At 64.0% G+C, this 48,575-nt stretch carries 25 protein-coding genes and 9 pseudogenes (1 of these 34 cut by a window edge); 21 read left to right on the top strand and 13 right to left on the bottom strand.

Annotated features, from left to right (window positions below):
* Positions 1–168 precede the first annotated feature (168 nt).
* Complete coding sequence (locus ACVBD7_RS26820; protein WP_458098547.1) at positions 169–426, bottom strand: hypothetical protein; 258 nt, start codon at positions 424–426, stop codon at positions 169–171.
* 248 nt (positions 427–674) lie between these two features.
* On the opposite strand from ACVBD7_RS26820, the pseudogene ACVBD7_RS26815 reads away from it, so the two are divergent.
* Together ACVBD7_RS26815 and ACVBD7_RS26810 are read left to right on the top strand one after the other, a co-directional pair.
* Positions 675–1,004 (top strand): annotated as a pseudogene (locus tag ACVBD7_RS26815) (transposase); the annotation flags it as partial.
* 308 nt (positions 1,005–1,312) lie between these two features.
* Positions 1,313–1,636 (top strand): hypothetical protein, encoded by a 324-nt coding sequence (locus tag ACVBD7_RS26810; RefSeq protein ID WP_458098558.1) that lies wholly within the window; start codon positions 1,313–1,315, stop codon positions 1,634–1,636.
* Here the strand turns inward: ACVBD7_RS26810 and ACVBD7_RS26805 are convergent.
* Positions 1,577–1,702 (bottom strand): annotated as a pseudogene (locus ACVBD7_RS26805) (RNA polymerase sigma factor region1.1 domain-containing protein); the annotation flags it as partial. The gene ACVBD7_RS26810 and the pseudogene ACVBD7_RS26805 overlap by 60 nt on opposite strands.
* 209 nt (positions 1,703–1,911) lie before the next feature.
* Here ACVBD7_RS26805 and ACVBD7_RS26800 point away from each other — a divergent pair.
* Positions 1,912–2,055: pseudogene (locus tag ACVBD7_RS26800) on the top strand (transposase); the annotation flags it as partial.
* A gap of 1,080 nt (positions 2,056–3,135) precedes the next feature.
* On the opposite strand, the gene ACVBD7_RS26795 reads toward ACVBD7_RS26800, so the two are convergent.
* Together ACVBD7_RS26795 and ACVBD7_RS26790 are read right to left on the bottom strand one after the other, a co-directional pair.
* Positions 3,136–3,621, bottom strand: a complete 486-nt coding sequence (locus tag ACVBD7_RS26795; protein WP_458098546.1) for a hypothetical protein — start codon at positions 3,619–3,621, stop codon at positions 3,136–3,138.
* Positions 3,622–4,026: 405 nt separating this feature from the next.
* Positions 4,027–4,992, bottom strand: a pseudogene (locus ACVBD7_RS26790) (IS5 family transposase).
* Between the two features lie 207 nt (positions 4,993–5,199).
* Between ACVBD7_RS26790 and ACVBD7_RS26785 the strand changes: the two are divergent.
* Complete coding sequence (locus ACVBD7_RS26785) at positions 5,200–5,793, top strand: hypothetical protein (RefSeq protein ID WP_458098545.1); 594 nt, start codon at positions 5,200–5,202, stop codon at positions 5,791–5,793.
* A gap of 103 nt (positions 5,794–5,896) precedes the next feature.
* Here ACVBD7_RS26785 and ACVBD7_RS26780 read toward each other — a convergent pair.
* Positions 5,897–6,813: pseudogene (locus ACVBD7_RS26780) on the bottom strand (IS5 family transposase).
* A 29-nt stretch (positions 6,814–6,842) separates the two neighbouring features.
* Positions 6,843–7,814: an IS5 family transposase gene (locus ACVBD7_RS26775; protein WP_458098544.1), complete on the bottom strand. Its 972-nt coding sequence runs from the start codon at positions 7,812–7,814 to the stop codon at positions 6,843–6,845.
* Between the two features lie 132 nt (positions 7,815–7,946).
* Here ACVBD7_RS26775 and ACVBD7_RS26770 point away from each other — a divergent pair, with 132 nt between their 5' ends.
* Positions 7,947–8,555 (top strand): hypothetical protein, encoded by a 609-nt coding sequence (locus ACVBD7_RS26770; RefSeq protein ID WP_458098543.1) that lies wholly within the window; start codon positions 7,947–7,949, stop codon positions 8,553–8,555.
* Positions 8,556–8,892: 337 nt separating this feature from the next.
* Here the strand turns inward: ACVBD7_RS26770 and ACVBD7_RS26765 are convergent, their stop codons facing one another.
* Positions 8,893–9,450, bottom strand: a complete 558-nt coding sequence (locus ACVBD7_RS26765) for a hypothetical protein (RefSeq protein WP_458098542.1) — start codon at positions 9,448–9,450, stop codon at positions 8,893–8,895.
* 239 nt (positions 9,451–9,689) lie between these two features.
* Between ACVBD7_RS26765 and ACVBD7_RS26760 the strand changes: the two are divergent.
* The 7 genes and pseudogenes from ACVBD7_RS26760 (at position 9,690) to ACVBD7_RS26730 (ending at position 17,913) form a co-directional block, all read left to right on the top strand.
* Positions 9,690–10,397 (top strand): annotated as a pseudogene (locus tag ACVBD7_RS26760) (IS6 family transposase).
* A gap of 1,179 nt (positions 10,398–11,576) precedes the next feature.
* Complete coding sequence (locus ACVBD7_RS26755) at positions 11,577–11,879, top strand: hypothetical protein (protein ID WP_458098541.1); 303 nt, start codon at positions 11,577–11,579, stop codon at positions 11,877–11,879.
* Positions 11,880–12,185: 306 nt separating this feature from the next.
* Positions 12,186–12,656: a transposase gene (locus ACVBD7_RS26750; protein ID WP_458098555.1), complete on the top strand. Its 471-nt coding sequence runs from the start codon at positions 12,186–12,188 to the stop codon at positions 12,654–12,656.
* A gap of 1,642 nt (positions 12,657–14,298) precedes the next feature.
* Positions 14,299–14,676, top strand: a complete 378-nt coding sequence (locus tag ACVBD7_RS26745) for a MerR family transcriptional regulator (protein WP_458098540.1) — start codon at positions 14,299–14,301, stop codon at positions 14,674–14,676.
* A complete protein-coding gene (locus tag ACVBD7_RS26740) occupies positions 14,666–16,789 on the top strand; it encodes a VIT domain-containing protein (protein ID WP_458098539.1) in 2,124 nt (707 codons plus the stop codon). The genes ACVBD7_RS26745 and ACVBD7_RS26740 overlap by 11 nt, the downstream gene beginning before the upstream one ends.
* 57 nt (positions 16,790–16,846) lie before the next feature.
* The gene (locus ACVBD7_RS26735) at positions 16,847–17,305 is read left to right on the top strand and encodes a hypothetical protein (protein WP_458098538.1); all 459 of its coding nucleotides are present in this window, start codon (positions 16,847–16,849) and stop codon (positions 17,303–17,305) included.
* Positions 17,306–17,472: 167 nt separating this feature from the next.
* The gene (locus tag ACVBD7_RS26730) at positions 17,473–17,913 is read left to right on the top strand and encodes a hypothetical protein (RefSeq protein WP_458098537.1); all 441 of its coding nucleotides are present in this window, start codon (positions 17,473–17,475) and stop codon (positions 17,911–17,913) included.
* 81 nt (positions 17,914–17,994) lie between these two features.
* On the opposite strand, the pseudogene ACVBD7_RS26725 reads toward ACVBD7_RS26730, so the two are convergent.
* A pseudogene (locus ACVBD7_RS26725) lies at positions 17,995–18,223 on the bottom strand (hypothetical protein); the annotation flags it as partial.
* Positions 18,224–18,542: 319 nt separating this feature from the next.
* Between ACVBD7_RS26725 and ACVBD7_RS26720 the strand changes: the two are divergent.
* Positions 18,543–19,403, top strand: a complete 861-nt coding sequence (locus ACVBD7_RS26720) for a hypothetical protein (RefSeq protein WP_458098536.1) — start codon at positions 18,543–18,545, stop codon at positions 19,401–19,403.
* 427 nt (positions 19,404–19,830) lie between these two features.
* On the opposite strand, the gene ACVBD7_RS26715 is transcribed toward ACVBD7_RS26720, so the two are convergent.
* Positions 19,831–20,460, bottom strand: a complete 630-nt coding sequence (locus ACVBD7_RS26715; RefSeq protein WP_458098535.1) for an NYN domain-containing protein — start codon at positions 20,458–20,460, stop codon at positions 19,831–19,833.
* A 229-nt stretch (positions 20,461–20,689) separates the two neighbouring features.
* On the opposite strand from ACVBD7_RS26715, the pseudogene ACVBD7_RS26710 reads away from it, so the two are divergent.
* The 4 genes and pseudogenes from ACVBD7_RS26710 to ACVBD7_RS26695 all read left to right on the top strand — a co-directional run.
* Positions 20,690–21,613: pseudogene (locus ACVBD7_RS26710) on the top strand (M81 family metallopeptidase); the annotation flags it as partial.
* Entirely contained in the window at positions 21,520–22,305 is a 786-nt protein-coding gene (locus ACVBD7_RS26705; RefSeq protein WP_458098554.1) for an MlrC C-terminal domain-containing protein, read from the top strand. The pseudogene ACVBD7_RS26710 and the gene ACVBD7_RS26705, both read left to right, overlap by 94 nt.
* A gap of 694 nt (positions 22,306–22,999) precedes the next feature.
* Complete coding sequence (locus ACVBD7_RS26700) at positions 23,000–23,755, top strand: hypothetical protein (RefSeq protein ID WP_458098534.1); 756 nt, start codon at positions 23,000–23,002, stop codon at positions 23,753–23,755.
* A gap of 122 nt (positions 23,756–23,877) precedes the next feature.
* A complete protein-coding gene (locus tag ACVBD7_RS26695; protein ID WP_458098533.1) occupies positions 23,878–25,902 on the top strand; it encodes a hypothetical protein in 2,025 nt (674 codons plus the stop codon).
* 4 nt (positions 25,903–25,906) lie between these two features.
* Here the strand turns inward: ACVBD7_RS26695 and ACVBD7_RS26690 are convergent, their stop codons facing one another.
* Entirely contained in the window at positions 25,907–26,521 is a 615-nt protein-coding gene (locus ACVBD7_RS26690) for a hypothetical protein (protein WP_458098532.1), read from the bottom strand.
* Between the two features lie 738 nt (positions 26,522–27,259).
* Between ACVBD7_RS26690 and ACVBD7_RS26685 the strand changes: the two are divergent.
* Positions 27,260–28,223: pseudogene (locus ACVBD7_RS26685) on the top strand (IS5 family transposase).
* Between the two features lie 328 nt (positions 28,224–28,551).
* Here the strand turns inward: ACVBD7_RS26685 and ACVBD7_RS26680 are convergent.
* Positions 28,552–28,758, bottom strand: a complete 207-nt coding sequence (locus ACVBD7_RS26680; protein WP_458098531.1) for a hypothetical protein — start codon at positions 28,756–28,758, stop codon at positions 28,552–28,554.
* Positions 28,759–29,150: 392 nt separating this feature from the next.
* Positions 29,151–42,806, bottom strand: a complete 13,656-nt coding sequence (locus ACVBD7_RS26675; RefSeq protein ID WP_458098530.1) for an SdrD B-like domain-containing protein — start codon at positions 42,804–42,806, stop codon at positions 29,151–29,153.
* 845 nt (positions 42,807–43,651) lie between these two features.
* Here ACVBD7_RS26675 and ACVBD7_RS26670 point away from each other — a divergent pair.
* From ACVBD7_RS26670 to ACVBD7_RS26660, 3 genes are all read left to right on the top strand, one after another.
* The gene (locus ACVBD7_RS26670) at positions 43,652–45,415 is read left to right on the top strand and encodes a hypothetical protein (RefSeq protein ID WP_458098529.1); all 1,764 of its coding nucleotides are present in this window, start codon (positions 43,652–43,654) and stop codon (positions 45,413–45,415) included.
* A gap of 134 nt (positions 45,416–45,549) precedes the next feature.
* Complete coding sequence (locus tag ACVBD7_RS26665) at positions 45,550–45,834, top strand: hypothetical protein (protein WP_458098528.1); 285 nt, start codon at positions 45,550–45,552, stop codon at positions 45,832–45,834.
* Positions 45,835–45,860: 26 nt separating this feature from the next.
* Positions 45,861–46,628 carry a transposase gene (locus ACVBD7_RS26660; RefSeq protein WP_458098527.1) on the top strand — a complete coding sequence of 256 codons (768 nt, stop codon included), beginning with the start codon at positions 45,861–45,863 and terminating at the stop codon, positions 46,626–46,628.
* Here ACVBD7_RS26660 and ACVBD7_RS26655 read toward each other — a convergent pair.
* Positions 46,527–48,575 carry the 3' portion of a glycosyltransferase gene (locus ACVBD7_RS26655; RefSeq protein ID WP_458098526.1) on the bottom strand. The gene runs 1,671 nt beyond the window's last position, so the window shows 2,049 of its 3,720 coding nt (coding positions 1,672–3,720); the start codon falls outside the window, past its right edge; it ends in the stop codon at positions 46,527–46,529. The two genes, ACVBD7_RS26660 and ACVBD7_RS26655, sit on opposite strands and share 102 nt — an antisense overlap.

The raw sequence follows: 48,575 nt of genomic DNA, 5'->3' as shown, positions 1-48,575 counted from the left end.
ATGGCGGCCTCCTCACTGAATCTCTACTGCATGCCCGTAGTGCACTTGCTCGCCCGGCAGTTCCCGCAATACTGGACGCTGTGCTGGCTATCCTGCGCCTGAGCAACGAGTAGAAAACGGCCTTGCTCGTTATGTGCTGTTCAGCCGTACTCGGGGCAACCTGTCTAGTTATTTTCCGAGATCGCCCAGTGATTGGAGGAAGCGGAGAGCCTCTTCATGCTGGTACCCGTGCATGACCTCCTGTCCCGGCGTTCCAATCATCGGCTTGTCTGGCGCAGTTTGTTTGGCTACCGATATGACCATACGTCTAACTTCCTTGATGACGAGCTCCGGCTGTGTTTCAACCAGGCTGCCGACTAGGATGTACAGCATGTTTAGCTGCGCTTGCTGCTTGAGGAAGCGCTCCTCGATTTCGGCGGGGGTCAATTGTTGGTCTCCACGCTGGCCGATCTTCAGGCTGTTTGAGAGAACCTACTCCGTAACAACCCAGGCTCAAAGCGCCTGGAGCTTGGGAAAGTCGCCGGCCACACGCCGTTAGCTTACAAGCACGCGCGCCAGACTGGCACGACCTTGTTGATCCCGTCAGCTCTGCACCAGCACGTCAAGCCCCATCCTGGTCTGGTCGACAGCGCGCCAAAGCCGATGCGTCACGCCGTTGATCTTGAATACGACCCCTCGTCGGCGATAACCCCGAGCGCATCCACTCCGAAGCGGCTCTGGCCAGGCTGTGCGGCGCCTGTCCCGCCCCGGCCTCCAGGGGCAAGACCACCCGCCAGCGGCTCAACCGAGGAGGTAACCGCCAAGCGAATGCCGCCCTCTGTCGCGTCGTCATCGTCAGCATGCGGGGCCACCAGCCCACCCTCGACTACGTCCGGCGGCGGACAGCCGAGGGCGAGACAAAGTCCGAGATCATTCGATGCCTCAAGTGCTACGTCGCCCGCGAGATTTTTTGCTATCTCTGCCGCCCGGCCCATCCACCCCAGACCGCCACAGCTACCCCTTAACCGCTATAGGAGCTTCTGTGACGCGTCGCATGGCGATCTCCGCTGCAGTCTGGTTCAGACGCCGACACTACCAGCAGTCGCCCGTTGGTGCACCAGAACCTTCATCGGGCAATAGCATGCCCACTCGTTTCACTTCGTCAAACGTTTGTTTGAGGGCGTGCTATCCTGCCCGTCCTATGGCTGGACTACCGCGCATCAAAACCTGATTGGCGGCGCTGGCGGAGTTGTCTGCATCGCGATTGGCGGAGGCTGGGAAAGCTTGGCCAGTACACCGAGATCGACCCCCGCCGGCATCAGCCCGCGTCAGGGTGGCGCGGCAGACGCTGGCCGAGGGGCACGATCTAAAGGCGATCGGGGAGCGGCTGGGCATGGAGCTGCCGGCCGTGCTGATGCTGCTACGCCTCGTGGCGGTGGAGCGAGCCGGCCGGGAAGGCAGGCGTTTCTCTGTCTCGGCGGTGCTGGTGAAACTGGTGCGCGCAAACTGGGAGCATCTGGAGAACGACAGCAAGCGGACTGTTCGGTTCTACTCGGGAGGGATCACCAGCCGGTCGACGGGATCATCCTCATCGTCACTCTACTACTTTGATGCCCATATCCCGCAGCAGTGCCAACGTGTCTTCAATTTGCTCTGAAGAATGGTTCTCCGGCGGCAATGCCCGGTTCAGCTCGTCATAAGTGACAAACCCCCGAAGCCTTCCGCTTTCTAACAACGTTTTGATCTTCCCCAAAAAGTCATTGTGTTCCGACTTATCCACGACCCTACTCATGCCTCCTTTTTTTGCACCCGCAGCGTGCGGGTGGGTGTGCAACACCATACTGTCCAGCATCGCGTATTCCGTATCTGGATCCATCGCGAAGTGCTGGAGCAGGCGCCTCCCCACGCCACTCTTGGCCCAGTGGCATCTGCACCCACAAGGTCGCCACTGTCCGCGAGATGATCAGATCCACAGGCGCCAGCCTGCTCCGCCTGGCTCCCTACAGCCCTGATCTGAACCCGATCGAGCAAGCCTTCAAGCTGAAGACGCTACTCCGGAAGGCAGAAGCCCGAACCTGCTTAGCCAACTCAGGCTATACGTCGAGTAGCGGGGAGAAGATTTAAAACGCCTCTCCGTCCTCCTCGGTCGTATTGGGCATTACTGCTGCGCCCTCACCTCCAATAAGCGGACCTCTTCCTTTCGGCACTGCCGCAACGTCTTCCGCTCCATCGAGCGGACCTTCTCGTCTCGGAACACCAGGGATAGGCACTTGTTTCATCGGCCAGTGAGGCCGTTAACCGGTCGCTATGTCATTCAACTCCTGCATTTGTTCGCGTATCCAAACGTCAGCGGGGTCGCTCGGAAACCCGGTCATCGCTCACCTCTCCATCCTCTCTGGCCACGTCAGGCGACACTGCCACACCGCCTCCTCCATTAAGCGGGCCTTTCCCTTTGGGATTTCCGAGGACAGGCGCAGGCTCTGCTGGCAGATCGAAGGGAGGCCTGCCGTGCAGGTCATCAAACTTTTTCTGAAGGACCTCACGTAGCCAACTGTCGAAGGAGTCGACTGGCTCCCCGCTCATCGCTGCCTTCAGAACCTCAATCCTCATAACGCGACTGCCCTCCATGGGTCACGAGCTAGCTTGCAGCGGCCTAACTGTCGCTGAAGCGGGTCTGTGCAAGCGTGAAGAGCTCTTGAGCGGGAAGGGGACCGGCACGAAGAAGATGACCCACCTTCCAGAAACCATCACGGTGAATCCGACGTCGGGTGAAAGCGGCCTACATCCCAGGCGTGCGGCTAGGTGACTTGGCCTGCCCTCGCCCTGTGCTACCTCGGATGAAGGCGCGTCCGCCGGGCACCTGTTGCGGGGGGCCTCATGGGCAAGATTGTCGCCGGAATGTGCGTGCTGCTGTCAGCAATCTCGTTGGCAGCGTGCGCACCAAAACCGCAACCGCCCCAAATGAGTTGGCGAAAAGCAGGGTCACAGCCAGGGGAGTTCAACCGGGTTGCTACGCGTGCCACCGTGAAGCATCAGGCCGGTCAGCAACATCGTCCTCCACGTCTACTTACAGTAGCGCTCAGGTCGGAACTGACAGGCAGTTGCTAGAATCTTGTCTGTACGCCCATGGCTAGAGGCGGGTCCCTCTATAGGGGACTAACGCCGATTCGCTTCACGGGCCTGCCCGGCAACACGGCGTGCTGCTCGAGGCGGCCGATCTAGCTTCTCAGCCGGAAGGTCGCCCGGGTCATAGTCCCGCCTGAGATCCCAGCCCGTGATGATCGAGGATCCCTGCACGGGAGGATCGCTCGTGAGGGTGAGGTACTTGAGGTGCCCGGCAGAGAAGGCCATCAGCAACAGGGCGAGGGCATCCGGAGGGATGCGGAGAATGACCTCCGACTGGCGCCGTGACCTCTGGAGGATCGCCACGTCGCGAGGCGGATCGCCGCTGATCCGGCGTACATCCAGATTGAAGTCCGGGGTGATGGTGATGTCGAACTGCTCACCCTGTTGAGCAACGGGGCGGATCATCCAGGCTGACAGTTCGAGGTCCCGATGCTCCAGGTAGATGCCATCGATCAGGTGGGGGATATTGTTGACGCCCAGGGAATAGTCCCATCGCCATGAGATAATCTCGGCCATCCAGTGGAACTCCGGCCTACGGCGGCCTGAAGGCGCTCTGGGCTTCCGCGGCGGGCCAGGAGACGGGGGTTCTGTTGAACGTGGTTTCGGCATTGCCCGATCCTATCAGGGCAGGATCAGCGGGTGCCTTTCCGTCACTGCAATGGCCCCCAAGAGGAAGCCATTACGACGCGTGAGAAGGGGAGGGGCTGAGGAGTGAGTGATCGGCGTGGAGATTACCGAGCCTAGAAAGATGAACTGGCCGGCTGGCAATCCCCGGAAGCCTTTGCCGAGAAGCTCGGCCGCATGTGGGACACCCACGGCACCGACCTGCTGAGCGACAGCGGAACAGAATTTTACTGCGAGGGCCCACCTTGTTGCATGGCTCGCGGGTGTGGGCGGACGGCGCCCTACCCTGATCTGGGTTCATGTGAGGCGGACGTACTCCGGGCGTCCGAGCTCGAGTATGCGGTTCAGCACGGCAACGGCGACGGCCATCTCGGCTGCCTGACGGCCATCGGCCTGCGAGCGTAGAACCTCACCGATGACGCGCTTCCATCGCGAGATGTCGGCCTCCACGACGGCGCGCCAGGCGTACCCTGACGCCCGCTGCCAGCCCATGCGGCCGCGCTCGGTGATAGTCTGCATATGTCGGTCCCGCTGCGTCGGCGCGGTCTCGGCCGTATCGCTCCTTACCGCGCCTGATCGGGGCGGGACGATGACGCCGGCCGCCAGATACCGGGCAGCGACCCCGGCGTATACGTCGTCCCGGTCGTAGGCTCCATCGCCGGTGAAGGACGCAACGGACCCGTCGACCTAGTCGAGCAAAGGCCCGACCTGCGAGCCATCATCGGTATCCTTGTCGGTCAGTGCCGACGCGACGATCCGCCCGGTGTCGGCATCGGTGGCGAGATGAAGCTTGCGCCACCCGGGCCGCGTCCTTGTGCGGTGCTTTTCCACGAGCCACTCACCGGGGCCGCAGAGCTTCAGTCCCGTGCTGTCCACCAGCAGGTGCACGGGCTCGCGCCCCGGCAGAGGACGCGGCACCTCCATCGTCTCGGCCCGGCGGCTTATGGTGCTGTGATCGGGTACGGCGAGGTCGAGTCCGAGCAGGCCGATGACGGAGGCGATGAGGCCTTCCGTCTGCCGCAGCGCCAGGCGAAACACCGCCCGCAGTGTCAGCGCCGCGGTGATTGCCAGGGCGGAGTAGCGGGGCTGACCACCACGGCCAGTGCGGGGCTCTGCGCCCCACGCCTCGATAGCCTCTGCCGTAAACCACAGGGTGAGGCTGCCGCGGGCACGCAGTCCAGCCTCGTAGGAGGGCCAGTTCGTCACCCGGTGCCGCTGCTTTGGGATACGGTGCCGACGGTCGGCATCGGCCTTGAACGGCATGGCGGGCGCCTCATTAGCCATCGAGGAGCAGCTCTCACGCCAGCCTACCAGAGGATGCCTAACCGGACGATCCATGCACCAAGGTCCAGCTGCATAGGACGGCAGACATGATAGCCGGCTGCAGGCCTTTTCCAGGGTCCAAATTGCTGTTACGTTTGAGAACCGCAACCAAGTCCGAGTGAACGGTGCGACTGCCAGGAGAGGTGGATGGCGAAAGCTTTGAACGCCGCTGCGTTTGATAAGCCGCACTGGGGATTGGTTGCTAGAGGCTGGGGCTGGAGCGAACACGACACCTACTTCTCCGCCCGCGGCGGCATAGTCGAGCGCAACGGCGGTATCGAGAATCCCAACCGCGCGAGCCTTTATGTCGGGTCCTGCTACTACCGCTTCGTCGATCTTCAGGACAGCCCGAACAAGCAGCAGGGCGGCGGCTGGTGGGTAGACTACGACCAGCTACTCAAGATCATCCATGGCTGCTCAAGCCGAGGACTGAACCTGTCGCAGATGGCGCGCGCTTCGCTCGCCGTGCCATGGGAATGGAACCACGCCGATGGAATTGTGCGGGCGACCATCGCTGCACGGCTCGACGCCTATGAAGGAAGGGGAGCGCCAGTAAGGCCTGGCAAAACCTATCGTGGCACTTACTCCGTTGACGGGGGCGGCTCCTATCCGGGAGATCGGAACGTACTCCAGCTCTACATACCGGACATGCGCTCGGTCTGGCAGCAGGCGCTTACGGGCATTACCGTCCAGCCTGTCCGTGAATTTGCCATAAAGTATCGAGATATCATCCGCGTTTGACACATCGGCGTAGGGTCGTCGTGAACGTTGTTCTCTGTGGTTCACAGTGACTGTGTTGCACGGACCAGCTTGGAGGCGCAGTCGGCGAGCGGCAGGGACGGAATCACGCGAGCCGGATATACTCCGGGCGTCCAAGTTCAAGCATGCGGTTCAGCACACTGACAGCGACGGCCACCTCGGTCGCGCGGCGCCTGTCAGTGCGCGACCGCAGCGCGCCGCCGATGACGCGCTTGAACCTACTGATGTCAGCCTCGACGAGGGCACGCCAGTTGTAGCCCGACGCCTTCTGCCAGCCCATGCGCCCCCGCTCCGCGATGGTCCGCAGATGTTGGTCCCGCTAGGTCGACGCCGTCTCGGCCGTGGCGCTTGGCACAGCACTGGACCTTGGTGGAACGATGACAGCCGCATCGGGTACCGCGCCGCAACCTCAGCGTAGACGCCGTCCTGGTCGTAAGCGCCGTCGGCGGTGAATGAGGCAATTGGGTCCGCGACCTGGTCGAGCAAGGGACCGACCTGCGAGGCGTCATCGATGTCGTTCGTCGTCAGGGTGGACGCGACGATCCGCCCGGTGTCAGCGTCCACACCGATATGCAGCTTGCGCCATGACCGGCGTGCCCTGCTCCCATGCTTCTCGATCAGCCACTCGCCCGGGCCACATAACTGCAGCCCCGTGCTGTCGACGATCAGGTGTATGGGACGGATGCCGGACTTGGGCTCCGGCACCTCCAACGTGTCGGCCCGGCGGCTCAGGGTCGTGTGGTCCGGCACAGCCAGGTCGAGACCGAGCAGGGCGATGATGGAGCCGATCAGGCCTTCGGTCTGACGCAAGGCCAGGCGGAACACGGCCCGCAGCGTCAGGGCCGTGAAGATGGCCAGCCCCGAATACCGCGGCTGTCCGCCCCGCGTGGTCCGGGGCTCGGCCTTCCAGGCCGCGATCGCCGCATCCGTGAACCACACGGTCAAACTGCTACGTCCGCGTAGGGCCGCATCAGGTGTTGGTGCACGGATGCGAGTAAGCAGACAGGGCTGGCCCCACCCAGTCCGAGGTTTCAGGCAGCGCGTGTCGAGACTGGCTTCGCTATCCGGATCATGCAGTTGAGCACCCGAGCGGCCATGGCGACTTCGCCCTGTTGGGCAGGCAAGAGGCGAGCGCGCAGCTTCGGGCTGATGATCGTCTTGTATCTCCCGACCGCGGTCTCCACGAGACTGCGCCGGCCGTAGCCGGTCGCTCTCTGCCAAGCCATGCGCCCCTTCTCGGCGATGAGCCGGATGTGGCGATCGCGTTGGCTCGGCGCCTCGGCATTCTCCGTGCTCGGCACCGCCGAAGCACGCGGCGGGATGACCACGGCGGGCGGTTGACTGGGCTGATGACTGGCAACGGCGTGGTACACCGGCTCGCCGTCGTATGCACCGTCCGCGGTCACGGACGCAATTTCGTCCTCGATTACCTCGAGCAGCGCTGGCAGCTGACCAGCATCATCGGTGGTGTTGTCGGTCAGCAGGCAGGTGACGATCTCGCCGCTGCCGGCATCCACGGCAAGGTGCAGCTTGCGCCAGGAGCGACGCGTCCGGCCGTGCTTCTCCTCATCCCACTCGCCCTGGCCGAACAGCTTCAAGCCGGTGCTGTCGATCAGCAGGTGCAGCGGGCCGTGTGGGACGATCTTTGGCTGCCGTCCGGCGAAGCTGCGGCTGCGCCGGCTCAAGGTCGTGTGGTCCGGGACGCGCAGCGTTTGCCCGAGCAGCCGCAGCACGCTTGTGGCGAAGCCCTCAGCTTGGCGCAGAGCAAGGTGGAAGACGAGCCGCAGCATCAGCACCAACTCAATCGCCGCGTCCGAGTACCAGGCCTGGCCGCCGGGCGTGCTCCGCCGCGATGCCTGCCACCCAGTCAGGGCGTCCTCATCGAGCCAGAGCGTCAGGTCACCACGCCGCTTCAGGCCAGCCTCGTAAGCCGGCCAGTTCTGGATCCGGTAGCGAGCCTTCGGAATGCGATGGCGGCGGGCGGCATTATGCTTGAAGGGCATGCCCGAAATCGTAATGGCTCGGTAGCAACCGGCCTACCGCCGGTCCATGCACCAACGCCGATCCCGAAGAGAACTGTTGGTGGAACTCGATACGGTAAATGATGTAGGATGAGCGAGTGCGGGAGGGTATCGATGTCTTGGGCAAACGGTATCTGGGCGGGGTTCGGCTTTGAAAGCGGTGGTGAAGTTATCTTCGGGATTGGCAAGCAAACCGGCTTTCTATTCTCGATGCAGGATTTCACATCTGTGCCACGCCTAACACGCTGGTGCTTGTTTCAACAGCAGTCGGCGACGATCGGCCTCGGCCTTGGCGGCGCTGCCGGAGTGAATTTCGTCGTCGGGTACAATGCGGCCGTGCCCAGCGACTTCGATGGCGCAAGCGTTGACTTCGATTTCTCTATCGACTTGGTTCTGGGAGGCCTCAATAAGTATTTTCGCAATCTGCCGGAGATGGTCGAACTTGTCGCAATGGTGCGTAAATTCGACCGCAATGTTATGAAAGTGGCGGATGCGATGAAAAAATATGAAACAAACCCAATCAAACTCAAGACGATCACGGAGAACCTAGTCAAGAACCATGCTGGCGTACGGGAAGCTCTGAAAAATCAGGCAAGCCTCATCAGTTTTCCACTTCCGGTAGTCAGCGGCGGCCTGCGTCTTTCCCTCAAAATGAAAGCCGAAGAAACCACTGTACTGAGTTTTGATGCGATGGATTTATCGAAAAGTACAGCGCACGTGTGATGCTAATGACCGGACGCACACGGCCGCTAGATTTGCACAAAATCGGACGTTCGCTTTCTATCCTTCCTAGAACAATTTCAATTTGCTTGGGACCCAGAGGAAGTTGGCGACACATGCGACTTGGCCAAGCAACTCTGCTCAATCTTTTCCGGCTGCTTCTGAATACATCAAACCCGAAAGTACTCTAGTTGTCTCCGCAACAATGAGGGGAGGAAAGAATTCATCAGACGGACACCTCTAAAAACCTCCCAGACGCACATTTAGCACCTAAATAATTCAAGGGCTTAAGGCATGCACAGAGCCGTGTCGGCGGGGTTTTTAGAGGTGTCCAGACGTTTCAGCGGCGCCGGTTATGATAAGCGTCAAATTTCTTCGTTGCCTCAGTAGGATCGGTTTGCTTAAGGGTGTGGAATTTCTTTCTCTCATCTAGACCTAGTCGGCACGCTTCTACAGCGTTTGCCACAACATGTCCTTTTTTCTTTATATAATATCCTGGACTCCCCTTAAATTCGGCAGTATAGCCGATGTGAGGTGAGGTTGGTCCTAGGCTTTTATCTGAGTTGGACGTTGCATCATCAACGTTGAGTTGGACTCTCCACTGTCCCTTCGCGCCGTTCCGCACACCGTCCCTCGACGCGACCCATTCTACCGGTTCGTTCCACTTCCCAGTCTTGATGTTACGAGCCAGCATGGTGGCATCAAAGTCAGTCATGCTGAACTCTTGCTGCGTGAGCTTCTCGACAAACTTCAATGCAACTGTCTGGCCAGCGGCTAAATCGGAAACCTTGAAGTCAAGGCCATATTTTTGGCGTTGACCTGGCAAGGTTATGTCCTCATCAACTTCTGGTCGCGGGCTGTACCGTGCGCCAGCGTCTTTTTTGTCGTCATCAGCCATGGTTCTCACCTCCAGCGCTCACCCATGCTCAACACCATGGCGCGTTGACGCCCGTCGTGGCGTTGGTGCATGGACCGGCGGTAGCCCGGTTGCTACCGAGCCATTACGATTTCGGGCATGCCCTTCAAGCATAATGCCGCCCGCCGCCATCGCATTCCGAAGGCTCGCTACCGGATCCAGAACTGGCCGGGGCCTTGTCAGGTTAGCAGGTCCGGCAGGACGGTGGCAGTCTCCGCTGCATGACGCCCCCCAGCCCTTACCGAGGCTTCCGCTATCCGGCCGAGGTAATCCAGCACGCGGTGTGGTTGTACCACTGCTTCAGCCTCAGCCTGCGTGACGTCGAACTGATCCTGGCCGCACGAGGGGTCGTGGTCAGCTACGAGACCATTCGGGACTGGGGCCTGCGCTTCGGCCGGCTGTTCGCGAACGAGCTGAAGTGACGCCGGCCACGGCCGGGCGACAAGTGGTTCATGGACGAGGTGTTCATCCGCATCCGCGGGAAGCAGCATCTCCTTTGGCGCGCGGTGGATCAGAACGGTCACGTACTCGACATCCTGGTCCAGAGCCGACGCAATACCACAGCAGCCAAGCGGTTCTTCCGCAAGCTTCTGAAGGGACTGCAGTACGTGCCCCGCGTGATCGTGACGGACAAGCTGCGCAGCTACGCTGCCGCGAAGCGCGAGATCCTGCCGGGCGCGGAGTATCGGCAAAGCCGCTATCTCAACAACCGCGCCGAGGTGTCACACCAGCCGACACGACGACGAGAACGGCAGATGCAGCGGTTCAAGTCACCGCGTCATGCACAGCGATTCCTCTCCACCCATTGCCGGATCCACAACCACTTCCAACTCCGTCGTCACCGCCTGACCGCCGACCAACACCGCGACGCCCTCAGCGCCGCGTTCAGCGCTTGGCGCGATGTGACCGGGACTGCACCGACGAGATGAGGGCTGCGCCAGCCTCGGTGCGATTTGGCCCCTATGTCCCCAACCTGACAAAGCCCCGCCGTGACACACTATGCGGCGGTGGAAAAGATCGAGCCTTACGGGGAGAACGGCAAGTATCAATTGATCGTTTCAGAACCACCCGTTGAGTTTGGTCCTATTCCATTTGGAAGTGCACCAGCCGGACTGATGCAGGGACCGCGATACACATCCCTGAACAAGCTGCGAAGCGCGAAAACGCTTATGGACCTCTTTTAAGGCCTCTCGATCAGGAGGCAACTGCGGCTGAGCAACGATGCCACCGAATCGCGATCTCTACTGTAAGGTGGGACACGCCTTGGATAATCGGACGCCAAGTCAGTGGCCTCAGACCTAAACATCGCTGAAACAGCCGGTCTTGATGGAACACGGTTCAATCCCCAGCGGGTTGTCCGGGTCGCATGCATGCTCGACTGACAGTAAGTCCGGGCGCCTCGTGAGGGCTGGCTAGGTGACACCCGTTGCCATTGTCTACATTGTAAAGATCTGGTTCGAATGGCGATCACTTCAACTCACGGAGACAGGCGGCATGTTCAAGATAATCCACGTCTTTTCGCTGGTCCTAGCTGCCCTTTCCGTAAGCGCTTGTGCCCCACGCGCAGTTGTGTGGCACAATCCTAACTTGGTGGCGAACTCCCAGTTACATGCTCAGCGGCTGGCGGTCGACCGTGGCCTATGCGCTCGCGAAGCCCTGAACGGAGCACCGCCTTCAACGGTGCGCCTTCCTACCTCCAGTCGCCCTCGGCAGTATTCGGTCTCGGGCGAGAGTACGACATACACCCCAGGCAGCATCTACAGTTCAGGCTTCTCGGGGACCCTCAGGGAGCATAGCGGGGGCGGGTTCGCAGAGGGTTTCATGGACGGAGCCGCACAGGTATCTGCTTTGAACGAAATGACAGCATCGTCACAGGCGAGGGATTACATAATGGAGGGCTGTATGGCGCAGCGTGGTTGGGTGAAGATGTGACATAGAATATTAGCCTGTTCTCGTTTGGCAGACAGCCATCAACCACGGCAGGGATCGTCGCAGGAGCCGTTACTCTGCTCCTTTCGAGAGGTATCTATGTATCGATGACCAGGACCCCAGACGAGCGTATCCGTCAGGAGACCATTCGCAACGCGGTAGTGATGATGCGGGAACTCTTGGACGACACCGACCTTCTGTCGATCGACAGTCATCCGAGGCTGCCCGTCGACGTGATGGATCGTGTTCACAAGGTGATCCGTGCCGCCACTGCCGGCGGACGAGCATACCTTGAGGTGAGGACCTGGATTTCGGAACTGCAGGTGGCGACTGGCGATCAGGGTGTTTCGTGGGTTCGGGACTGGCCGGCGCAGGATATGCGGATCAGGCATGTGCAGCTGCTCGAGTGGCGCTACGAGGGCGAGGAGAAGATCCCCGTAATCCATTGGGAGACGCCATCCATCGACACCGACGCGGTATAGTCCTCAGGCTGTCGCCCTAGGCATGCGCACGGTTCGAGGATTGTGGCTCGGAGGTGGGGCGACGCGCCACCCTCTCAGCCGATGCCGGCGCCAGCTTCGCCGATCGAGCGCACCCGACTGGGTTAATCGTTTGCAATTTGCAGTTCCCCCGGCCGAAAAGCGGGAACACCTCTGTCGTCACCGGCCCCCAAGCCTCTCCGTCGCCCGGGGGTGCGAACTGATGGGGCTCTCACAGTTGACTTTCTACGACACATTCCGCGCTTCTCTGGGTATTGAGAGCCTAGTGCGGATCGGCGCCTCAACCAGCTGTGGGTCGCGGACCTGACCTACCCGGCCGTTCCGGGCGGCTTCATTTCCCTCGCGGCCTTCCTGGATGCCTGGTTGCGCAAGGTGGTCGGCTACGCCATCAGCCGCTCCATGGACGCACAGATCGCCGTGGCGGCGCTGAAGACGGCTATCCGGAACCGCGCCCCACCTGAGGGCTGCATTCACCACTCGGACCGTGGGTCGCAATACGCATCCGAAGCGTATTGCGAACTGCTCACAGCCCACGGCTTGGTCGGTTCGGTGAGCAAGCGGGGCAACCTCTACGACAACAGCCGCGCCGAGAGCTTCATGATGAGGCTCAGGGTCGAGGTCGAGGTCGTCTACCTGGCCGGACAAGAGACCTTTGAGGATGTCACCGCCGAACTCCTGCGGTACATCGATGATGCCAACAACTCACGGCGCTTGCGTTCGGCTCGGGGCTCCTGCAGCCCTGTGCAGTTCGAGGATTAACGCGCCCAGCAGGCGTTAAAAACAGCGTCCTGAGGCTGTCCCCCTCGAGGGGCGCACTCCAGGAGTTGGCACGTTGACCGTAAGCTAAGTGTGCCATAGGTCCGAATTCCCTGAGTGAACCGGAACAGCCCAGAACCATGTCTCCCGATAAGAAGCCTACTCTTATGACGCATCGCCTCGCATTAAAGCATTTCTACCCGCCCCCGCAGGAACTCCAGCGACTTACTTTGCGCCTCTGCGAGATTGTAAGGATGGAAGGAAGGCAGGGTGAGTGGAGGCACTTCGGAACCCTCGGTAATAGAAAATATGTGGCGGACTTGGTGAGGTGCCTGTTTAAAACTCAGGACGACTTCCCATTCTTCTGGGTGGATGCTGGGCTGCCCAACTGCTGGAATCATCCCAAGGATTGGGGGCTTGACTACATCAAATATGAATGGGGCCATGTTCATCCCAAACATCAGGACGGGAATGTAGCGGGCCTGCTGGAAAACCTCTGCCTCATGTCTGCGAGGTGTAACAATCATATTCAGTCGGCGCTTACGATAGAAGAATTGCTAGACATTTTCGGGGGCAGCAAAATTGGTAGACGCTTGGAAGCTGTTATGGCGCGCCGAGCGAGGCTATTTGCCAGTGAGGAATGGCAAGAGCTTAAATGCTCGCTCCGCAACTGTCCCCCACCGCAACGCATCACTTTGGAGACCCTAGGATTGGCTCCGAGAACTCCGGACTGACTTGCCTTTGCAAGCTTCAATGCTCGGTTACTCGCCACCTTGAGAGATGCGGTAAATGCTCGGCCGCCTGATCCCTAAGCCCGATTTGCGCAGCAGCGCCGTTTCAACTTGCAAGATCTGCAGGTCCGATAGGAGGCGGAATTAGCCTGCAACGGGAGCCATGACGGTCTGGTTGTATGCTAGTCTCGGAGGTGAAGCAGAGCTTACGAAGCTGACCACCTATAGCAGCTGTCCATCCAAGTCGGTCAAAGGCTTCTCGGCCTAATTTGTCTGGTTTCGGGAAGCCGGGGGCGCCATACGAACAGCCGAGATAGGCGCTGAGCGGCAGATTCTGTGCTCTCTTCGGCGCCGGTCGTTTGCGCCGTCAGGAACGGATTGCGACGGGCGAAGCTCATGCATCGAGGAGGGCTGAACGGCATAGGCTCCGGAGAGCCGTGTCATCCCCCTTTCCCTGCCCGGTCCGAACACCGCCCTCCAAAGCCTCAGGCTCTAGTTTCACCTACTGTCCGCAAAGAGCGGCTTACGGTAGCCGCTGATCCTGGCCGGGGCCATGCTGCCGGTCCGGCGCACCCGCAGCACCAGCTTGGTTGCGGCCGAGGCGCTGACCGCGAAGCGTCCCGCCGATTTCCGTGTTGGGGTGCCCACCTCGACCGCCCGACCCAGGCGTTAGCGCAGGTCTTGTGACGGGGGCGCCGTCATCTCCAACCTCGCTGGTACATCCGCAACGTCGGATCGGAATCTCCCAGTTTGTGCAAGGCAGGAATGCTTGGCAGGTGTTCTTGCTGATCGGCACCGGAACTCAGGGCCGATCGACAACCAGTAATTCGACAGAGAAGTCTTGGCGAAACGCTTGCGTTCGCTTCAGCGGATTCCTACATTCGACACATGGCTCTTGTCGAAAGAGAAGGTACGTGACCATCACCGAGTTGGCTAGGGCGGTTGGGGAGACACCAAGGCAGATCCGCTATCTGATCTCGGAGGGGTTCATCCCCAGCCCTCAAGGTAGCCGCGCCAAGCCAAACTACGGACCGTCCCAAGCGGCCGCGATCCAGCGTTATCAGTTGCTCCGGGAAGAGGGGCTAAGACCCTCGCAGATCAAGGCGATGTTCGAGGCCGAGCAGCTCCTGCGGGACGGAGGTCAATTCACGCTCGCGCCCGGCGTCGTTCTCTCGATCGACCTGGATTTCTTGGATCCGAAGACAGCGCCACGGGCCGTTGGCGACCTCGCCGAAGCCGCTCTGAACTACGTCATGAAGCACCTCACGAAGGAAACCCCGGATGCCGCGTAGTTCCGCCGCAACTGTCGCCTCGATAGATCCTCTACGGCGGTTCAGCCACCTTGCTGTGGTGAATGCAACCCAGCGGCCGATCCCACTCTCCTCGACAAGGTTCTCGGTCCACGTGACTGGTGCGCTAGCGCTGGTGACTGCCGAGCGAACGTTCTGCAACGCCGAGGCTCAATCCATCGAGGCGACCATGACCTTCCCTGTCCCAGTGCAGGCCGCGCTGGTCAGCATGTCCGCCCGCATCGCCGAGCGCACGCTCGTGGCTACTGCCCAGCGCAAGGAGCTGGCGCGCCAAGCCTACGAAGAGGCGCTGGACGGCGGCAAGACGGCCGTCCTCCACGAAGAAGTCCTTCGGGGAATCCACATGATCTCGGTAGGGCACGTACCGCCCGGGAAGGAAGTTTCCGTCAGTGGCGTCTGGGCCATGCCGCTCACCGCCACTGGTGAAACGCTCAGCATGATGATCCCGACCACCGTGGGGGATGTATACGGCCGCAGCCCGTTGCCGGACAGCGACGACCTCATACACGATCCTATCCTCCATCAGGCTGAACTCGAAGTCACCTGTGACGGTAGCGGTGTTAAGCTTGGTGGGGGGCGTCTCTTGGACGGCAAAGCGCGCGTTCGCCTCGATCGCCCGATCGAAATCGTTGTGCCCCTTACCTCCAGGCGGGTGCTGCACGGAGTGGCAGCCGACGGCCGTGGCGTCGAGTTGAAGATCGCACCGGCGGCAATCGGCCAGAGCGACCTGGATGTCCTGCTGGTTGAGGATACATCCGGCTCCATGAATCAGGCTGCGAGCGGCCGCTTTGCGGACTCGGGGCCGGAGGCCAGCAAGCACCAGATCGCGGTGAGAGGCCTGCTCGAAGTAGCGGCCGGGCTGCGGGCGTCCGACCGGGCCGAGATATGGGCCTTCGGCAGCACCCCCTTCTACGTCGGACGCGGCACCGGTCCTGCCGACGTTAGACAGGCACTATCCAAGCTGCCGGAGCCAAATGGCGGCACAGAACTCGGTCTGGCGATCGACGCCGTCCTCGACGGCCGGGACGGAGCCGATATTCTGCTCGTCACAGACGGGAAGAGCCACGCGATCGACGTCCACGCGCTGGCACGCCGTGGAGCAAGGTTCACGGTGGTGCTTGTTGGCGAAGACAGCCTCGCTGCCAACGTCGGCCACCTTGCCGTTCTAACCGGCGGGCAGACATTCGTTTCCTCCGGCCTGGACCTCGCCGAGGTACTCCAAGCTGCGGTGGATTCGATGCGGGCGCCGCGGGCGGGCCAAATCCTGGTCCCTAGGGGCGGCCCTATCCACACAGCCGAAGCCCTTACGGCCGGAATGGCAATCACGGCTCGCTGGTTCGATACCGACGTAGATGATGAAGCACCGACCGACGCGATCAGTCGCAGCATTGCGGCCTATGCTGCCTGGCTCGCGCTGCCGCTGATGGATGAGGCTGATGCGGCGGAGATGGCCGAAGCCGAGGGCTTGGTGTGTCACCTGACGTCGATGCTCCTAGTGGACGAAGGTGCTGAACAGCAGGAAGGCATTCCGGTGCAGCGTAAGGTTCCCCTGATGACACCTGCGACGACCTACCTTCTGTCCGTCGCCCCTTCCGTAAGAACGGGTCAAAACCCGGGAGGAGGCGGGCATCTCAGGATTTCCTCGTCCCGCTTCAGATCTGCGCCAGCTCGCCTTCCGAGTGGCTCCCGTCGCTTGGCTTCCTTCCTCGACACGGAGCAGTTATCACGTAAGCACTCCGGACCCGCCAATCCGCAAGCAACTGCGCCGCTCTCCTCGCGTGCGGCCACTCCACCTGACCTGAAGCAGCTTATCGGCCGACTGGACTGGTCGTGTGACCTGGAGGCGCTTCGTCGGGGCGAGGTCGACGGGAACGTTCCGCCGGACGCTCTTGTATGGCTGCATGCAGCCGCTGAATTGGCGGAAGTCAGAAATCTTGCCGCTTGCCTCGGATTGAAGCCGATAACGATAAGTGTAGCCCTTCTCGCCCGGGCAGAAGGAGTGTTGGAGCGAGGCGCCGCCCGCTTCGCTCGTGCAGTGCTTGGCCAAGCCGAACCAGCAATGGTTAAAACTGCAACTATCGCTGTTGGTTTGTAACATCGTTGTCCAGTGTGTAATTCCAGCGAATTCCAGCAGTATGGAGACTTGGTCGCCGTGACCGGTAAGGAGCTGTTTACTTTCAGCTATCGTATGGCCCGGCTGCTCCACAGGTATGTTGAAGGTGAAATCAAAAGCCGAGCGATTTACGGGGCGAAGGCGGCGATAGAAGGTGAGTTTGATTTACTTGCTGCCGCAGCCAAGAAGGCAAGCTTCAGTGAATGTAACTTGCACATGACTGCTCTCCGAAACCATGTGTATCGGCTGGAAAGCTTCGAAAGCGAAGACTGGCCGGAGCGTGCGGATGAAGTATGTGAGCCTCTGCTGGATGCACCAACTGACCAGGATTTCATGGACGAACTTCGTGATCTCGACGCGAGGATGGGGATGAACCTAACGGCATTTTTGGTCCAACATCTTCCTGACGAGATGGACGAAGCCCGGAACAGATTTCCTCGAGAAATTTATGAAAACGACGAAATGAGTTCTGACGATGCGGAACTGTTAGATGACTAGGGCGCGTTTGCGGAATTCAGTGTGAGGAAGAGGCTTGATCTTCGATAATCTGATTAGGCCACAGCGACAATGTCGGGCATACTAAGGGGCTCCCTTTTTGCACCTCAGCAGAGGGACCTCTTCTGTACGCCGATCCAGGGTGCCAGTTCAGTGCGGATTAACAACGAATGACGCAACTCACCCCAGGCCGTCTTTGGGTCGGTTTTTACGGCTTGGTGATCGTGGCCATCGTGATCAGCTCGCTGGTCAAAGATCCGCGGTCGTTCATGCTTATTTGCGATGGTGAGTCGTCGACGACAGCGAACGTTTCCGTCCAGGAAAGCCGCTGGCCGTTCGTCGGTCCCTCTTACGGGTTCATCCCTCGCCAGGGATCGCCGATGCCACGCCCGGCTGCGATCGTATTGGATGACAAGGACGAACTCCGGCTGATCTTCCGTGCATCGCCTGCGGAGCTCGTCAGAGATGGCGGTGTTCTCACGCAGGCCATCATGGAATTCCAGTTAAATCGCCGGACGAGGGAGTTCCAGCTCTCTTCCCCATCAGCACGAAGCAACCGCGGCTCTTGCGACCGCTACGTGGGTGGCCTGCGTTCGAGCTGGCCCTGGTAGACCGACACGAGAATACCTTCGGTCCTCTCCCCTGTCCTGAGTCATTTGTCCGTAAATCGCAGTTTCGGCAGGTCACGGCACCGCCGCCAGGCGCTTCAGCCGGGCGTTCTGTTCGATGAGTTGCTTAATTCCGAACCTGCTCTGACTGCACGCCTGCACATTGCTTCTTTCGTCGGTAGGAGGTTTGCTTAAAGATGCCGACCTGCTGGACCAGGTCGGCCATCGGAAGGCCCAGCTCCGCCTGCCTCAGCGCCGAGACGTCTGCACGATTTGGAACCGCTTCTTCCTCGCGGCCAATCTCCTGATCCATCATGGGAATTCGCCGAAAAACCAACATCAGATCCGGACCACTTTCGCCGGGTCGCCTCAGTACGGCGAGTGAGATGGCCGCCGTAACCGGTCTGGTTGGGGCCGCGTTGACGGCAGTAAGTGCGACTGCCGGAATCTACGTCGCGACGGCGATGGGATAGCCCGGCTCGGTAGGCTCCTCGAACAGCTAGCACGGACTGTTCACACGAGCCTAGCCAGAAGGTGAGACAACGATCCATATCTATGCTATCCCGCAAACACCCGCACCAATCACAAACTTTTTTTGTCCTATCGGCTTTTTAAATAGATCGGGATGATGAATGGCCACCTCACCTTTGAGCAAGCGCCTTGTCGATTTGCCTTATTTCGAACGTCAGCTGCTGGCGCTGGCTTCCGCGAAAAGTCCTCCCAACTGGATGGACCGTGCCAAGGCTGCCGCAGCGCCAAGTACCACTAACACCTCGGTAGCGGCAGTTGCAGTAGGTTTCGGGTTACCGGTCGTGATTGGCGCTGCAGTTATCGGAGCCGCGGTTGGGTACGGCGTGTCAAAAGCAATCAGCCGGGCCGGGGTTCCGAAAATGAACCCCATACGAGTATCGTTGCAAGACTTAGAAGGTCTCACTTTCCCACCAGGGCATCCTAAAGTTGAAGTGCTCTACGTTGGACACCCCACGTCACCGCCGGTCTACTACACTTTAGCGCAATTTCATCGCTCGGTATTCGAGCACAAGGTGAGCGAGGCTATTGAACTGCTGGCAGCCTTGGGCGCTTCGACGATTAAGGTTGAGCATAGATCGGGTTGGTCGCGCGAGTTCGCGTCTCGGGTCAATACACCCCTATCAGGATCCGGCGAAACCGCAACGGCTGAGACAACAGCTTCTCGCAACAATGAGCAAGAGTTTCTGTTTGCTGCTGAGTTGCCTGGTCATAACCAACCGCAGGTTCCGGAAAAACTCGCCTGGTACCCACACGAGTCAAGCTGGCAAATGATTGCTCAAACCCGGATTCGGCATGGACTCTCAAAGTTTTCCCTAGATGTAACTTACCAGGACGACTTTGGGGTAAATGCGTCTTTGCAAGCATGGGCAAACGGAGCAGGCTTTGACCTTGGCGGAAGTTTTGAAGACCATCAATCCACTACATGGACCCTCGCCGGACTTTTCGGGGCAAAGACGGGCTGATTAAACAAGACATTGCTGCTAGCTGGCATAAGCCGGCTAGCAGCAAAGCTAAGGAGGGTTGAGTAAGTTTGATCAATGTAGATCGGGCACTATGGAAGGCGCTTCGATCGTGCTGATTGAGCATGATAATAGGTGATAGTCGAGCCTGAGTGAATGGCCAGAGAAGGCGGTTATGTCTGAGGTCGCTGGCTCTCCCGTTGGGTGATGCCGTTTGTCAAAGCGCGACCTTCTACGCCGGGCTTGGCTCCTACCACTTCAGCCAAATTTCATCGCGTCCGCGGCTTAGCCATATATGCAGACCAGAGTATTAGGCGAAGACGTCGGGGCATCCGGGCACCTCACCGGTTCCGGATTGAGCCGCCCTGCCACATTCGTCCGCAAATCCTTGGATCCGGATAGTTAAACCCCTTTTGACTTTGGTCCAGCGTTAGCCGAGGGCGAGGTCCCCGATGTAGCTATCGAGTGGGTGGAAGGCTGTCGCGGCCTCTCGAAGCTCGCGTCCAGCATGGGACCAGTACAGCACCGTGACGGGGAAGCCGTCCGCGACCAGCTGCGTCACGGCGGGCTCGTAGTCGCCGTCGCCCGCTACCAGCGTGATCCAGTCCTGGCGCGGGTTGGCGAAGCGGTAGGCGTCCCGGCACAGCCGCGTCACCAGGCTCGTGTCCACCCGCTTCTCCTTGCCTGAGAAGCCCCGCTCCACCGTGACCAGCTCGAAGCCGGCCCCGGCCGCGTGCCGCCACACGCCCTCGTTCGTGTCCGTGGTGCTGCCGAAGAGGACGGCCCTGACCGGCGCCTCCGCCCGGGTCAGCAGGGCCATGAGGCGGTAGAGGTCCAGGCGGTACTCGAAGTCGAGAATGCCCCGTTGCCGGGCGTCGTGCAGGCTCCTGGCCATGCCGCGGGCCACCGCGCTGACCTTCTGGGCCTCGATGAAGAGGTTGCTGCTGTTGATGTAGGCGAGGTGGGTCAGAAAGATGTCCCGGTAGTGGCGAGAGAGGGGACGGAGGAGCTCCGGCTCGGTGCCCGGAGCATGCTCGCCCGGAACGCCGAGAAGTACCATCTCCCCCGCATGTGCGCCCCTGCACCTGTCTCCAGCCACACCGAGGCTCGGCCGGGCTGGGGGAGTGGGTCACCTACGACAACGCCGGGAACGGCTTCCTCGTGCTGTGGGTCGCCGCTCATGGTCGGCCCTATCCTGATGCTCCTCCCAGTATCACCGAGCCTCGCCATGGGCGGCGGCCACGTCCCGCTGACCACGAGGGCGGGGCTCACGCCCTGGGGAAGGAGGGGTGGCTGTGGCGGCACGGGCTGGCTGGGAGGTCCTCCAGGCTCGACAGTCCGCCGGGAGGGGAGGAGGCTCCGGGCGCTCATCACGGAGGCCTGACTTGCCCAAGCCGCGCGTCGCCATCCTCGGGCTCCACCTGGAGGTGAATGCCTTCGCGCCGCTGACGACGCGGCGGAACTTCGAGCAGCTCTCCTGGGCCGAGGGCGAGGCGATCACCGAGGGCGGGCGCGCCAAGGTGACGGGGCTGCCGGCCGAGGTTCCGGGCTTCTACGGGCGCATGGACGCGACCGGGGACTGGGAGGCGGTGCCGCTGATCGTCATCGCGGGGCCACCGGGCGGGATGATGGAACCGGGGCTGTTCCCGGAGTTCCTCTCCATCGCGCGACGCCGGTTGGAGGCGGCCGGGCCGGTGGACGCGGCTTATGTCGGCTCGCACGGCGCCAGCCGGTCCGTCGAGGAGGCGGACACGGACGGGGCGGTGCTGGCGATGCTGCGGGAGGTGGTAGGTCCGGAGGTGCCGATCGTGGGCACGCTGGACCTGCACTGCAACGTCTCGGACCGCCAGGCGGAGCTGGCGGACCTGCTGATCGCCTACCGGACCAACGCGCATGTGGACAGGCGCGAGCGGGCAGCCGACGCGGCGGATGCCATCCGGGCGCTGCTGGCGGGGATGGGACGGCCGGAGACGCACTTTATTCGGCTGCCGATGGTGGCGCCGAGCGTCACGCTGCTGACGAGCGGCGACCTGCCCTATGCGCGGGCGATGCGGGAGGCGGATCCGGACCTGCTGGAGATCTCGGTGACCGGCGGGTTCGTCTATTCCGACATCCCGAAGTGCGGTCTCTGCGTCTGGGCCTCGGCGAGGCCGGGGCATGGGGCGAAGGCGAAGGCGAAGGCCGCAGCGGAGGCGATCGCGCGCGGGATGTGGGAAGGGCGCGAGCGGTTCCGGATGAACCTCGTCTCCATCGGGGATGCGGTGGCCGAGGCAGTGGCGACGGGGGTCGATTCGTCGAAGCCGCGGATGATCCTGGCAGATGTCGCGGACAACCCGGGCGGCGGGGCGGTGGGAACACCTCGGCCATCCTGGCGGCGCTACACGGGGCGGCCACGAAGGGCGTGGTGCTCGGCGTCTTTGTCGACCCGGCGCTGGCGGCGGACATCCATGCGGCGGGTGAGGGGGCGCGGATCGAGGCGGTGTTCAACCGCGTGCCGGCGCCCTTCGCGGAGACGTTCGCGGCGCCGGCGGTGGTGCGGCGGGTGTCGGACGGGCGCGGCGTGGGGCGGCGCGGGACGAATGCGGGGCGCGCCTTCGACCTGGGGGCGGCGGGGCTGCTGGAGTTGGAGGGGAGCGGGATCCTGGTCCTCGTCGGCTCGCTGCGGCGGCAGTGGCACGAGCCGGTCATGGCGGAGATGATGGGCGTGGAACTGGAGGCGATGCGCTGCATCGTGGTGAAGTCACGCGGGCATTTCTGCGCGGGGTTCGAACAACTGGCGACGGATGACCGCATCCTGGAGGTGGACGGGCCGGGGATGGTGAGTCCCGTGCTGTCGCGCGCGCCCTTCACCGGGCTGATACGGCCGGTCTACCCGCTGGATCCGGAGACGCGCTGGGAGGGGTGACGGGGGCAGCAGGGCATTCGAAGGTCCAGGTCCAGGTCCAGGTCCTGGGCCCGCCCGATCCGCGAGGCCAGGGTCACGGCGCGCGTCACTGGACGCTGAAAAGCCATGACGTGGTCTTGCCCCGGCAGCAAGGCGAGCCGGCTTCAGCTTCGCGCGCTCCCCCGAGCGTCGTGAACAGGCCCTGAATGTCGTTGGCACCTGGGATCGATGACGCTGATCACGGCATGGTCGTTCCACTCCCAAGGTGACCGTCGAGCGAACAGACATACCAAGTGCAGGTTTCGCGCGGTCGAAGCGACGGATCGGTCCGCCGTCATCGCTCAATCCTGTTCTTCGCGTCTGATTGGGTTCAGAGCCGTTCATCGGGTCCGCCACAAGCTCCAGCGCTCCACTTCAGCCACGCTGGCCGCACTGGCACCATCGCAGCCCGGTTGCTGGTAAAACTGGGAATGGACCCAGAAGCGGGGGTGAGGGCTGTTCACGCGGCTCGGGGCTGGAACAATCGAGACCTTTGCGCAGGAGGCCTACGTATAGAGGTTCGTCGCGCCCGAGCGACAGCCCGCGGGGAGCGGCGCCGGGCGGACTTTGCCGATCATCGACGTTTGACAGCCTCGGCCTTATTCGGCTTGGTCGCGGGGGCAGATCGCGTCCAGCGCACCTTGCACCTTGCACCTTTGGATTGCTGAACGTCACAATGCCGGTCATGCGCCGTCTCGTCTTCCTTGCCGTCTTGCTGTCTCTGCCGGCCGGCGCCCAGTCGCCTGGCAGTGCGTTTTCTGCCCTTGAGCCAACGGCGCTTCCGTTTCGCGAGCGGTTCACCGACCGCGTCCCGGTCAGCGGCCGCTTCCTCGTCGGGCTGATGGCGACGAACGGCGTTGCTCCTCCTTCCGGCGCGGGCTTGGCGACGGGGCGTCTCCGCGTCAGCGGGCCGTCCGACGGACCGGCCGAGCCGCTCTGCATCCGTGCAACGATCCAAGATGGGCGCTACACGGCAGAGAACGCTTACGCGCCGCCCCCGGCGGCCGGATGGGTCCCGCTCGCTTGGCCAACCGCCCACGCGGCAGTCCTCTCGGCAGTGCCGATGCGGGAGGTCGCAGCGCTAGCGACGCTCGGCCCCTGCTCCAGCCGCAATCTGGCGATCGTGCCGGTGACGATGTCGCCCGTGGCTGAGGGGACGGTGCCGAATCTCGTCGTCCTGGCGAACACGCGGGGCGCCGCCACCTGGGTGGCGTTGCGTGATCCCGTCGCGGGCGGACCTGCCATCCGCCGCGTCCGCTGCATCCGCCTGGAGGAGGGAAACCGTGTAGCGTTCGATGCCCGCTGCCCCCTCGGTCCCTTCCCAGGCGGTCCCGCGCGTCTTGAACTCCGCCTGGAGCAGCAGAGCCGCGACGGCACCGGGACCGAGGTGGTGGAGCAGGCGATTCTGCACCTCCCCGCCCTCACGCCGTGAGCAATTTGGCCGGGAGGCTGACGCCCGCCTTTGAGGCGGCTCCGGACACGGTTTCAGAGTCGGTCCCGTCCGACCCCGCCGCGCCATCGAGCGACACGGCAGCCGCGGAGCACGGCGAGCCAGTGCGCGCACGAGAGTGCCACCTCTGGCGTCGCGCCCTCAGATGGCTGCGTCGTGACCTCAAGTGCCTGCGTCGTGCCCTCGGGTGGCTGCGTCGTGCCCTTCTCGGGGTCGCCCTTCTGTTCTGGACACTCGTCTTCCTTCTCACCGCCTTCGGGCACTACGACCGCGCGGCGTCGGTGTCCGGCCGGACAGAGGTGCTAGCCTTGCGGGCGGACGGTACGGACTTCGCCGACTGGCGCTTCCACGGCGCCGCGCTGCTGGCCGATCCGGACGGGACCGAGGAGCGGGACACCTTCGCCATTCGTCTCAAGGACAACGCCCAGGCGACCTTTACCCGCGCCGGGCGTGGGCCGATCTCGATCGTCTTCGCGGGCCCTCCGGGGGAGCCGGACGGCGGCTGCCCCCCTGGGGCGGTGCGCGTGGGCCTGCTGCGGCGGGACAGGCAGCCGGACGCATCGCTCTGCGACAGCGCGCGCATCGTGGTCGGCGCGGCACCCCTCGCCGCGCCCCTTGTGCTTTCCCTGCGTGGCGGGGTGGAGGTCGGGGAGGAGGTGCGCCCAGGAGCTGGTGCACAGCCGCTCTTGCTGGAGGGGCAGGCGATACTCTTCGCGCGTCACGGCTGGCCAGTTTCCTGGCTCTGCGCTGCGCACGGGCTCGACGCCCTGTGCGACCGCTTCGTCGCCAACCGAATGGATCTGGCTACGGGCGATTCCATCACTTTCCGGGCGGCCGAACACGGGGAAGTGCCGGCAACCGGCTTTCTCCGCTTTGCGCCTGACGACGTCGCAGGCGGGCTCACCTTCGACGTCGCGGCCCCCTCCGCCGCTCTCACGGTGCGCCGTCTGAAAGGGGAGGCATTCCAGGTGCAGGAGAGCTGGTTCGAGCGGATCCAGCGGTCTCCGATCCTTCAGGCCCTTAACGGCCTCATCCTCGCCCTCGGCGGCCTTGTGACGCTGCTCGGCCTCGGGCGGTGGTTTGGGGGCGGGGGCGGGTATGGCGCCGTGTTCCTGATCCTCCTTGCGCCCGCTGCGGCGCAGGCGGACCAAGCGATCATCCGTGCCGGCGAGACGGGGCAAGCGATGCTCCGCGCGCGGGGCGACCGCTGCTACGCCTTCACGCCCGCCCACGTCGTTGGCGAGGAATCGGCGGCCTTGCTCACGGCGGCCGGACGCGCGCGGGGCGAGGGCGATGTGCTGCGCCGCGTGCCTGCCTTCCCGGAGCCCTTCACCCTCTTGACAGTCCGCGGTCTGCCACCCGCCCTGTGTCCTGGCTTCGAGGGGCCGCCGGCACTCGACGCCCTGCTGCGCGGCCGCCCGGGTGGGCATCTCCGGATGGTGCGCGCGGAGGGCGCAATCGAGCGATTGCCGCTGACTGTCCTCTCAGTCGACGTGGAGACGCTGGAGGTGCAGCTCGAGGGTGGTGCGCCACCGTCGCAGGGCATGAGCGGCGGGACGGTCTTCCTCGGCGAGCAACCGGTGGGCCTGCTGGTCGACGTGGACCCGGTCGCGGGTACGGGCCGGGTTGCCCGATTGGATCGTGTCTTCGAGCGACTGGGCCCGTACTTCGCCGCGATTCTGCCGGCCTCATCGCCGCGCGCGCCCGCTGCGCCCGTTCTTGGTCTGGGCCGTGGCGCCGCGTTGGAGGTGGTGCGCTGGACAGCCGAGCCGGTGACGGCCGCGAACACTGCCAGTACCCTGACCGGAGAGGGCCCCGGCCCCTGGCGCGTGCCTGCAGTCGTGCGCGCCGAGGTGGTGTTGCGCCTACCGCCCGGGACGGTGATGACGGGCGTGACGCTCTTGCTCGACGGACTTCCCGACCCGCCGCGCGCGGTAGAGATCATGGGAGGACGAAGCGAGAGCGGCCCATGGCAGTGGATCGCTGCCTTTCCACTAGAGCCCGGCGACCGGGAAGTGGCGCGCAGCGTGGCGCCGATCCGCCTGCCCTATCTGATGCTGCGGGCGAGTGGGGCGCAGCCGGGGCAGGAGACTATGGCGCTGGGCGGGCTGCGGGTAGAGTCGCGATAGTCGCTCAGCGCGGCCGCCAAACGATCTCCTGGAAGCTGCTCGATCCGTTGGCACGCATCCGGCCCCGGAACTCGCCACGCTCCGGGCTCCAGGTCGCCGTCCCCGCGCAGAAGTCCGAAGTGCTCGCGAAGGCGAGGATCCGGCCCTGCAGTTGCCCCGTCCACCGGCCGTTGCAGTTTGTGGCGCCTCCGTAACGGCCTGCATCGGCGTCAGCCACCTCGATGTTGAGGATGTAGCGTCCCTCGTTCTGTCCCTCCAGCGGCCGGCCCTCCTTATCGACGTAGACAAAAGTGATCCGCTGCGTCCCAGCCAGCAACCCGCGCAGCGCCGCCTCAAGGATTGCCGCCTCTTCGCTCGCCAGACCGACCTCGAGGGCGATCTGACGCACGTTGGGATCAGGGTGCCGCACCGCCTCGCGAATCGCGATCAGTCGCAGGTTGACGTCCGGATCGTTTAGGAGGGTCCGCCACTCCGTCAGCTGTGTCCCCTGCTGCTGGGCCTGCTGCCGCAGTTGGGCGGGCGAGAGTGGCGCCCCACGCGGTGCACTCGGACGCTGATCCTGGGCCCAGGCGACGGAGGTCAGCAATAGGAGACCGAGGCATGGGGCAAAGGAGCGCATGTGAGGTATCCGAGAGTGGCAGGCCTGGATCTTCTCCTCAATGCAATGGTTCCGGCAAGCTTCCGTGACGCGCTGGATTTCGGTGTGCTGCAAAACCGCATCTGACCGGACCTTCTAATGCAGGATGCTGCCGGCCTTCCGCGAAGGTCTGCTCATCTCCATCTTGCTCAGACCTCAAGCATTCTGACCGATGATGATTAACCATGACCAGACCTGACCTTCCGGCCGACGCTACCCACCGCCTCCACCTTGCGAGGCTGTGGAAATGGCACTGGCCGCCTACCAGCGGCGCTTTCAGGGCTCAAACGGGCCCTGGTTGTCAGGACGCGACCCTGCGACTGAGGAACGAGTTCTCCGGAAGGCAGTGGCCCGTGGGCGCCCCTTGCATCCGCTGCTTATAGAGCGGGTGACGGGCGGCTGGCGCCGAATGCCGGGCCCCGATGTCATCCTGTGATGTCGCGTCGGTCATGCGGTGTTGGTACCGGGATCTCCCGACGGATTAGACCATCCTCCGAACCAATCCCCTCGGCCGTTTAGGCTGAGCTGCACAGGCTGAAGAGAGCAACCGTGGTCAACATGGGTGCCCAGATCTATGCACCGCGGGCATCGCTCAGCACTCTCTGAATTCTTGGTCGGAGCGCGTTGACGAGTCACTGTGGTGCACGGATCAGTCTGGCGATTTGGGTAGGTTAGGATCCTGAGGGGTCGACGGCCGGTCAACCTCCAGGACAGTGCAGCTTGCCCTTCAAGGCCAATGTCGACCGTCGCCAGCACATTCCGAAACAACGCTTCCGGGCGACGAACTGGGCGGAGTACGACGCCGCCCTGCGCGGACGTGGCAGTTTGACCGTTTGGTTCACGGATGCGGCGATCGCGGCCTGGAAGGCCGAGCCCCGGACCACGCGCGGCGGACAGCCGCGGTATTCGGCGCTGGCCATCTCCACGGCCCTGACGCTTCGGGCCGTGTTCCGCCTGGCCTTGCGTCAGACCGAAGGCCTGATCGGCTCCATCATCGCCCTGCTCGGTCTCGACCTGGCTGTGCCGGACCACACGACCCTGAGCCGCCGGGCCGACACGTTGGAGGTGCCGCAGCGCCAATCCGGCACCCGTCCCATACACCTGATCGTCGACAGCACGGGGCTGCAGTTATGTGGCCCCGGCGGGTGGCTGGTCGAGAGGCACGGGAGCAGGGCACGCCGGTCATGGCGCAAGCTGCACATCGGTGTGGACGCTGACACCGGGCGGATCGTCGCGTCCACCCTGACGACGAACGACATCGATGACGCCTCGCAGGTCGGTCCCTTGCTCGACCAGGTCGCTGACCCAATCGCCTCGTTCACTGCCGACGGCGCTTACGACCAGGACGGCGTCTAGGCTGAGGTGGCGGCGGTGTCCCGATGCGGCTGTCATCGTTCCACCAAGGTCCAGTGCTGTGCCAAGCGCCACGGCCGAGACGGCGCCGACCCAGCGGGACCAACATCTTCGGACCATCGCGGCGCGGGGGCGCATGGGCTGGCAGAAGGCGTCTGGCTACAACTGGCGCGGCTTGGTCGAGGCGGACATCAGCAGGTTCAAGCGCGTCATCGGCGGCGCGCTGCGGTCGCGCACCGACAGGCGCCGCGCGACCGAGGTGGCCGTCGCTGTCAGTGTGCTGAGCCGCATGCTTGAGCTTGGACGCCCGGAGTATGTCCGGCTCGCGTGATCCCGTCCTCGCCCGCTCGCCGACTGCGCCTCCAAGCTGGTCCGTGCAACACAGTCGGCTGCCGCCACACCCAGGGGACGCCACGAGCCGGCCTGAAGGGTCATCGGGCGGAACGGAAAAGCGCCCTCCTTCCTGGCCAGGCAGAGAGACTGGTTGCCGCGCCGGACGGACAGCATCACCGTATCGCCCGTCTCCTCGGCCGGGGTGGAGAGCCCCCGGTCGAGGTGCGCGCTGGAAGCAAGAGGAGCCCTACGTGGAAGAGGCACCCTCCTGAGGGCTGCTCAACCAAGGCCATTAGCCGTTCGATCTAGGCTTGGCATAGCGGCCGTCACCCTTTCTCACCCTGGGCCATTTTCCGCGCCAACAACAGCAATACGTTCACTTTTTCAGCTGGCAGCTTGTCGACCAACTCTTTCAGATTGATGCGGTCCCAAGTCGCCTGAACATGCTCGATACGCGGTAGTATTCCCACCTTCCTGGGAAGGGGAATTACGTTCCCAGGCAGACCGTCGTGCGGCTCATCCTCCTCACTCACCTACCTGGCTCCTTGCCGCGATCAGTGCCGATGTTGACTCCTCCGTTGTAGCGGTCTCGCCACCGATCATTGCGAACCGGGTCGCTGCCCAGGTCATCATCAGCACTCATTTCTTGCTCATGCCGGCCTGCAGCCTGCTCTTTCCAATCGAGCACACTGAGGGCCGTCGTGGTGCCGTGCCATAGAGGAGGAAGGGACGGCACGGGGCGATGTTGAGGGGAGGGGACGAGGTGACTGGCATATGGTCTAGGTTGCCAAGCTGTACACGGGTTAGCCAGACACTGATGTTTGAGGGCGTCGCAGCCCAAGTTGCGACGCCCTGCCCGAGTCTTCAACCCAACATTGATGCCACATTCATTGATAGTGCCAGACCGAGTTTAGGGCCGAGCGCCTTAGAGGTTATAATCGGAGTAAGAAACAAAAACGCCAGTGCTGGCAAAGCCGATGATCTCAGCCCGGCCATCACCATTCACGTCCGCCAGCTGGCGCGGGTAGGCATCCTCACTCGACCAGCCACCGGCACTGGGATCCCCGCCGAATGCGCCAAGTTTCAACGTGGGCGCCCCGAAGCTGCCATCACTGGCAGCAAAGGAGACGAACACGCCCGTGCTGGCAAAGCCGACAATGTCAGCCCGGCCGTCACCATTCACGTCCGCCAGCTGGCGCGGGTAAGCATCCTCACTCGACCAGCCACCGGCACTGGGATCCCCGCCGAATGCTGCAAGCTTCAGTTGCGGGGCCTCGAAGCTTCCGTTGCTGGTGGAGAGGGAGACGAACACGCCAGTGCTGGCAAAGCCGACGATGTCAGCCCGGCCATCACCATTCACGTCCGCCAGCTGGCGCGGGTAGGCATCCTCACTTGACCAGCCACCGGCACTGGGATCCCCGCCGAATGCCGCAAGCTTCAGTTGCGGGGCCTCGAAGCTTCCGTTGCTGGTGGCGAGGGAGACGAACACGCCGGTGCTGGCAAAGCCGACGATGTCAGCCCGGCTATCGCCATTCACGTCCGCCAGCTGGCGCGGGTAGGCATCCTGACTCGACCAGCCACCGGCACTGGGATCCCCGCCGAATGCCGCAAGCTCCAGTTGCGGGGCCTCGAAGCTTCCGTTGCTGGTGGAGAGGGAGACGAACACGCCAGTGCTGGCAAAGCCGACGATGTCAGCCCGGCCATCGCCATTCACGTCCGCCAGCTGGCGCGGGTAGGCATCCTTACTCGACCAACCACCAGCACTGGGATCCCCGCCGAATGCGCCAAGCCTCAACGTGGGCGCTCCGAAGCTGCCATCACTGATAGCAAAGGAGACGAACACTCCCGTGCTGGCGAACCCGACGATGTCGGCGCGCCCGTCTCCGTTCACATCGGCCAGCTCACGCGGATAGCCATCGTTGCTGAGCCAGCCGCCCGCGACGTCAGCCTGCCCGAAAGCAGCGAGCTTCAGCGTGGGCGCGCCAAAATTCGCCTCACCGAGAAGCTCGGCCATCGAATAGGCCCGCTGGCCGAACTGGAACACCTCCACCTCACTGGTGGTCTGAGTTCCGGACCCGCTGGTGAGGATGATCGTACCGTCCGCACCCATTCTGGCGGAGACGGTGCTGCGGTCAGCGCTGTAGACAAGGCGGTCCGTACCCGCTCCGCCGAAGATACGGTCATTGCCGTTGCCCGTGGCGAACACATCGTCACCGTCGCCGCCGCTGAGGACATCGTTGCCATCATCGCCGCGAAGGATGTCGTTCCCAGCGCCGCCGTCGAGCGTGTCATCGCCACCGTCGCCGTTGAGGATGTCGGCCCCGATCCCACCGAGGACGCGATCGTTGCCGTCACCAGCAAAGACCGTGTCGTTGCCGTCACCGCCGACGACCACGTCGTCGCCTGCGCCGGCATTGACAAGGTCGTTCCCGGCCCCGGCATCGATCGTGTCGTTGCCGCTGTCGCCAACGACGGTGTCGTTCCCGATTCCGGCCAGAATGGTGTCCGGCCCTCCGGTCCCAACGATGTTGTCATCGGTATCGACGATGGGCCGCGTGTCGGTCTGGCCGAAATACGGCTGTGAGACAGCAATGCCGACCCCGGTCTGGAAGGTGGCGGCCCAGTTCTGTGCCAGGACCGGCACGACCGTGTCGCCACCGACGAGGTTGCCCGGCGCGTTCACCGTCGAGAGCACAAAGCGTACGCCCGCGAGCGGGCCCGAGGGATCCGCCCCCTGGAAGACGCCGTTGTTGGCGATGAAGCCGGCGTCCTGGCCGAGATAGAGGGCCATGCGCCCGTCATCCGTCCGCTGGATCACCTCGAAGCGTTCATAGCCGTAGATGGTGAGGGTGTCGCCCTCGCCAGGGTTGAAGTCCAGCAGGAAGTCCACCCCATCGCCGGCCTGCCAGACGAAGGCGTCCGCTCCCCCGTTGCCCTCGAGCTGGTCGCCGAGAACGACGCCCGTGACGCGGCCATTCGCATCGAGCCTCATCCGGCCCCCGTCCTGGCCACCGATGACGATGTCGGTCCCGTCGGCGCCCTGCAGCGTGTCCGTCCCGGCTCCGCCCGCGACCAGATCATTCCCCTGGTTGCCGGTCAGGATATCCGTGCCGGCACCACCGAAGAGGAAGTCGTCCCCGCCTTCGCCCTGCATGTTGTCGTTGCCTGGGCCGGCGATCAGGATGTCGTTGCCGTTGCCACCCTCACCGATATCATCTCCGGCACCGCCGATGATGATGTCATTGCCTTCCTGGCCCTGGACGTTGTCGTTCCCGTCGCCGCCGTCGAGAACGTCGTCGCCGTTGCCGCCGTTGACCGTGTCGATGCCGGTACCGGCGGAGATCGTGTCGTTGCCGCCAAGGCCGTTGAGGTTGTCATTACCTCCGTTGCCAACGATGATCTCGCCGTTCGCACCGCCCGGGTAGCCGTTGCCCGTGTCGTCCAGGATGATCGTCGGCGCATAGACGGGCGACCGGTTCACGTTGAGAACCAACCCCACGCTACTCCGCAGGTCCACGCCGCCATCGCCGAGCGTGACAAGGAGGCTCGAGACGCCAGTCGAGCGGTCGGCGTCGCTGTCCAGTCCCTCATTCCTTCCCTGGTCCTGCAGGGTGAACGCGGTGTCGATGAGCGGCGCGAAGCCGACCCGGTAAGTGCCGGCATCCAGCCCGCGGAAGCTATAGGCGCCGGATGCGTCGGTGACGGCCGTCGGGCCCAGCACCTGGCCATCGGCACTGAGCAGGCGCACGGCTACCCCCTGCAGCAGTTGCTCTCCACTGTCGCGCACGCCATTCGCATTGCTGTCAAGCCAGGCAGTTCCGCCAATCTCGCGCGATGGCGTGTAGAGGCCGGCCGAGATGTTGGCCGCGGTCTGCCCCGTGCCGACGGTGAACGGTGCGGTGCGGCCGGTCGTCGGGTCGACGTCGCTGTCGGCTGCCTCGTTGCCGCCCCGGTCCCTGGGGCTGAAGCTCCCGCCGAATGGCGAGACGAAGGCCACTTGGTAGGTGCCAGGCGCCACTCCGGAGAAGGAGTACGCGCCGTCCGCCCCGGTGTTCGTGGCCGCCGCGATCTCGCCGTCGGCGTTGATCAGCTGCACGGTAACCCCGGCAAAGCCGCCTTCGGCATTCCCGCGAATGCCGTTCTGGTCCAGATCCGTGAAGGCGGAACCGCTGATCGTGGCCGGCCGGTAGATGCCTGCCGCCACGTTGGTGACGACACCGCCAGAGAGGACGTTCACCGTCCCGCTCAGGCCGCTGGCAGGATCGACGTCGCTGTCCACGGCGTCGTTCGTGCCCTGGTCCCGCGCGGTGAAGACGCTGCCGGCCGGGGGAACGAACTGCACCTGGTATTGGCCGGGGGTCACGTTGCTGAACCCGTATGCCCCATCGGCGCCCGTGGTCGTGGTCGCTGCCACGCCCCCGGATCCGTCCAGCAACCGGACCGTGGCGCCAGCCACGCCGGCCTCTCCGGCGTCGCGCAGGCCGTTACCGTTCGCATCGAGGAAGAGGACGTTGCCCGTGCCGGTGGAGGCCAGGTTGAAGACGCCGGCCGAGATCGTGCCGACGGTCTGGCCCGAGATCACGGTGATCGGGGCGGTGAGGCCCGTCGAGGGGTCGGCGTCACTGTCGATCGCGTCGTTGCCACCCCGGTTCTGGGCCGTGAGGACGCTCCCGTCCGGCGCAACGAACTGCACGCGATAGGTGCCCGGCGCAACGCCTGTGAAGGCGTAGGTGCCGGAGGCGGTGGTCGCGGTCGTTGCAACCACCGCCCCGCTCTGATCCACCAGGCGCACCGTGGCGCCGGAAGAGCCGCCCTCCCCTTGCCCGAAGAGGCCGTCGCCGTTGGAGTCGGCGAAGACGGTGCCGCCGATGCGTGCCGGGGCATAGAAGCCTGCGGCGACGTTGTTGACGGCCTGGCCCGAGGCGAGGGTGATGAGGGCGGTCTGGCCCGTGGTGATGTTGGCGTCGCTGTCGAGGGCGTCGTTGTTGCCACGGTCCTGCCCGGTGAACACCGTGCCGCTGGGGGCGGTGAACTGCACCTGGTACTGACCGGGGGCAAGGCCCGCGAAGCTGTAGGCCCCACCGCTCTCGCTCGTGGTCGTGGCCACGACCGCGCCGTCCGCGTTCAGCAGCCGGACGGTGACCCCCGCGGGCCCGGTCTCGCCGGTGCCGCGCAGCCCGTCGCCGTTGCTGTCCGTGAACAGCGTGCCGCTGATGCTGGCCGGCGTGTAGACACCCGCCGAGACATTGGCGATGGCAGCGCCCGAGGGCACGGTGATGCTGGCGGTGCGCCCGGTGCCCGGGGCGGCGTCGCTGTCGAGGGCGTCGTTGTTGCCCTGGTCCTGGGCGGTGAACACCGTGCCGTTCGGGGCCACGAACTCGACCTGGTAGGTGCCGGGCACGAGGCTGCTGAAGTTGTAGGTGCCGTCGCTGGCGGTGGTCGTCGAGGTGACCAGCGCCCCGCTGCTGTCCAGCAGGCGCACGGTGGTGCCGGCAACGCCGGTCTCGCCCGCGTCGCGCAGCCCGTCGCCGTTGCTGTCCGTGAACAGCGTGCCGCTGACGGTCGCGGGCGTGTAGACGCCGGCCGAGACGTTGCTGATGGTGCTGCCGGAGGTGACGGTGATCGGCGCGGTGCGCCCGGTGCCGGGGGCGGCGTCGCTGTCGAGGGCGTCGTTGTTGCCCTGGTCCTGGGCGGTGAACACCGTGCCGTTGGGCGCGGTGAACTGCACGGCATAGGTGCCGGGCGCAACACCCGCGAAGCTGTAGGCACCCCCCGTGCCGGTGGAGGTGGTCGCGGCCACCGTGCCGGCGGCGTTGATCAGCTGCACGGTGACCCCCGCGGGCCCGGTCTCGCCGGTGCCGCGCAGCCCGTCGCCGTTGCTGTCCGTGAACAGCGTGCCGCTGACGCTGGCCGGCGTGTACAGGCCGGCCGAGATGTTCGGGGAGGTCTGGCCGGAGGTGACGGTAAAGACACCGGTGCGGCCGGTGGCCGGGTTGACGTCGCTGTCGTTGACCGAGCTGTTCCCCTGGTCCCTGATGGCGAAGGCGGTGCCGTTCGGGGCAACGAACTCGACCTGGTACTGGCCGGGCGGACGGTTGGTGAAGCTGTAGCTGCCGTCCGTGCCGGTGGTGGTGGTGGCAACGGAGGTGCCGGCGGCGTCGAGCAGCCGGACGGTGACGCCGGCGCGGCCGGCCTCCCCTGTGCCGAGCAGGCCGTCACCGTTGCTGTCGGTGAAGGCGGCACCACTGATCGTGACCGGAGCGTAGACGCCGGCCGAGACGTTGGAGACGGTGCTGCCCGAGGTGACGGTGATCGGCGCGATGCGCCCGGTACCGGGGACGGCGTCGCTGTCGAGGGCGTCGTTGTTGCCCTGGTCCTGGGCCGTAAACACCGTGCCGTTGGGGGCGGTGAACTGCACGGCATAGGTGCCGGGCGCCACGCCCGTAAAGCTGTAGGCACCCCCCGTGCCGGTGGTGGTGGTGGCGGCCACCGTGCCGGCGGCGTTGATCAGCTGCACGGTGACCCCCGCGGGCCCGGTCTCGCCGGTGCCGCGCAGCCCGTCGCCGTTGCTATCCGTGAACAGCGTGCCGCTGACGGTTGCCGGCGCGTAGACGCCGGCGGCGACGTTGGTGATGGAGCCGCCCGAGGCCACGATGATGCTGGTGGTACGGCCGGTACCGGGGGCGGCGTCGCTGTCGAGGGCGTCGTTGTTACCCTGGTCCTGCCCGGTGAACACGGTGCCGTTCGGGGCCACGAACTCGACCTGATAGGTGCCGGGCACGAGGCTGCCGAAGTTGTAGGTGCCGTCGCTGGCGGTGGTCGTCGAGGTGACGAGGGCCCCGCTGCTGTCCAGCAGGCGCACGGTGGTGCCGGCGACACCGGCCTCGCCCGCGTCGCGCAGCCCGTTGCCGTTGCTGTCGAGGAAGACCACGTCGCCAGTGCCCGAGGTCGCGGGCGTGTAGACGCCGGCCGAGACGTTGCTGATGGTGCTGCCGGAGGTGACGGTGATCGGCGCGGTGCGCCCGGTGCCGGGGACGGCGTCGCTGTCGAGGGCGTCGTTGTTGCCCTGGTCCTGGGCGGTGAACACCGTGCCGTTGGGCGCGGTGAACTGCACGGCATAGGTGCCGGGCGCAACACCCGCGAAGCTGTAGGCACCGCCCGTGCCGGTGGTGGTGGTCGCGGCCACCGTGCCGGCGGCGTTGATCAGCTGCACGGTGACCCCCGCGGGCCCGGTCTCGCCGGTGCCGCGCAGGCCGTCGCCGTTGCTGTCCGTGAACAGCGTGCCACTGATGCTGGCCGGCGTGTACAGGCCGGCCGAGATGTTCGGGGAGGTCTGGCCGGAGGTGACGGTAAAGACGCCGGTGCGGCCGGTGGCCGGGTTGACGTCGCTGTCGTTGACCGAGCTGTTCCCCTGGTCCCTGATCGCAAAGACGGTGCCGTTCGGGGCAACGAACTCGACCTGGTACTGGCCGGGCGCCCGGTTGGCGAAGCTGTAGCTGCCGTCCGTGCCGGTGGTGGTGGTGGCGACGGCGGTGCCGGCGGCGTCAAGCAGCCGGACGGTGACGCCGGCGCGGCCGGCCTCCCCTGTGCCGAGCAGGCCGTCACCGTTGCTGTCGGTGAAGGCGGCACCACTGATCGTGACCGGAGCGTAGACGCCAGCCGAGACGTTGTTGCCGGCGCTGCCCGAGGTGACGGTGATCGGCGCGGTGCGCCCGGTACCGGGGGCAGCGTCGCTGTCGAGGGCGTCGTTGTTGCCCTGGTCCTGGGCCGTAAACACCGTGCCGTTGGGGGCGGTGAACTGCACGGCATAGGTGCCGGGCGCCACGCCCGTAAAGCTGTAGGCACCCCCCGTGCCGGTGGTGGTGGTGGCGGCCACCGTGCCGGCGGCGTTGATCAGCTGCACGGTGACCCCCGCGGGCCCGGTCTCGCCGGTGCCGCGCAGGCCGTCGCCGTTGCTGTCCGTGAACAGCGTGCCGCTAACCGTCCCGAGCGCGTAGACACCCGCGGCGACGTTGGTGATGGAGCCGCCCGAGGCCACGATGATGCTGGTGGTACGGCCGGTACCGGGGGCGGCGTCGCTGTCGAGGGCGTCGTTGTTACCCTGGTCCTGCCCGGTGAACACCGTGCCGTTCGGGGCCACGAACTCCACGTGGTAGATGCCGGGCACGAGGCTGCCGAAGTTGTAGGTGCCGTCGCTGGCGGTGGTCGTCGAGGTGACCAGCGCCCCGGTGCTGTCCAGCAGGCGCACGGTGGTGCCGGCGACACCGGCCTCGCCCGCGTCGCGCAGCCCGTTGCCGTTGCTGTCGAGGAAGACCACGTCGCCAGTGCCCGAGGTCGCGGGCGTGTAGACGCCGGCCGAGACGTTGCTGATGGTGCTGCCGGAGGTGACGGTGATCGGCGCGGTGCGCCCGGTACCGGGGACGGCGTCGCTGTCGAGGGCGTCGTTGTTGCCCTGGTCCTGGGCGGTGAACACCGTGCCGTTGGGCGCGGTGAACTGCACGGCATAGGTGCCGGGCGCCACGCCCGTGAAGCTGTAGGCACCGCCCGTGCCGGTGGTGGTGGTGGCCGCCACCATGCCGGCGGCGTTGATCAGCTGCACGGTGACCCCTGCGGGCCCGGTCTCGCCGGTGCCGCGCAGGCCGTCGCCGTTGCTGTCCGTGAACAGCGTGCCGCTGACGCTGGCCGGCGTGTACAGGCCGGCCGAGATGTTCGGGGAGGTCTGGCCGGAGGTGACGGTAAAGACACCGGTGCGGCCGGTGGCCGGGTTGACGTCGCTGTCGTTGACCGAGCTGTTCCCCTGGTCCCTGATGGCGAAGGCGGTGCCGTTCGGGGCCACGAACTCGACCTGGTACTGGCCGGGCGCCCGGTTGGCGAAGCTGTAGCTGCCGTCCGTGCCGGTGGTGGTGGTGGCGACGGCGGTGCCGGCGGCGTCAAGCAGCCGGACGGTGACGCCGGCGCGGCCGGCCTCCCCTGTGCCGAGCAGGCCGTCACCGTTGCTGTCGGTGAAGGCGGCACCGCTGATCGTGACCGGCGTGTAGATGCCCGCGGCGACGTTGGCGATGGATCCGCCCGAGGGCACGGTGATGCTGGTGGTGCGGCCGGTGCCGGGGGCAGCGTCGCTGTCGAGGGCGTCGCTGCCGGCGTCCTGAGCGGTGAACACGGTGCCGTTCGGGGCCACGAACTCGACCTGGTAGGTGCCGGGCACGAGGCTGCCGAAGTTGTAGGTGCCGTCGCTGGCGGTGGTCGTCGAGGTGACGAGGGCCCCGGTCGTGTCCAGCAGGCGCACGGTGGTGCCGGCAACGCCGGTCTCCCCGGCATCGCGCAGCCCGTTGCCGTTGCTGTCGAGGAAGACCACGTCGCCGGTGCCCGAGGTCACCGGGGTGTAGAAGCCGGCGGCGACGTTGCTGACGGCCTGCCCCGAGGCGAGGGTGATGAGGGCGGTCTGGCCGGTGGTGACGTTGGCGTCGCTGTCGAGGGCGTCGTTGCCACGGTCCTGGGCGGTGAACACCGTGCCACCGGGCGCGGTGAACTGCACCTGGTACTGGCCGGGGGCGAGGCCGGCGAAGCTGTAGGCGCCGCTGCTGTCGCTCGCGGTGGTGGCGACCACTGCGCCGTCGGCGTTGAGCAGCCGGACGGTGACGCCTGCGGGCCCGGTCTCGCCGGTGCCGCGCAGGCCGTCGCCGTTGCTGTCCGTGAACAGCGAGCCGCTGATGCTGGCGGGCGCGTAGACGCCGGCCGACAAGTTGCTGACGGTGCTGCCGGAGGTGACGGTGATCGGCGCAGTGCGCCCGGTGCCGGGGACGGCGTCGCTGTCGGCGGCGTCGTTGTTGCCCTGGTCCTGGGCCGTAAACACCGTGCCGTTGGGCGCGGTGAACTGCACGGCATAGGTGCCGGGTGCCACGCCCGCGAAGCTGTAGGCACCTCCCGTGCCGGTGGTGGTGGTGGCCGCCACCATGCCGGCGGCGTTGATCAGTTGCACCGTGACCCCTGCAGGCCCTGTCTCGCCGGTGCCGCGCAGGCCGTCGCCGTTGCTGTCCGTGAACAGCGTGCCGCTGATGCTGGCCGGCGTGTAGACGCCGGCCGAGACGTTGGAGACGGTGCTGCCCGAGGTGACGGTGATCGGCGCGGTGCGCCCGGTACCGGGGACGGCGTCGCTGTCGAGGGCGTCGTTGTTGCCCTGGTCCTGGGCCGTAAACACCGTGCCGTTGGGGGCGGTGAACTGCACGGCATAGGTGCCGGGCGCCACGCCCGTAAAGCTGTAGGCACCGCCCGTGCCGGTGGTGGTGGTGGCGGCCACCGTGCCGGCGGCGTTGATCAGCTGCACGGTGACCCCCGCGGGCCCGGTCTCGCCGGTGCCGCGCAGCCCGTCGCCGTTGCTATCCGTGAACAGCGTGCCGCTGACGGTTGCCGGCGCGTAGACGCCGGCGGCGACGTTGGTGATGGAGCCGCCCGAGGCCACGATGATGCTGGTGGTACGGCCGGTACCGGGGGCGGCGTCGCTGTCGAGGGCGTCGTTGTTACCCTGGTCCTGCCCGGTGAACACGGTGCCGTTCGGGGCCACGAACTCGACCTGATAGGTGCCGGGCACGAGGCTGCCGAAGTTGTAGGTGCCGTCGCTGGCGGTGGTCGTCGAGGTGACGAGGGCCCCGGTCGTGTCCAGCAGGCGCACGGTGGCGCCGGCCACACCGGTCTCCCCGGCATCGCGCAGGCCGTTGCCGTTGGCGTCGAGGAAGACCACGTCGCCGGTGCCCGAGGTCACCGGGGTGTAGAAGCCCGCGGCGACGTTGCTGACGGCCTGCCCCGAGGCGAGGGTGATGAGGGCGGTCTGGCCCGTGGTGATGTTGGCGTCGCTGTCGAGGGCGTCGTTGTTGCCGCGGTCCTGCCCGGTGAACACCGTGCCGCTGGGGGCGGTGAACTGCACCTGGTACTGGCCGGGGGCAAGGCCCGCAAAGCTGTAGGCGCCGCCAGTCTCGCTCGTGGTCGTGGCCACGACCGCGCCGTCCGCGTTCAGCAGCCGGACGGTGACCCCCGCGGGCCCGGTCTCGCCGGTGCCGCGCAGCCCGTCGCCGTTGCTGTCGGTGAACAGCGTGCCGCTGATGCTGGCCGGCGTGTAGACACCCGCCGAGACATTGGCGATGGCAGCGCCCGAGGGCACGGTGAGGCTGGCCGTGCGCCCAGTGCCCGGCGCGGCGTCGCTGTCGAGGGCGTCGTTGTTGCCCTGGTCCTGGGCGGTGAACACCGTGCCGTTGGGCGCGGTGAACTGCACGGCATAGGTACCGGGCGCAACACCCGTAAAGCTGTAGGCACCCCCCGTGCCGGTGGTGGTGGTCGCGGCCACCGCGCCGGCGGCGTTGATCAGCTGCACGGTGACCCCCGCGGGCCCGGTCTCGCCGGTGCCGCGCAGCCCGTCGCCGTTGTTGTCCGTGAACAGCGTGCCGCTGATGCTGGCCGGCGTGTAGACGCCCGCCGAGACATTGGCGATGGCAGCGCCCGAGGCGACGGTGATGCTGGCGGTGCGCCCGGTGCCCGGGGCGGCGTCGCTGTCGAGGGCGTCGTTGTTGCCTTGGTCCTGGGCGGTGAACACCGTGCCGTTGGGCGCGGTGAACTGCACGGCATAGGTGCCGGGCGCAACACCCGTAAAGCTGTAGGCACCCCCCGTGCCGGTGGTGGTGGTGGCGGCCACCGTGCCGGCGGCGTTGATCAGCTGCACGGTGACCCCCGCGGGCCCGGTCTCGCCGGTGCCGCGCAGCCCGTCGCCGTTGCTGTCCGTGAACAGCGTGCCGCTGATGCTGGCCGGCGTGTAGACACCCGCGGCGACGTTGGCGATGGATCCGCCCGAGGGCACGGTGATGCTGGCGGTGCGCCCGGTGCCCGGGACGGCGTCGCTGTCGAGGGCGTCGTTGTTGCCCTGGTCCTGGGCGGTGAACACCGTGCCGTTCGGGGCCACGAACTCGACCTGATAGGTGCCGGGCACGAGGCTGCCGAAGTTGTAGGTGCCGTCGCTGGCGGTGGTCGTCGAGGTGACGAGGGCCCCGGTCGTGTCCAGCAGGCGCACGGTGGCGCCGGCCACACCGGTCTCCCCGGCATCGCGCAGGCCGTTGCCGTTGGCGTCGAGGAAGACCACGTCGCCGGTGCCCGAGGTCACCGGGGTGTAGAAGCCCGCGGCGACGTTGCTGACGGCCTGGCCCGAGGCGAGGGTGATGAGGGCGGTCTGGCCCGTGGTGATGTTGGCGTCGCTGTCGAGGGCGTCGTTGTTGCCGCGGTCCTGCCCGGTGAACACCGTGCCGCTGGGGGCGGTGAACTGCACCTGGTACTGGCCGGGGGCAAGGCCCGCGAAGCTGTAGACGCCGCCGCTCTCGCTCGTGGTCGTGGCCACGACCGCGCCGTCCGCGTTCAGCAGCCGGACGGTGACCCCCGCGGGCCCGGTCTCGCCGGTGCCGCGCAGCCCGTCGCCGTTGCTGTCGGTGAACAGCGTGCCGCTGATGCTGGCCGGCGTGTAGACGCCCGCCGAGACATTGGCGATGGCAGCGCCCGAGGGCACGGTGATGCTGGCGGTGCGCCCGGTGCCCGGGGCGGCGTCGCTGTCGAGGGCGTCGTTGTTGCCCTGGTCCTGGGCGGTGAACACCGTGCCGTTGGGCGCGGTGAACTGCACGGCATAGGTGCCGGGCGCAACACCCGCGAAGCTGTAGGCACCGCCCGTGCCGGTGGTGGTGGTCGCGGCCACCGTGCCGGCGGCGTTGATCAGCTGCACGGTGACCCCCGCAGGTCCGGTCTCGCCGGTGCCGCGCAGGCCGTCGCCGTTGCTGTCCGTGAACAGCGTGCCGCTGATGCTGGCCGGCGTGTAGACACCCGCCGAGACATTGGCGATGGCCGCACCCGAGGGCACGGTGATGCTGGCGGTGCGCCCGGTGCCCGGCGCGGCGTCGCTGTCGAGGGCGTCGTTGTTGCCCTGGTCCTGGGCGGTGAACACCGTGCCGTTGGGCGCGGTGAACTGCACGGCATAGGTACCGGGCGCAACACCCGCGAAGCTGTAGGCACCGCCCGTGCCGGTGGAGGTGGTCGCGGCCACCGTGCCGGCGGCGTTGATCAGCCGCACGGTGACCCCCGCGGGCCCAGTCTCGCCGGTGCCGCGCAGCCCGTCGCCATTGCTGTCCATGAACAGCGTGCCACTGATGCTGGCCGGCGTGTACAGTCCAGCGGACAGACCGGACACTCTCTGCCCATTCACGAGGCTGAAGCCGGCAGTAAACCCCGTGGAAGGTGCCACGTCGCTGTCGACAGCGTCGTTGCTGCCCTGATCCTGCACTGTGAATACTGAGCCGCTCGGCGTCACAAACTGCACTTGGTAAGTGCCTGGCACTGCAGTGTTCAAGCTGTATGCGCCGCCCGCACCCGTGGTGGTGCTCGCCACAACGACTCCGAGCGCATTGACTAGGCGGACGCTGACGCCACTTACGCCCACCTCATCGGTCCCGAACACGCCGTCGCCGTTCGTATCGGCGAAGGCCACGCCGCTGACCGAGGCTGCCGTGAAGACGCCGGCCGAAATGTTTGTCGCCGACTGCCCCGAGGTCAGCGTTATGGGAGCCGTGAGCCCCGTGGCGGGCGTTACGTCACTATCGACAGCGTCGTTCGTGCCCTGGTTCTGCGGGGAGAAGATCGTGCCGGCAGGTGTTGTGAACCGAACCTGATAAGTTCCCGGAACCTGGTTCGCGAAACTATAGGCGCCCGTCAATCCCGTGAGTGTCGTCGCCACAACCGTTCCGGCCGCGTTCAACAGCTGCACTGTCACGCCAGCTGCCCCAAGGTCTGCCAGCTCACGAATGCCGTTCGCGTTCAGGTCTGAGAAGGCAGACCCGCTGATCGTGACGGGCACATAGATACCAGCATTGACCGCGCTGCTACTTCCGGCGGCAACGGCGATGGTCGCAACACCCGAGTTGTTGACCTGGCTGCCAGACGTTCCGGCCGCTGTCGGGGAGAAGCTGTTTCCGGAGGGAGGTACAACCGATACGGAGTAGCTGCCCGCCGCGACATTATTGAAGCGGTATAGGCCGGTCGAGTCCGTCACATCCGTGCTGACCAGGATGCCGTTCGAATTGAACAGGCGCACGGTTACGCCACTCACGCCGGCGTCGCCGCTTCCATTGGTGCCGTCTGCATTGGCATCAAGGAAAACAGTACCGGACAGTGTCGCCGGCTGCGTATCGAAGCCGATTGTCTTGCCCGTGCTTGTGGTCGCCGTGACAACTGTGGGCGTACCGCTCTGGCCTGGCGTGGTCGGGACATTCGTCGCGGCTGAGGCGATCGTGCCGAACTCAAAGGCCGGAGTGGTCGCCGTCAGCACCACTCTTGTGTAGGACAGATCGCCGAAGTTGATGTTGGCGTAAACGGAGCCGTCCGCGCCCTGCGAGCCATTCGGGTTGCTAGATACATTACCGCCAGTAACCCGGTAGACGAGGGTGCTGCCGTTGTAGAACTCGACGATGTTATTGGCGTCGGCGGATCCCCAGAGGAGCCCGAAGTACTTCTGCGGTACAGCGTAGGAGATTGTGATACCAGCACCGGGCTCGGCCGCCATATAGTTCCCAGCATCCCCATATGGGGTCGCCGCAGTCCCGCTGGTCGTACCCTTGTAGACGCCTGAGGCGCCGCTGAACGCGATGCTGTTGCCCGACCCGAAGCGAAGAGTTTGGGAGGTGATGAAGCCGTTCGCAGACGACGTCCCAAGATCCAGAATCGTAACGTTGCTATTGTCAGGGGTCATCCGCAGAGACGTGTCAATCGTAACGGCCATCTCTTCCCCACCCTGACGACGCGTGCACTCTGCACGGCGCACCACCTATACGTGTAATCCCGCATTTTGCGACAACGGTAAATTTATAATTGGTTGTATCGCGGAAACGTGAGCACGTGGCGCAGCAGGATGGGTTCGCATCCGGAAGAGGGCCACATGCACGGACAGCAAGTGCCCTTAGCCGCCATGCGGCCTGACCTGGACTCACTACCGGTGCGCTCTCACCTTCCGGCCTTCGCCGACCTGCGTCAGCCGGTCCGACAGCCAGCACGACCTGCAAGAGAGCGATCACCACTGGGCAACTATGCTTCCGACGCTGTGCAGACACATCCAAGACGAAGTTGACCAGTTGAGCTTCTTACAATAGTTTAGTTTAACTGCCGTCAGAAACCCTTCGCGCCACCCAACGAGACACTAAAGAAAACCTTACCATTGCCTGAGCCTTGTTAAGGCCGACCTCTACACCCAAGAAGATCGTGTGGATCCACTGCAGCAATAGCAAGATATGCGCCGCAGCGAGATTATAAATCTAAGTCTCTTTTCACGATCATTCTGACCCAAGACACCATCCAGATCTGCCCGCTACGGACTTATTCTCAAAAGCTGATCTCGCCCGATTAGGAACTGCTATGTCGGAAGCCCTAGGCCGAACTCTTTCGAAGTGTGGCGCAGACATTGCGCTTGGAATTACGGTCGCAATCATTTCCCTCTTGTCTCAGGGCGCGCACCAGATCTGGTCTGGGGCACCATTAGAACTACTGAACGACCACTCCTACATACTATTTAACGCCAGAATGATGATGGAGGGACAGGGTTTTTGGAAAAGTGATATTGCTGGCTACCCTTTGGGATACAACGCCGCGTACTTCCCAAGCTTCGAACCATTTTTTCGCCTGATTCTAATGTTTTTGGCCCAAACAGGTGTTAGCGTATTCACAGTAGTTAAGATGTTCTACGTCTTCGGCGTTGCTTCTGTGGCCACGGTCTCCTTTGTATGTCTTCGCATTCTCAAAATTCCCAGAATACACTCTGCGTGTGGTGCAATTGCAATGGCGATTACTCCATACTTTTTTATACGTTCTTTGAACCACGACTTCTTGGCAATTTATATTTCTGCCCCAGTTGGGATTACGGTAGCCCTTGCTATGCTTAGATGCGCTACTCTCAAGGAACTCCAAAAACTAACTGTGTCAAAAAAACTTGTTGCTGCCTATTTACTGCTGGCCACCTCCGGACTTTACTACGCCTTCTTTTCTCTGATGTTTATCGGATGTGCAGCAGTCTCTTGCTCAGTGCGACTACGGAGTATCCGCCCGATAGTAATAGCGTCCTCCTTCACTTTAGCCATCGTCACAATTATGATGTTTGGTGCGTTGGGACCCAATATAGCAGATGCGCTCGCGCATGCTCCCATAAGGTCAGCAACAGACCAGGCGTATCACGGACTTTCGCTGGCTGATGCGATCTATGCCTTCGACTGGATTCCAGCGGTTGCGCGTCAGATCGTGGAGTACAATGTAGTAAGACCAAGATTGATGGTCGGCGAGGGTGCTTACGAGTGGCCAGGCGTGATTTTGACGATCATTATCTTGTCATCACCGCTCGTAGTCCTATGCTTAGGTACCTCGGAAAAGAAGGACGTTGAACGTCAGACGATATTTGCTGCTAATGCAATGATTTGCATAGGCGTATTTTTTGCGACCAGGGGAAACATAGGCTATCTCTTTAACGAGTTCCTCTCGCCGGCGATACGAGGCCAAGCCCGGATCATGCCTTTCTTGACGTTTCTGGCGATTATAACCGTCTGTCTGTTTTCCTCTCTGATCTGCTCCTCCCAAAGCGCAATGGCGAGGCTTTGGTCAGCTTTAGTTTCCATAAGTCTTATATGCTCAGCTATTCCGGCCTCTCAGGCGCTATCTCGAAAACGTGCAGCGAGCATCGCAAACACAGACAAGCAAGCGTTTGCTGCCAGTTTGCGCGCAATGTTGGAGAGGAAAGATGCCTCGCGTGTCACGGCGGTTCTTCAACTGCCGATTGTAACGTGGCCAGAAGCTCCGCCAATTAACGGCTTCGATCCATACAAGCTTCATTACCCTTTTATTTTCGATAGGCGTGGATCACTCACGAGGTGGAGCTATGGAGCCTCGGAACTACAACCCGGTTTTGCAGAGATGAAATCATCTCTTCAAATCGAGAGCGACGCTGAGAATCTTGCTCGGCGGGCAAACAGGCTGGGCTTTGACGCGATTCTCATAGAAAGGGCCCCTCTTACTTTGCCCGAGTTCAATCGATTGAGATTAGGCCTTGCTTCACCCCTTGCAGGGCGGTGCGTATTGTACGAGGACAGTCAACGCGTTCTTATCGACATTGGGGCCTCTGCTGAATGCCGCTAAAGCACTTCAGGTTTGCATCGACTTGCGGGTTCTGATTCGACGCTGCTGACGGAGCAGCGAGGTTGCGGATAACGGCACTCCTGTCGCAGAAACGGCGCAAACGCCTGGTCCGGGATATGGAGGAGGGCTCTTCTGTGCGGAAGGCGGCGGCCCGGTTTGCGGTCAGCGCCTCGGCGGCGATCAAGCTGGTGCAGCGGGTACGCCAGACCGGCAGCACGGCCCCGGCCAGGATCGGTGGTTACCGCAAGCTGTTGCTGGCTGGGCAGGAGGAGTTCCTGCGAGAGCTGACGTCCGGGCGGAAGGCAACCATGCTGGCCGGGATTTGGACGGCGCTGATCAAGCGCGCCGTGGCGGGCTCGCTGCTGACCATCTGGTCCATGCTGAAGCGGCTCGACCTGGAACACATAAAAGGCAGCTGAGGGCGGCCGAGCAGGATCGGGTTGATGTGGCCGAGCGCCGCCGCCACTGGCGCGTCTGGCAGCGCTACATGGACCCAAAACGGTTCGTGTTCCTGGACGAGACCGGCGCCGCGAACAACATGATCAGGCGCTACGGCTGGCGGCGGAGGCGCGAGCGCCTGGTCGATGCCGTGTCGCATGGCCATTGGCGCACCACCACCTTTATCGCAGGGCTGCGCAGCACCGGCCTCGTCGCCTCTCTCGTGCTCGATGGGCCCATGACCGGCGAGGCCTTCCTCGCCTATTTCGGGCAGTTCCTTGCCCCCACCCTCACCAAGGGTGACGTGGTGGTTCTGGACAACCTCGCCGCCCACAAGGTCGCCGGTGTGCACGAGGCAATCAGGGCTACCGGCGCCAGCCTCCTCTACCTGCCGCCCTACAGCCCGGATTTGAACCCGCTGAGGAGCACTGCTCCGAGCGCAGGTCGTCGCCAGGCTAAAGGCCCGGCTCCGGAAAGCCGCAGCCCGTACCCGGGAAGCCCTCTGGACGTCCATCGGACGCCTGCTCAGCACCTTCACCCCAGCCGAGTGTTGCAACTACCTCGCCAACTCAGGCTATGCGTTCGAGTGAACTGGAAAGCTTTAGGGCGCTCCCTAGGCAGTCTGTGTGTTTCGGGCCCACACAATCCCGGGTTAGGTGCTAGAGGATGTTTCTCAGCCCTGCCTGGGTCGCCAAATCCTATATCCCCGCCCTTTAAAGATGGCCTCGCAGAGTTGCCTGTAGCTCTCGTCCCAACTCAGTGGCCCAAGATCTGACGAACTAGGTTTGAACCCTGCGGCCAGCCAACCTTGTACCGCCTCCGCGAGCTCACTGAAGCTGTCGCCCCGGAAATAGGCCGCATTCGGCCCGCAGACTTCGCGGAATACCGGGATGTCTCGCACCAGCACAGGAAGACCGACTTGGGCTGCTTCAATGATCGGCAGCCCAAATCCTTCGTGATTTGACGCCATGAGCAAACCGGCACCAGCACGGTAAAGCTGCTGCAGTTCGGCGTCGCTACAACTGTAGAGCCAGTGTAGCCGAACACCCATCTCGCGTGAGTGACGTAGGCGTTCCGCAAAGGCATCCATTTGCCAGCCTAGCTTGCCTACAACTGTCAGACCGACATCTTCTCCAGCATCCCAGAGCGCCTCGAAAGCCTCAAACGCTTGTATATAGCCCTTTCGTGGCTCCACTGTACCGGTCATTACCACTGTCGGACGTTGCTTAGCCGCCTCAAGCGCCGCACTCACCTCTGAAGAGAACTCTACCTCAGGCGAAGTGGCATGGAAGTCGGCTCCGAGATGAAAGTAAGTAATCGGCAACGGTTCGGTCCGTTGGTCAAGCTCCTCGTCCAGCCAAACATCCATCCAGTCGGCCAACTCATCCGCGACTGCACGTGAGATGCAAACGACACAATCCGCGAGCCTCAGCATGCGGGTGTACCACTGCTTAACGAGGACAGCGATAACGTGCGGAAATAACTCAGGATGCTGCATTGGTAATAAATCGTAGATGACCGGAACGATCCGAACACCTTGCAGGCGGAGCTGTCTGAGACTCGCGTACTCCTCCTCCGTCATTTCTGGATTGATGTCAGCACAGAGAAGGACATCGCCCGGCCCAGCATCGACAGCGCCTTCCACCATCTCCAGAGGACGATGATGTAAGGCACGGAGTGGCGCTGCGTAGGTTTGACGGAGACGGCCTCCTGCTACTCGTACCGCCTCTGCACGAAAGCCCGCAGGGGGACTCTCGAGCGCTCGACGGGCGATCTCCTTTACCACCCGCTGGATCCCGGAGGCGCCATCCCTGCGGGCCAACTCGGACATATCTACGAGGAGACGTGAGTGCCCAGCTCCGCGCAACGGAGATGGAAAGCTCATGCAAAGGGCCTGGACTGCACTTACCTGACCACCAGGAACGCCGCCTAGGTCCAGCAGCTGTCTGCCACTCCGACGTGCAACAAGGATTGGATTGCTACTCGCAAATGCATCCTCGACCGCTGTTTGGTAGAGAAGCGCTGCCTTGTCGGGCGACAGGTGATCTCTGACATATGCTCGCCCAGCGTCACCGAGTGTTTTCCGCCGCACAGGGTCAGTCCAGAGTTCGCGCAGGGCTGCAGCCAAGGCTTGTGACCCGACGTGCTCCGGAAGCCCCAGAACCACCTCCTGCGGCAACTCCGCAGCCGAGCCATGACGGTTAATGATCGTTGGCACACCCGCCATAAGAGCGTCGGCAACAGCTGCAGAAGACTCTCCTCGTGACTCTATCCGTAGCTGCACAGCCACATCAGCGGCGGCCAGCCACATGTCATACTGGTCTGCGGTCAAGCGTCCGGTGCAGTGTATCCCGTCTTGCCAGCTCTCCAGCTGCATGCGCGTGCTGGGTTCAGCGCCACCGGCAAACACTAAACGTCCTGGGATTCCAGCAGCAACCCAGGCTTGTTGCAAAAGCAGTGGGTTCTTGTGTGGCGCAACGCCACCAAAGCTGCAAACTATAAAAACGTCCTCGGGTATGCCCAGCGCCGCCCGGGCGGCTGTGCGCGTAGGAAGGTGCCTGGCTGCTCGGAGAAGGGGTACAACTGTAACGTCCTGGAGCGCCCGCTCGCCGAAATGCTCGCGCAACACCTCTAAAGCGTACTGCGAATGCAAGATCACGCCGGTTGCATTCTCCAGCACCGGCAGGGAGCAGGGGAAGCGTTTCAGCGCCGCAGCGCGTCC

The organism is Roseomonas sp. WA12 (assembly GCF_054165765.1).
Note: the sequence above shows the minus strand (reverse complement) of the source record. Positions and strands in the feature narration are given on the sequence as shown.

What these genes read in the sequence shown, in the direction of transcription:
- ACVBD7_RS26795 (WP_458098546.1), bottom strand. Translation starts at nt 3,621, where the DNA reads ATGGCCGAGATTATCTCATGGCGATGGGACTATTCCCTGGGCGTCAAC.
- ACVBD7_RS26785 (WP_458098545.1), top strand. Translation starts at nt 5,200, where the DNA reads ATGGCGAAAGCTTTGAACGCCGCTGCGTTTGATAAGCCGCACTGGGGA.
- ACVBD7_RS26775 (WP_458098544.1), bottom strand. Translation starts at nt 7,814, where the DNA reads ATGCCCTTCAAGCATAATGCCGCCCGCCGCCATCGCATTCCGAAGGCT.
- ACVBD7_RS26770 (WP_458098543.1), top strand. Translation starts at nt 7,947, where the DNA reads ATGTCTTGGGCAAACGGTATCTGGGCGGGGTTCGGCTTTGAAAGCGGT.
- ACVBD7_RS26765 (WP_458098542.1), bottom strand. Translation starts at nt 9,450, where the DNA reads ATGGCTGATGACGACAAAAAAGACGCTGGCGCACGGTACAGCCCGCGA.
- ACVBD7_RS26740 (WP_458098539.1), top strand. Translation starts at nt 14,666, where the DNA reads ATGCCGCGTAGTTCCGCCGCAACTGTCGCCTCGATAGATCCTCTACGG.
- ACVBD7_RS26730 (WP_458098537.1), top strand. Translation starts at nt 17,473, where the DNA reads ATGACGCAACTCACCCCAGGCCGTCTTTGGGTCGGTTTTTACGGCTTG.
- ACVBD7_RS26720 (WP_458098536.1), top strand. Translation starts at nt 18,543, where the DNA reads ATGGCCACCTCACCTTTGAGCAAGCGCCTTGTCGATTTGCCTTATTTC.
- ACVBD7_RS26715 (WP_458098535.1), bottom strand. Translation starts at nt 20,460, where the DNA reads ATGGTACTTCTCGGCGTTCCGGGCGAGCATGCTCCGGGCACCGAGCCG.
- ACVBD7_RS26700 (WP_458098534.1), top strand. Translation starts at nt 23,000, where the DNA reads ATGCCGGTCATGCGCCGTCTCGTCTTCCTTGCCGTCTTGCTGTCTCTG.
- ACVBD7_RS26690 (WP_458098532.1), bottom strand. Translation starts at nt 26,521, where the DNA reads ATGCGCTCCTTTGCCCCATGCCTCGGTCTCCTATTGCTGACCTCCGTC.
- ACVBD7_RS26675 (WP_458098530.1), bottom strand. Translation starts at nt 42,806, where the DNA reads ATGGCGGCCGAGCCCGGTGCTGGTATCACAATCTCCTACGCTGTACCG.
- ACVBD7_RS26670 (WP_458098529.1), top strand. Translation starts at nt 43,652, where the DNA reads ATGTCGGAAGCCCTAGGCCGAACTCTTTCGAAGTGTGGCGCAGACATT.